The sequence below is a fragment of the Pseudoalteromonas sp. CO325X genome (genome assembly GCF_004208955.1).
Lineage (GTDB): Bacteria > Pseudomonadota > Gammaproteobacteria > Enterobacterales > Alteromonadaceae > Pseudoalteromonas > Pseudoalteromonas ruthenica.
Window position 1 is genome coordinate 1 of record NZ_SGPG01000013.1, and the last position, 57,671, is coordinate 57,671.

Genomic DNA, 57,671 nt, shown 5'->3' on the forward strand with positions numbered 1-57,671 from the left:
CAAACTGATTATTAAGGGCTTAAAAAGTTAGGCAGGCAACGCTGTGTTTAACTTGACAGAGGGAGTCATACCAACGCCGCAATAAAGGGCGGCCAATACGTAGGCTGCTTTGTGTTAATTTGGAGCGGAGCGACAACACAAAGCAACCGGAGTGTTGGGCGTCCAGCCGGTGTGGTTTTACCGGCGATCTTTCATTGCCTTGTTATACGTTGACTTCTGCATCTTCTATAGCTTTAAGTAAATCACTTGCAACAGCAATTCGATCGAATGCTGATACGAAATCTAGTTCAATGTCTCTATGCGTACTTGAATTTCGGTAATAACTAAATGCACCTGTGATGTAATTCAGAAAAGCAAAGCGTTCAGCTTTAGGTATTTTGTAATTAGTAAGAAGACCTTCGTCAGGATTGAACGCTTTCTTTAGTAAGCGCTCACCAAACATGTCATTCGGAGCGCCTATTTTGGCTCTAGTTGTAGTTTCAATAGCTTTAAAAGCCTGAATTACTGCACTTTCATATTCTCCATTGCTCAAGAGAGAAAAGCACTTTTCAACAATAATAGGATGAACGTAACTCTCGGGCATTACCGCATATTTTTCAATGACGCGGCGAAATTCGCGCTCAGGGAATCTAAAGCCGACTTTCGTTGGGAAGTATTTTTCCTCGCCTTCATCATCATAGCCTCGCTGAAAGCGCCTAATGTCGATATGTGCAGCTGGGCTGGCCTTGTATTTCACACGAGTAAATCTGACAGGCTGGTACCCGCCCGGACTGGCTTCACCAATTTCTTTCTGATATTCAATTTTTGCTTCGATTTCTACTTTCGACATCAGAATCCTTGATTACGTATAACGCCGCGCTAAGCGGACTAAAACAATGGGTTATAATGTGTAGCGAAGCGAAACCTAACCCACTGTTTTAGTTCCGTTTTAAGCGCCTTGTTATAGCGTTTTACAACTTAAGTTGAACCAAAGCAAAAATTGCAATGATAACTGGTGCCAAGAAGTCAATAAATGCCCTTATGACACTTACGATAGTCACTGGTCCTTTATAGAGTTTAGTTCTAGCACTTAATTCTTCTTTCAGTTTTTGCTTGTATTCAGAAAGCTTAAACTTTTCCATCTCATCATCAGATAAACTTTCTATATTAGATGCATTTGTTAACTCGGACTTAGATCGACGAACCCTTTGCTCTTCAATAAAATTTTCGACTGTTGCATGCTCTTCTTTAAGTACTAAATCAGTTAGAGATATCTTCCACTTCAAGAAATCTGAAATAGAATAAACGAGAAATGAAATACAAAGGTAGAGCAAAGTGAAAAATATTATCTCAAGTAAAATCGCTTGATGAGTGGCATCGAATTTAATACCTAAACTATCAATTTTCGAAGGTAGTAAATTTACATAAATCATTATCAAAGCGACTGTCGATGTCACAATTACATTTCTTCTAACTTTACGAGTCACATCGCTTAACGGGTCATTAATTCTATGTGTGGTAGCTTCCATGATACTCCAATACTGATTTGCGCTATAACGCCCCAATAAGGGGCTGATAATGCTTGGCTAAACTTGTGTAGCGAAGCGGAACCGAGCCAAGCTTTAGCAGTCCCGCGCTTAATTGGCTTGTTAGGTTTTACTTTACACACTCAACCTGCAAGCGCCACCAATTACCATTTAGCCATTTTTTATTTAGATAACTTTCCGTGAACTGCGTTTCGTTGTGAACGAGAATTTCGGTACATGAAGCACCTCTAAATAAATGCTTAACAGTACGTAAGCGTGTTTCTGGAGAGTCAGTTCTATATGAGTGCATGTCCCCACCTTCAGGCTTTTTCTCCCACAGTTCAACAATATGATATTTATTATTGTCGTTTGGTGGAGTAACCCTAATCCCTCCCTCGAGCAAGAAAGTACTTACCATTGTTTCATGGCTATAAATTGCACATCCGCTTAAAGTTAATAACGCTAAAAATAAAATATTTCTCATGATTTTCTGTAAAACCTAACGCCTTGCTCACCGTTACATACTTCGGAGAGCGCTTTTGTGTAAAATGGAGCGCAGAGACATACAAAAGCGAGGGTAGTAGTATGTATCCGCGTGCAGCAACTTGTTAACCATTGAAATCGACTATAACCAACACGCCTTTCGCCGTGTCGTATAGCACAAGCAACGCATAAACAAATATGCCGGTAACTATGGAATTGAAAAACAGAGGCATATTTTCGACTGATTGGACAACAGGAGCAGACTTAAGGGATAAAACAATTGTCGCAAGTAAGATTAAGCCAATTTGTTCTTTTATAGATAGAAGCATATTGCTTCTTGTTTTCTTGAATGCCTCTGCGTTTCCATTTTTATCTATAAGGTCACGCATCTTAGTTAGCACTATGCCCATTGTTGCAGCATTGACCGCCAATAGTGCCACAAGAATTGTTATCAAATTAGACTCAAAAAAGCCATAAAGAAATTTAGAGCCTAGCCACACATTTAATAGCTCAGCTAAAAAGCCAATGCCTAAGGAAATAAATGATGTAGTAAGTACCTGCTTAATCATTTAAGTAACTCTTTTATCACCGAAGCCAATTCTTCAGCATTACCCTGTATTTCCATATCCCCAAGCTGTATTTCTTTAACCGTTTTAGATGTATGGTGGATTTTTTTAACTCCATCGATCTTTAGCGAGATATTTCCACCTCCTTCACTACTATAGTTGACAAGGCCTTGCAATGTGCGATTACTTTCTTCGAGATGCAGCGGTGCTTCTGGATCGGACTCAATTTTTAATTTGTTTCTCGCTGAGTTAGTTGCCTTTGCAAAGTATTTGAGATCGTCTGATAACGAGCCAGATATGTTTGCCATGTTTGGCGTTATTATCTCAAACTCTACAGATTTGATTCTTCCTTCATACTGATGCAATATTGACCAAAACTGTTGCTTTTCGAATAGTGGTTCATGAATCGCTCGTAGGTGGTGATGACTTAATTGATGCGATAAGGAATTAATAATCATTTTAACGACCACCTCGCACGACGAGAATGCAGTAGTTCTTCGCTGGACAGCAATGAACTGCTCTTCCGGATGATTCCAAATTGCTACCAATATTGATGGCCAGTTATCTATGACCTCATCACGAAAGTCTTTGGTTTCTCGATGAATTGACCTATTGTGAGCAATTCTAAGAAGGAAAAAATCATCTTTTTCGTACAATTTCTTCGTTATCGTCTCATGCCTTTTATCTGAGAAATTCTTCGTCCCAGCAATGGCTTCTGAAAAAAACTCGTTCTTCCGAGAAATAAGTTCTTCAATCGAACCTACTCCAGTCAATAAATTTCCTTGGAGGTATCTATCAATTGGTAAAAGCTGATATCTAAAAAGCTCGAATGATGTCGATTTCGTACTCATATCTCTCCTTGATGGTTAACAGCTTATTAGCGTGCATTTCGGGTTAAGCCAAAATTCAAACAAAAAAAGTGAGTCGCACACGTTATATTTATAAGTAATTTCATAAAGTTATCAGAGTGGATTGGTAATGTCTAAGCAGTATTAGCTTGTTAAAAACGAGCATTGAGATATCCGAGCTTAAAATGGCACGCTATACAAATATCGAACTTCAACACCTTCATAGGGTTAACTTAAATTTCTACTTATTCGAGCCAAAAAATGCTGTATATAACGAGCCCTATTTTGCCACTCTTGGCCTATTTTTATTATTACCCTATTTCTGCTCTGTTGAGCACGCGCGTTCTTTACACAATGCAAGTAGCCTCTTTGATGATCGCTCATCTTATTTGACTAGGTGTGAACTACGGTTATTCACACAATGGCGGGTTTCATATGTGAGGCGGCTGATACACCGCCTCGCTCCTAGTTAGCCGGTATTGCGCATACCCGCTGCGATACCAGCCATGGTGACCATTAAGGCTTTATCTAATGCCTGTGAGCTATTTGTGCGGGCTCGTTTCAATAGCTCTACCTGCAGGACGTTAAGCGGATCGGTGTAGGGGTTGCGCAATGCAATAGACTCACGCACCCAAGGCTGATGCCCTAATAAAGTGTGCTCTGGGCTTAGTTCTTTGATCAGCGCTACCGATTGCGCTAACTCTTGGCGTAAGCGTTCGCCAAAGTGCTGCAACTGCGGTGCCACTAAGTGCTGATCATAATGCGCACTAAGCCAACTATCCGCCTTACAGAATACCATTTCCAACATTTCTAATCGGGTGCGAAAGAACGGCCACTGCTGACTCATAAGTTGCAACGTATGTTCACCGTATTCACTAATCGCCGCTCCTAAACCTTGATAGGCCCCCAACCAAGCAGGCAGCATCAGGCGGTTTTGCGACCAGGCAAAGATCCAAGGAATGGCCCTTAAGCTTTCCACCCCACCGTTGGGGTTACGCTTAGAGGGCCGCGATCCCAATGGCAGCTTACCCAACTCTTGCTCTGGGGTTGCGCTGCGAAAGTAAGGTACAAATTCGGGGTTCTCGCGCACAGTCGCACGATAATGCTGACACGATGCGTCGCTAATTTTAGCCATAACGTCGCGCCACTTAGGCTCAGGCTCTGGAGGTGGCAGCAGATTCCCCTCAAGTACCGCACTGGCATATAAATGCAGGCTTTGCTTTGCGACACTGGCCAGTCCGAACTTGAAGCGGATCATCTCACCTTGCTCAGTCACGCGCAGGCCATTTTTTAAACTCCCCGGCGGTTGTGAGCGTAATGCTTGTGCTGCTGGGGCTCCTCCCCTACCAACAGTACCGCCGCGCCCGTGAAATAGCACGAGCTCAACGCCCTGCTCCTCACTAAGCTGCACCAAGGACTCCATAGCGCTATATTGTGCCCAGCCTGCGGCCATCATCCCTGCATCTTTGGCTGAATCTGAATAGCCAATCATCACATACTGATGGGTGCCTAGGTGTTGGCGATACACATCATCGCTATATAAAGCCTGCATCACTTCAGGCGCACGGTTAAGGTCATCCAGAGTTTCAAATAAAGGTGCAACCGGCATATTAAACTGGCAGCCCGCTTCTTGAAGTAATAACTTAACCGCCAGCACATCTGATGCCTGACGAGCCATGGAAATAATATAAATGCCAAAATTTTCGGCGCGATTTTGGGCAATCACTTTAAAGGTGTCGAGAACCTCTTGGCTTTGTTCGCTTGGTTGCCAATTGCGAGGTAATAACGGCCGCTTGCTGGCCAACTCCGCTTTGAGAAACTCTTGTTTGCCTTGCTCATCCCACTGGCAGTAATCACCTAGGCCGAGGTACTCGGTCAGCTCACCGAGCACCTGTGCGTGTCTGTCGCTGTCTTGGCGGATATCCAACTGCGAGAGCTGCAAACCAAAACAACGACAGCGGATCAGCGTATCGCGCAGCTGCCCCTGGGCAATGATGGCCATATTATTGGCCTCTAACGAGCGCTCGCAGACCTTTAACACATCCGTTATCTGAGTGATATCCGTAATGATGTTTTCGCCGCGTGGCGACTGCCCGGTTATTTTGGCCTCGAGATACTCATGAGTGAGCGTCAGCTGTTCACGTAGTTGCTTTAATACGGCACGATAGGGTTCATGGGCTCCTTCAGCCTGTTTAGCTAAAGCATCATCGCAGGCGAACATCGATAATTCACTGATCAACAGGTTGATGTCTTTAATATACAAGTCCAATGCCATCCACCGGCCATGGTCGAGTACGCTCTGTGTCACACTCGACGTTACAAAAGGGTTGCCATCACGGTCGCCGCCCATCCATGAGGTAAAACGCACCGGCTTAGCATCACTTGCTAAACCAACACCCAACTCTTGAGTCAGCGTGTCATCAAGCTCACGCACATATTCTGGCACCGCTTGCCACAGGCTATTTTCAATGACCGCGTAACCCCACTTCGCCTCATCCAATGGCGTTGGCCGTTGTTGACGAATTTCGTCAGTATGCCACGCCTGCGCTATTAGCTGGCGCATGCGCGCGTGGAGTTTTTGTTGTTCCTGCGGCAGCAAGTCGCCCAGCTCTAACAGGTTTAAGCAATCACTTAATTGCACATGCTTGTTAATCAGTGTGCGCCGTGTCACTTCCGTTGGGTGCGCAGTTAATACCAGGTTGATATCTAGCCGTGCGATGGCCTCTTTGATGGTGTGCTCTTGCACATGGCTTTGCTTGAGGCGCAGTAAAGTCTGCTTTAATGGGTCAAGTTCGCAAAAACCTTGGTTACCCGAGCGCGATACAGTATGGTACTGCTCAGCAACGTTAGCGAGGTTGAGGAATTGGTTGAACGCGCGCACAACAAGCAGTAACTCGTCGTCGCTTAGGGATTGTAGCTCGCTGATCAGCGCCTCACGCGCTTGCTCATCGCCACCGCGAGAAGTTTTTGCCAACTGACGAATTGATTCAACTTTGGCCAAAGCCGAATCACCCAATGCCTGAGCAATGGTTTGTCCTAGCATCTGCCCTAATAAACCCACATTACTGCGTAGTGCTGCGTATTGATCACTCATATCCTCACTCCTGTGTCTTTATTTTTATCTTTTGTAGCATGGAAGTGCCTCGCTTTGAAAGGCTAAGAAAAGGAGAAAAACTAATTTGATAATAATTCCTATTTGCACTTGACACATTGAGCTATGCTAGTAATAATCATTATCAACAAGACGAAACAGAGTCTTTTGCTTTCTCTAGGTCTTGTTCATACGCACTCAATGCGATGAAAACTTTACTTGCTACATTGCTCATATCGGTGACGGTAGATATGACCCCAAAAACCCAAGCCTTGCTTGGGTTTTTTTATGGCTAAGCTTTGGACCCATACCAATAAACAGGCTAGAATCATAAAGATACGAGCCATACGCGGAGAACACAGATGTTGCGATACACACTATGCGCACTGACACTGAGCAGTGCACTTGCACTCGCGCCTGCAGCACATGCGGGGTTAGAAGAAGGCATTGCTGCGGCCAATGTGGGAGATTTTGAAACCGCCCTCAGCGAGTTTCAATATTTAGCAGACATGGGCTATGCCCCTGGAATCTATCAACTGGCACAAATGTACGAAAGCGGCCACGGTGTAGCCAAGAATCAACGTAAGGCTGCTCAGCTATATCAGCAGGCCGTGGATAAAGACTATGCAGACGCGATGTTTTCCTTGGCGGTCATGTACCAAGAAGGCCGAGGAGTAAAGCTAGACTTGCAACGGGCGGTCAGTTTATTCAAAGGGGCTGCCGAAAAAGGGTTGGCTGCTGCGCAATTTAACCTTGGCGTTATGTACACCAATGGCGAAGGCGTTATTAAAGATTACCAAAGCGCAATCGATTGGTATCGTAAAGCGGCAGCGCAAAACTATACCTTGGCTCAGTTTAACCTTGCGCTAATGTACTATGAAGGCCTAGGTGTAGCTAAAAGTATCGAGAAGTCTTATATCTGGAACACCATCGCGGAATATAATGGCAATGACGATGCCAGTACCAGCCGCAAACTCGACGAGAAAAAATTGCAGCCTGAAGAAGTTGAGCGGGCAAAGCAAAAAGCCGACGACATCTATGAAAAGATCCTCGCCGGCCGTTATGCTGGAGAAGGTCGTCGCCTATAAGTAAGCTGAGAGTGACTTGTTAATCGAGTCACTTCGCTCTATTAGCTTCTGCGCTGTACGATACATGCGCTTTTGCATTAATGCGTGCGCCTTCGACAAATATGCAGAAGCGAGCGATTTCTTCAGTTTTACCATGGGCTGAAAATCTTCTGGCACTTTTTCTGCCAACGTGTTCACTTCTTCTTCCAGTGCAATCAGCTCTTTATGGTCATCCATATTGGTGATGGATACTTCCCAAGCATCAAACTGATCTTGGTAATACGCCGTGGCAGCCTCGTAAGGATACGGTGTATCCGGGTTACTCTCACGTTTATTGAAGTACTCTGCTAGCACCGTCATGGCTTCGCGTTTCGCTTCACCTTGTTGCAGTAACTGCGCAATTTGCTGGTTTTGTGCAAATACGGCCTCACCGACTTCGGCTAAGGTATCTAAAGTTGCAACGTCGTCTGCTTCAACGGCTGCTTGGTATTGCTCAAGGTATAAAGTAACCCCAGCTTCCATCGGTTGATAATTAAATTCAGGGGCAATGAAGGCTAGATCTTCAGAAAGTTTAACCAAAGAGTTGTCACCGCCCTCAGTTAGACGTCCTTGACTCAATAGCAAGTCAATTTTTTCAACCACACCGTCGAGCACCGATTGCTGCTCTGTTCGCGTATCTTGAATAAGTTCAGCCAACGCCAGTGAGTCAGGGAAGCGAGGTTTGGCTTGATCGTACACGTTAATAATTGCAGTGAAGTTCTTGTATTCTTGCTCTTTATTCTGGCCTGCTAACTTCGCTTGTTGCTCCAACTGTGCCAGTAACTGGGGCTGGTTTTTAACCACCAAGCCTTGTTTTAGTACTTGGTACTGTGGCGGAATTTCACCTAGTTTACTGAATAGGTTACTTGGCCCCCATCCCATCCACTGGTTAAGTTGCTCATTTTTGGCAACAGCATTGTCGTATTTAGCTTGCAACAAAGCGTAATCACTTTGCGCTTGGGTATGATAAGTAAATCCTAACCCTGCAACTACAGCCACAGTTGCCACCGCAGCCACTGCCGGCATGTGGTTGACAGTCAATAATTTCGACTTGAGTTCGCTAAAGCTCTTAAACCCTGGCTGCGAAATTGATAAAGCTTTTTTCAGCGCGCCCCAACGTAGCATCGGCATCGACGCTGGCTTTTTCAGAGTATAAGTCGCTGGCACCTCATTGGCGGCAACACGGTCATAAGGGTGGTTACTCGAGATAAGTTCATAGGCGATACACGCGAACGAAAAAATATCATCTTGCGGTGTCGGCTCTTGGCCATCTAATTGCGATGCGCTGGCGTAAGCTGGGGTGTACCCGGCAACACCATCTTCTGCCTGAGCGCCTTGATAAGCGTAAATATCATCGCCGCGATGGGCGCGAGCAACACCAAAATCTAGAATTTTTACGTCACCTTGGCTGGTGACCATAACATTGGAAGGCTTCAGGTCGGTGTGCACAACACCGTGGGCGTGCGCATAAATTAGCGCATCAATCATTTGCGTGAGAATGGGTTTGGCGTTGGCAAATTTCATGCCCGTTGGCCGTGAACGCTTGATAATTTGCTCAAGTGTCTCGCCCTCAATCCACTCCATAACGATGTAGTGAATCCCGGCCACGCTTGCACAATCATAAACGCGGACAATATTTGGATGCGATAATTGCTGACAGCGCTGGGCTTCTTTTTTCAACAGCGCCAATGCTTGCTCTGATTCTGCAAACTGCGATTGTAACACTTTAATAACGACGTGATGTTCGCCATCACTGGTTGAGAGGTGTAGGTCTTTGGCGCGGTAGATATCACTCATACCACCTTGGCCGACAAGTTCCTCCAGCAGATACCGTGCACCTAATTTCAAACCCTGAAGGTTGGCACTTTGAGCATTCTTTTGTGGGGCGTTACCTGAGTTTGCGATACCAGCGATTTGCGTTTTATCTTGCTCGCTTGCATTTTGCGGCTTGTCATCCATATTGGCTGTCCTTTAATGCGTTCATCCATTCACTGAGCGTTAATATATTAGATTATTAAATAAAAGGCTATAACAGATTGCGGTTTAAATGACCTTTTATACGGTTCAATAGTATAACTATCAGTATAATTGCAAAAACCACCACAATCTCTTAAGGCCACTACAATGGTTACTTGAACTTATGCCACACCGGAGTAAATGTAGCGCTATTAGATACCGTCACTTTTATTGACAAAATCTAACTTAATATTTATCCTCGTGAGCTATTAACGTCGTCTTATGGAATAGAGTAAAGCAAATGGAAGCGACCTTTAACGTTATCAGCTACCACCGCCTATCCCCTGAAATAGAAACATCAAAGACCACCCAAGATAGCTTGGTATTTGGTCGTTCACAGGAGTGCGACTGGCACTTGCCAGATCCTGAGAAAATAATTTCCAGCACCCATGGCCGTATTGAGCGTTCTGGGTCGAACTTCGTTGTTCATGATTTATCAACAAACGGCCTGTTTGTTAACCACAGTGTGACCCCTGTAGGCAAAGGCAATCAACAAGCATTGGAAGACGGTGATGTGCTCAGTATTGGCGATTATGAAATCGAATTTAAACTGGCACAAAGCGCTATCGCCGCGCAAAGCGCACCAATAGCTCAGCCGTCGCAGCCGAGTATGCCTGCGCAACAAGCTGCACCTGCTGCGAGCACGAATAACGATGATTTGTTTGCAACGCAGATGCAATCCGCAAACGAACTTGACCAATCTTTCCAGATGCCTGGTCTAGAAACACCAGCGAGCGCCCCAGCAACTGGCTCTCAATCCGCAGCCGAAACCATTCCCGAAGACTGGGGGTTAGACTTAGCATTCGGCCAACCTGAGAGCGCGTCCCCTGCGAGTCAGCCAGCACCTGCGCCTCAGCCAGAGCCACAACCAGCTCCTGCTCCTACGCCGCCGGCAGCAACAGCGCAAACGCAACATAGTATCGCTCCGACCCCAGAGCCAAAGGCGTCACAACAAGCTGCACCACAAGCTTCGACTGCGCCGCAGCCAGCTCAAGCTCCAGCAGCTGCTGGGCAAGGTGAATTGGCAGCTGCTTTTTTGCAAGGTTTGCAAGTTGACGCGCAGCTTGCGAATGAATTAAACAACGCACAAACGTGGCAACAGATGGGGGAGAGTTTACGACTCCTATTGTTGGGCTTAGTTGAATCACTTAGACAACGCTCCTCGGTGAAACAACAACTGCGTTTGAATCACACTATGTTCCAAGCACAACAAAATAATCCACTGAAGTTTTCAGCAACTTTAGAAGATGTAATCCAGAACTTATACACTCGAAATAGCGCCAGCTTTTTAAATGCTGAGCAAGCTATTGCTGAGGCGTTTAAAGACACTCGCGACCACGATACAGCAATGATGGCCGGGACCGTGGGGGCCATTGAAGGATTACTCGATACACTTTCGCCAGAGCGCCTGAAAAGCCAAGCAAATGAACATGGCGGCCTGAAAAAAGTTTTACCATATCAATTAGAAGCGAAAAGCTGGCGTTTATTTAGCGCTATGCACCAAGACATGGAAAGTGAAATTGAGCGCAAAGGCAGTGGCGCGCTGGCTGATGATTTTGTTAAAGCTTACGATAGTAAATTAAAAACGCTTTAGATTAGTTATCCTAGAGGAAACAACATGAACAACAAATTATTGTCCGTATTGGTCGTAATTTTTACCTTAGCACTGAGTGCGTGTACTGCGGTGAACAAGATAGTACCGCCCTCCACCGACGTCACCTTTAATGTCGCGGCCGATATCAACCCAGATATTAATCAACGTCCTTCACCTGTTGTGGTTAAAATCTTTGAGCTGAGTTCACGGACAGTATTTGATAATCAGGATTTCTTCACCCTTTATGAAGATCCTGAGTCGGTGTTGGGCCCTGATCTGTTAAAAAAGGACGAGTTAGAGCTGCAACCTGGAAGCAAACTTGAGTACCCGATGTCGCTAGATAGAAATACGCGCTATGTCGGCTTTGTTGTAGCTTATCGCGATATTGATCAAGCTCGTTGGCGTGCAGTGTTAGCGGCCGATCCAACAGGCTATGATGATGTAACTGTTAATGTTGAGGAAATTGCTGTTTACGCTAAAGACTAAACAGCACTAAGAGGGAATTTACATGAGCGACCACAGCGCAATCGCATGGACCGAGGGGATGTTTTTACGTCCCCAACATTTTCAGCAAGCTGAGCGCAGCATTCGTCGTGCGATCAACCACAGTACCCAACATGTCAACCACTACCCGTGGGGAATGATGTCGATAGAGATCGACCAAGCGCTTTTGCCTCTAGGCCAAATCCGTGTAAGTAAGCTAACCGCTACATTGGCTGATGGCACCGCCATTGATATGCCTACGATCGACCCGCTACCACAAGCGCTCACGTTGACTAGCGAGGTACGTGACGAGGTGATTTATCTTGCTGTTGCTAGCGACAAAACAAATGCAACTAACATCAGTGCGGATGATGACGGTATGATCACTCGATATCGTTTTGCCGACCATACTTGTGCCGATGTAAGCTTGGGCAGCGACGCACAAGAATTAGTGCAGATTGCCGCACTGCACAGTCAACTTAAACGTCATAACGATGATCGAGCTGGTTATATTTGTTTACCTATCGCACGGGTAATCGAAGTATCCGACGAGGGCAACATTAAACTTGATAGCAAATTTATAGCCCCTTCTTTGAATGCCAAAACTGTTGCGCCATTAATCAGCGTGGTACGCGAAATTCATGGCATGATTAAGCAACGTGCAGAAGCGCTTTCTGCGCGATTAACACAAGGACAGGCAGGCTCCACTTCGGTGGCTGACTTTATGATGCTGCAAGTGCTGAACAAGTATCAACCGGTGTTTAGCAACTTTGAAAACATGGACATGTTACATCCATTTATGCTTTATAACCGGGTGATTGAATTAATCGGTGAGCTCAGTACCTTCAGTACCCGTGATAAGCGGGTTCCCGAGCTGCCCCATTACAACCACAATGAGCTGACCGTTGTGTTTGGTAATTTAATGGTATTAATCAATCAAACACTGAGCCAAGTGCTTGAGCAAACCGCACTGGAAATACCCCTTGAGAAAAGTAAGTTTGGTATTTATTTTGGCGCAATTAATGATAGGTCGCTACTTGATAATGCTCACTTTATACTGGCTGTAAAAGCCAACCTGCCTAACGAAGAGGTACGTCAGCGTCTACCCGCACAGACAAAAATAGGCAGCGTTGAAACAATCCGCGACTTAGTGAATAACCAAATCCCAGGAATTACCCTTGCGACCTTGCCTGTCGCACCTAGGCAGGTGCCCTACCATGCTGGCTACCATTACTTCCAGCTGGAAAAAGGCAATGAGCACTGGCTTAAGTTAAGCAGTAGTGGTGGTATTGCACTACATATTTCTGGCAACTACCCCGAACTACAAGTGGCACTTTGGGCCGTTAAAGGATAACTAACCAACAGGATACAATCATCATGGACAAGACGATTTTAAAGCCCCGTCCAGGAAGAAGAGGACTGGCACAAAATAATGGTGATCCAGCTCCTGCAGGTGCTGGTGCTTCAGGCGCAGCGGCTAGTGCAGACACCTCTAGCGGGGATAAGACTGTAGTCAATGTGAACCAGTCAAAGCCTGTTGCTCGAGTGCAAGGGAACGCACCTATTTTTCAGTCCAAGCTAGTCGATTACGGTGCTGATATTTTTTCGCTGACAGTGGCAATCAATCGCATGAGTCATTGCGATGATGTCGATAAGCTTAAACAACAAAGTATTGATGCTGTGAAAAGTTTTGAGCAGTCTTTGCGTAACGAGCACTTTGATGGCCAGCTTATTGAGTCCGCACGATATTGTGTATGTGCACTGTTGGATGAGACCGTGCTCAATACGCCATGGGGCAGCGAAAGTGTGTGGGTTAGCGAAAGCCTTCTATCCATCTTTCATAAAGAAACCTTAGGTGGGGAGTATTTCTTTACCTTGCTTGATGAAGCACTACGTCAATCGAGCCATAATATCGACCTACTCGAACTACAGTATTACTGTTTGAACCTTGGGTTTCAAGGTAAGTATCGTGTCAGTGCACAGGGACAATCAGCGGTCGATGATTACCGTGATAAGTTGTATCGTGAGATAAGCCTGATCCGTGGCACTGGCTCAAGCCAGTTATCAATTAATTGGCGCAAACGCATTGCTAACGGCCTAGAGCTACGTCAGCAATTTCCACTCTGGGTTATATTAACGCTATTTGCTGCTCTCGCTCTGGTGGTTTACACCCTTTTTTCGTACCAACTGAATCGTTACTCCGATAATGTTTTCACAGAGCTTGAGGCCTTAGTTCCCTATCAGTTAGGCGAGCAAACGACCGGTGAAAGCATGGAAGCCAGAGTGCTTAAACAGTTGTTGCAAACAGAAATTCAACGCGGCGTGCTCAGTGTTACGTCACAATCCGACCGCGTACGTATTCGTATATCCAGTGAATCATTGTTTGATTCCGGCAGTAATATTGTTCGTGCTGATATGAAGCCGATTATTGCTAAAATTGCCCGTGCCCTTGAAGGTACACAAGGTAAAGTGCTGATCACCGGCCATACCGACAACACGCCTATTTCAACGCCTGAATATCCCTCTAATTGGCACTTATCATTAGCACGCGCTACACAAGTTGCCAATGCAATGGCGCAAAATGGGTCATTAAGTGGCCGCTTATGGCCAGAGGGGCTTGGCGAAACGGAGCCGGTAGAAAGTAATGATACCGCTGCACAACGAGCCAAAAACCGTCGTATTGAAATTGATCTGCTGTTTTAAGTTTCAAGGAAGAGATTATGTCTATCAAAGAAAAAGCGAGGCTGCTCTCGTACAAACTTAAATCTCGAGTTGTGGTGACAACTTTGGGCTTTTTAGCGCTTGCCTTATTAATATGGTTTGGCGGTCCGCTCATTGCCATCGCCGGTGCCGTACCATTGGCTTCAGCAGCATGGCGGCTAGTGTTAATTTTATCTATTGTTGTCGTGTGGCTGCTAGCGACTTGGTCGAAACGAGTCAAACAGAACAAACGTAATGAACAAATGGCCAACGAGCTCATTGAAGGAGATGCCGACGCCAACAGTGATGTGAACGAGGAAATTGACACGCTGAAAAAGCGTATGAGCGATGCCATTGATACGCTGAAAACCGCAAAGCTATACAAAAACCAAAATGTATACCAGCTTCCTTGGTATATTATGATTGGCCCACCGGGTTCAGGCAAAACCACCGCCATTAACAACTCAGGCCTTGATTACCCACTGCGTGAATCCATGGGTATCGATATGATTCAAGGGGTCGGCGGTACCCGCAACTGTGATTGGTGGTTCACCAATAAAGCCGTGCTCATTGATACCGCTGGACGCTATACCACACAAGACAGTCATGCCCGACATGATGCTCGCGCATGGCAAGGTTTTTTGGGGTTATTGCGTAAAAACAGGCCATTACGCCCCATCAACGGCGTAGTTATTTCCATGGGCATTAGCGAGTTAATGCACCAGACCAAGACCGAACGAAACCTCCACGCGCGCGCCATTAAACAACGTTTACAGGAACTGCAAAACCAGCTTGGTATGTCATTCCCTGTGTATGTTATTTTGTCAAAAGCTGATTTGATTGCTGGCTTTAATGAATACTTTGAGTATTTAACTGAAGAAGAAGCAGAACAAGTCCTAGGTGTCACCTTTGAATTGAATACGGCGGATAATGAACAAGCACCGGTGAATCATTTTAACCGGGAATTCCATGCGCTTATTTCTAATCTTGCAGCCAAGCTCAACCAACGCTTGATGCATGAGCGCGATCCGAAACGTCGTGGCATTATTTTTGAATTCCCTCGTCAATTGCGTGTACTGCAAGGCATCGCCGACACCTTCCTAAAGGAAATTTTCACTCCTAACGCTTACGAGCAGCTGCCTATTTTACGGGGAGTTTACCTAACCAGTGCGACACAAGAAGGTGTACCTGAAGATTTACTGGCCCATAAGAAAGGTTACAGTGCTAACACAGGCGGTGAAAGTAGCCGCGCCTTCTTCATTAAGCGACTGTTAGAGGAAGTGGTCTTTCCGGAGCAAAACTTAGCCTCAACTAACCGCCACCATGATAAACAAAACAAGTGGATGCGTATTGGTGCAATATCTACCGCTGCTTGTGCCACTTTAGCGCTCAGTATTAGCTGGTATCTTAGCTACTCTTGGAACAAAGAACTCATTGGATCTACTCAAAGCGCAATTAATGAGTACCAGCGACTCACTGCTGGTGGGCTGAACGGACAAACCGATTTACACACCCTCACAAAAGCACTAAACCGTCTGCGTGATTTGCCTGCAGGATATAGCGACCATATTCCGCTCGCAGACCCATCAGCCGTAGGCTATGACAAAGGCAGCGATCTGAAACAACCATCGGTTGAGGCCTATAAACGGGCATTATTCGCGCATCTTGCGCCTTATATGGGCAAGGCGTTGACCAAAGAGATGAGTGAGCACAAAGAACACCTAGGTTATCTGTATGAGACGTTACGTGCTTATCTTATGCTGTATATGCCAGAACGCTTTAAAGCCGAAGATATTCAGGCTTGGTTCGCCGCATACATTGAACGTGAGATGCCGGGCGATGCGCACATTGCCGACCGGCAAGATCTTAACTCTCATATCGCAACGCTCTTAGCTGAGGGCTTTGAAGGTGTTGACCAAGACCTTGCTGCGGTTAAAAATGCCCGTGTAGAGCTGACTAAACTCCCCTTGGTTGATCGCGCTTACCAACGCCTGAAGACCGACTTTATCGACTCTAGCGTGGCCGACTTCAAACTCAGTGATGTGATCAGCTACAACAGTATGTATGCGTTTAGCTTTAAAAGTGGTCGCGACATAAACACAGGGATTCCAGGGCTTTATACCCACAGTGGTTTCCATGGCATTTTTAACATTGAGAAAAAGAAACTATTGAGCAACTTACTGCATGATAGTTGGGTGTATGGTGATAATCTCAGTGAAGTCGGTGACGATGCCAAAGCACGTATAGAGAAAGACTTAGAGTATCGTTATTTCCGCGACTATATCTATTACTGGGAAGAGTTCTTAGATGACTTAACGCTGCGCCCTTACAGCACCACAGAAGAAGGTGTGCGCGTTACAGAAATACTTTCTGGTCCAGAAGCACCCATCAAGAATATTCTTGCTGCCGTGCAAAAAAATGTCGCGCTCACCAAAATGCCGGTGTCAAAAAACCAAAAAGCAGCTGCGGCTGTGGCGGCTAATGCCGCCGATGTGGCACTGCATAGTAAAACGTCGCGATTAAAGCGCCTACTGCCTAATGAAATGCCAGATATCGAGATGCAACTCCCTGGTGCTGAAGTGGAACAGGCCTTTGCGAAAATCCTTGAGGTTGACCCGGATTCACTTGAAGATATCCAAACCAACCTGCGTAGCCTTAATCGCTATCTTGATAAGCTCGCCAATGGCGATCAGCAAAAGCTAAGCTTTAAAACTAAGGTCGCCAGTAATACCGATCCGAAATTTATTGCGACACTGCGCTCACAAAGCCGCTCTTTGCCCTACCCGTTTGACAACTGGCTAGAAGGCATGACTCACAATGCCGATCGCATTACCAAGGCAAGCGCTAATCAGCACTTAAATGAGATTTGGCGCTCGCAAGTGGTTCGTGAGTACCGCGTTGCCATTGCCGATCGCTATCCATTTAACCCTATTTCCTCGCAAGAAGTACGGATGCGAGATTTCAGCCGCTTCTTCGGCCCAGATGGTACATTGGATAAATTCTTTAAGCGCTACCTGGCAGCTAATGTTGATACCAGTACCTCTCCGTGGCGCTTTGAGCGTGATATCGGTGTTAGTCAACGCAGCCTAGCGATGTTTGAGCAGGCCTCGAAAATTCGCCAAGCATTTTTCAGCAGTGGCAGTGATAAGCCCAGCCTACAGTTCGGGTTGAAACCTATCTCACTGGACAAAAAAGTCAGTAACTTCCGCTTAGAAATAGACGGGCAAGCGCTTAACTATCGTCATGGGCCGCTGCGTGTAGTCAATATGACCTGGCCAGGGGACAGTGCGGAAAGCGAAACACGTATCGTCTTTACGCCACCAGAGGGCGGGCGCTCAACCAATACCACCTACTCGGGTGAATGGTCATTGTTCAGAATGCTTGACGATATGAGCCAGAAGCGTCCAGAAACTAAGGATGATCATCAGTTACATATCGCTTTAAGCGGTAACGAAGCTAAAGTGCAACTGCTACCAAGTAGCACCATTCACCCATTTTGGAGTGCCAACATAGAGAGTTTCAGATGTCCGACCAAGCTGTAAATATGGGCTATTGCGGAAAGGTCCCCTCCCGTGGGGACTTTATCGCGCATCAACTTGAGCGTAGTTTTCAGGTACCTTGGAACGAGTGGTTACAATCAGTGGTGGCGGTAAGTAAAGAGCAGCTTGGTGATATGTGGACTGAGCGTTACCTCACCTCCCCAGTGTGGCACTTTGCCCTATCAAGTGGCGCCTGTGGCGCCAATGCCATGTGTGGCTCGTTTATTCCCAGTGTTGATGCGGTTGGGCGTCACTTCCCGTTTACCGTCGCTGCCATTACCAACAGTAAGCCGCTGGATTGTTATAACAATGACTTCGCAACGCAAGAGTACGAAGATGCGGTGCTCAATGTGCTAGAGGACTCGGTTGATTTGCCCAGTTGGTTTAAATCAGTTAATGAGCAATATCAACAACCTAAAGCAGACATTGAAGAGCTTTTGCTGACACGCTCTGGCGATCCTAGCAAAGAGTCGTTAAGCGTCATGCTTGCTCCGGGTGCAGACGTTAACACCTTATTACACAATTTACTGAGCTCACGGTATGCGAACTATTGTCTATGGTGGACACATGGTTCCTGCTTGGTTGAGCCTTGCTTACTGGTTACGCCCGGATTACCGGCGATAAGCCAATTTTCCGCCATGCTTGATGGACGATGGCAGCACTGGGATTGGAACCATAGTCAAAAATTAGACAGGGAAACTGCATGAGTATTACCAGTTACGCGCAGAGCCATCGTGGTGTAGTGCGAGAGATAAATGAGGATGCGTTAGTTGAGCTTCCACAGCACAATGTGTGGGTCGTCGCCGACGGTATGGGCGGCCACGCCGCTGGCGATTATGCCAGTCAGCTGGTTGTTGATGTGCTAAAGCGCCACCTCGATAGTGTAGGTAGTGGCAACGTCAATTGTAATGTCATCATCGCGGCATTAGAAGATGCCAATACTCAGTTGTACCAGCACAGCCAAGAAAATATGGATGGTAAAACCATGGGCTCGACAGCGGTGGTGCTATTTCTTCACGAACAAAGCTATTACTTCGTATGGGTGGGCGATAGTCGCGGCTACCTATTACGTCGCGACCGGCTCGAGCAGCAAACGCGTGACCACAGTCAAGTGAATGAGCTAGTCGATGAAGGTGTTATTACCGAAGAACAGGCTGCCGTGCACCCGTTGTCGAATGTCATTACTCGCGCTGTAGGTGTAGCCCCCGAAGTACAGCCAGAGGTTATGCAAGGCAAGTTACAAGATAAAGATGTGTTCTTACTCTGTAGTGACGGACTCACTGGAGAAGTCTCTGATCTCGAAATAGAGAGTTCATTATCCCCACTGAACATTATTGATGCCGGCATGGCACTTATGCACTCTGCGCTGGTGCGAGGAGCGAAAGATAATGTCACCTGCATTTTAGTGAAAAATAATGAAAATCATGTACAAGAGACGAATCAGTGCGATCAGGGTGACAAAACCGTACCGCTCTTCTAATATTTAACTATTGCCAAAAGATAAATAATCACATTTGTGCTATATAACCTTGTTTTAGGCACATTTATTATTTATCATGCATTAGACGCAATTAAGTTAAGCAATCAAGGGATTTTGAGCGTATATGTCAGGGACCGATCTTTTCGATTTATCACCACTTGTTAACGCTATCAGCGACGAACAACCGACCGGGGTAGACCCGCGTGAGGATGTATCGCCAACGTCGACGTACTACACGTTAAAAGACTTACGTAACACACTGCGCGCGGATGAGCGCAATGCACTCATTGACGATGAAAGTATTATCGCTGTTGCGCGAGATTGGCGACCCTTACTTGAACAAATCCCAGACGTCCTTTCACAACAGTGTAAGGACTTAGAGCTAGTCGCTTGGTATATAGAAGGGCTTTGTCGTTTACACGGTTTTGCCGGTTTAAGTCATGGCTTTGAACTTGCCGCACAGCTGATCGAATTATATTGGGATACCCTCTACCCCACCCCTGATGAAGATGACATTGAAGAACGTGTAGCACCGATTGTCGGTCTCAATGGTATCGACAGTGAAGGCGCACTCATCATCCCATTAAAGAGCATCGCCATGACCGAAGGAGTGTCACAAGGTCCATTCTCGTTATGGGAATATGAGCGTGCTGTTGATTTAGAGCGTCTAGATGAAGAAAAGCGAGAGCGCCGAGTTGAAGAAGGTGCGGTATCGCTAGAGCAAATCACGACCGCCGTCAAAGAAACTCCAACCGAGTACTTTGTTGCTCTTGATAAAGAGATTGATGACTGTTTACAGGCTTTCACGCACCTAAGTGAGGCTATGGACGAGAAAGTAGGTTCGCCGCAACCTACCAGCTACATCACTAAGACTCTCGAACAATGTAAAGCCGCTATAAAGCATCTGGCTGGAGATCGTATCGAAGCCGCTAATGCTGTCGATGAACCGGCTGATGATGAAGAGCAAGCAAGCGATGGCGGCGCAGCCGATAGCGAAGAACAGAGCACTTCTGGCGGCAGCAAAGACGTTATTCAGGCGAGCATTAACTCACGCCAAGACGCCATAAAACAGCTACAAAAAATATCCGATTTTTTTCGTAAGACAGAGCCTCATTCGCCCATGTCTTACACCATAGAGCAAGTAATCCGCTGGAGTGAATTAACACTGCCGGAACTACTTAACGAACTGATATCTGACAATGATGCACGCACAGGTTACTTCAAGTTGTCAGGCATCAAAGTCGAAGATAGCGAAACCTAGAATAATCTGAAAGGAGTTCTCGATGAGTATCCATGATAAGTTGAAAAGAGTAAGGAAGCCTCGCGTCCACATTACCTATGATGTCGAAACTGAAGGTGCAGTGGTCAAAAAAGAGCTCCCTTTTGTTGTTGGTGTGGTCGGTGATTTTTCCGGTCACAATAAAGAAGTCTTAAAACCACTAAAAGATCGCCGTTTTATCCAAATTGACCGCGACAACTTTAATGATGTGTTGAAGCGCATGAGCCCAACGTTGAATCTTAAAGTTGATAACACTTTGGCCGATGATGGCTCCGAAATTGGTGTTGATCTAGAGTTTAAATCGCTGTCTGACTTTGAACCCGCAGCCATTGTGAACCAAGTTGACCCGCTGCGTAACCTTATGGACACGCGTAATAAGTTACGTGATTTAATGACCAAGGTTGACCGCTCAGAGGAATTAGAAAACATCCTAGAAGACGTACTGAGCAACACTCAAAGCTTGGATAAACTTGCCAAAGAGTTAGACGTTGAGGAGAAAGAATAATGAGCACGGACGTTCAAGAACAACAACAGGAAGGCGTAGAAGAGCAAAGCTTTTCACTGCTAGAGCAGGCAATTGGCGCTACCAAGCAAACTGAAAGCTCACGCGCTCAGGAGCTTATCAAAACCTTAACTGAAGAAGCGCTAAAAGGCACAGTACAGTGGAATAAAAACCTGACTGTCACCTTTAATGAAGCAATTAAAGTTATTGATGAAGCGATTTCTAAGCAGTTGTCGGCTATTATGCACAATGAAGAGTTTCAAAAGCTTGAAGGCTCTTGGCGTGGTTTGCATCACTTAGTGAGTAACTCAGAGACCAATGCCACACTCAAAATTCGTGTAATGAGCTTGAAGAAGAAAGAGCTGCATAAAGATCTCTCTAAAGCTGTTGAATTTGACCAGTCGCAAACCTTTAAGAAAATTTACGAGTCTGAATTTGGTACCCCAGGTGGTGAGCCTTATGGTGCAATCGTAGGTGACTACGAGTTTACTAACCACCCAGAAGACATTGAAACTTTAAGCTTGATGTCAAATGTCTCTGCTGCTGGCTTCTGTCCATTTATTTCAGCATCGTCACCTTCACTGTTTGGTTTTGACTCATGGACAGAATTAAGCAAACCGCGCGATCTTGAGAAAGTATTTGAATCGCTAGAATACACCAAGTGGCGCTCATTCCGTGACAGTGATGACTCACGCTTTGTGACGCTTACCATGCCTCGTGTGCTAGCGCGTCTACCTTATGGCGAATCGACTAAACCAGTTGAAGAGTTTGGCTACGAAGAATTTGACGTCGATCCGACGACTTCTCGCTCTGGTAATACTGAGCATGATAATTATTGCTGGACCAATGCTGCGTATGCAATGGCAACGAATATGACTCAGGCCTTCTCAAAATACGGCTTCTGTACTGCTATTCGCGGTGCTGAAGGTGGCGGTAAAGTTGAAGGCCTTCCTACGCATATTTTCACCAGCGATGACGGCGACCCAGATCTCAAGTGTCCGACAGAAATCGGTATTACCGACCGTCGTGAAGCTGAGCTAAGTAAATTAGGCTTCTTGCCACTGTGTCACTATAAAAACACCGACTATGCTGTGTTCTTTGGTGGTCAAACTTGTCAAAAACCAAAGGTTTACGATAACCCAGACGCAACCGCCAATGCGGCAATTTCTGCTCGCCTACCTTATATGATGGCAACCTCACGTTTTGCCCATTACCTCAAAGTAATGGCGCGCGACAAGATTGGTAGCTTCATGGAAGCAGAAGATGTGGAAATGTGGTTAAACCGTTGGATCCTGAGCTATGTCAATGCTTCAGAAGGGGGCGGTCAGGAAATTCGTGCTCGTTACCCACTTGCTGATGCAAAAGTCAGTGTTAAGGAAATTCCTGGTGCACCAGGTTCTTATAATGCTGTGGCATGGCTTAAGCCATGGCTACAAATGGAAGAGTTAACCACCTCTTTACGTTTGGTAGCAAAAATTCCAGAGGTGGGCTAAGCCCTCCTCTTTATAAACTCAGTATTTTTGCAAAGGATGATGTGAATGAGTGCTGGTGAGTTTTCATTTGTTAGTCAGGATGTGTTCGAGCAGCAGCAGGAATCTGCTTCTCGACGCCTGCCAAATGATGTCTTTATGGAGCGCTTCGTGCGCCAAAAAGATGCAACTCATGCACTGCTTTTGTGGCTTGAAAACGCCCCTGATGCTCCATTGCAACGCAGCAATGAAAAAGTGGGGGCTTATTTAAGTCGCACTATCGCATTGATTGATGAGCTGTTACAAAAGCAGCTCAATATCATCCTTCATCACCCCAAGTTTCAAGCGCTCGAGTCCAGTTGGCGTAATGTTAAATACCTCACAGAAGAGGCGGAGCAATACGACAAAGATGGTAAAGTCAAAATCAAGCTACTGAATTGTAGTTGGCAAACGCTGACCAAAGATGTCGGCAAAGCCATTGATTTCGACCAAAGCGACTTTTTTAAACAAATTTATTCCAACGAGTATGATAATCCAGGCGGTGAACCTTTTGGTGTCATCATCGGAGATTATCGTATTTCCCATAAGCCACGACCTGGCGTTGCTGGTAACGATATCGATACCTTGCAAGAGATAGTGCGCACGTGCGCAGCTGCTTTCTCGCCCTTCATTACCTCTGCAGAAGCAAATATGTTTGGCGTTGATAACTTTTCCGAACTCGGCTTTCACGTTGACTTGAGCTCCCAATTCGAGCAAATCGAATATATTAAGTGGCGAAAGCTGCGCAATATGGAAGATGCTCGGTTTTTAGGGATAGCCGTGCCTCGCGTGCTAATGCGTGCCCCTTATGTTGAAGATGGTCAGCGTAGTGAGGGGTTTAAATTTCGTGAGGTCATTAATAACCCCGATGAAGATAACCTCTGGGGCAATGCCGCTTACCCGTTTGCAGCAACGCTTATTCGTGCGTTTTGCAATTCAGGTTGGTTCGGACAAATTCGTGGAATGCAGCCTGGTCAAACTAACCAGGGAGTTGTAACGAACCTAGCACAGAGCCCATTTGAAACGGACTTGTATCAAAAACAGCCGAAGCCTCCCGTTGATTTACTGATTACTGACCGAGCCGAAAAAGCACTCTCTGATAGCGGCTTTATTCCGCTTTCGCCACTGAGTAAAAGCGGCAACTTGGTGTTTTTCAGTAATGCATCTGCCCAGCAACCGGCCAACTACGATAGCGTTGCTGCGCGTATTAACGCCAAGCTGTCCTCGATGATGCAATATATTTTATGTGTTTCGCGCTTTGCTCACTACATCAAGGTGATGGGCCGTGACCGAATTGGTTCTTATGCGACTCCACAAGCCTGTGAGCGAGACCTGCAGTCGTGGATAAATAATTACACCACCGCATCAGACTCTGCATCTGATGAAGTGCGCTCTCGTTACCCGCTTTCGAGCGCCCGGGTCAATGTTAAGGAACACCAGGCCAAACCTGGACATTATTACTCAGTGATGCAGCTTCAGCCCCACTTTCAGCTAGACCAGATGGTCTCTAGCATCAAGTTAGTGACCGAGCTCTCACCCACTCACTACGAATAAGGCAAATAGACAGGATTACTATGAAGGAAATATTCGATTACATTCAACAAGGCAAGCTACTTGAAGCGATCAGCTACTGTGAGCAACAGTTGAAAGATGATCCCGTGAACTTTGATATACGCAGCCAATTCATAGAGTTGCTTTGCCTTAACAATGAGCTTGAGCGCGCTGATAAACAGCTTGACTACATGGTTCAGAAAAACCCTGATTTTGCTGTTGGCGCTATGAACTTGCGTCAATTAGTACGTGCTGAGCAAGCGCGTCAAGACTTCTATCAAGGTAAAGCTGCACCAAAACTATTTCATGATAACGATGACCTAGATGCTATTTTCTTGGAGCTACGTATCGCCTTAAACGAAGGCGATAGTGATACTGCGCAGCGCCTAGCCAAACAGCTCGAAGAGCAGCGTGCCAACCCGACTCTAGCGATCAATGACGCTCCTTGTACTGATTTTAGAGATCTTGATGATAGCCTGAATAACTACATCGAACTGCTCGGCACCAATGGCGAGTTTTACCTTGCTCGCAGTGAAGAAATTCTCAGCATCGAGTTTAAACAACCCGAGTCTCTGGTTGAGCATCTTTGGTTACGCGTCGAAATTGATATTAAAGACGGTCCAAGCGGAGAAGCTCATATTCCTGCTATCTACGGTGGTGATAACAATGAAATCGAGCGTTTGGGACAAGCGACAGAATGGCAACAGTTAGGTGACGAGCTGTATATAGGTCGCGGTCTGAAAATGTGGTTCGTTGATGGTGAAGCCGTAGCTATTAATCAAATCACCACGGTGGCTCAACAATCTGAGCAAGCGGCCTAAAGGAATAAACCATGCGCGTTCGCAGTGACCATCAGCTACAAGCTTCTATTTTAGACAGACTCATCGATGATGAGCCTGATAATCAGCTGAGCACTAGCCGTGGAATGGCAATTAATCTAAAGACTCTGCGCGCCAGTGTGCGCCGAGACTTAGAAGCGCTGCTGAACGCGCGGATCCATTGGCATACGTGGCCAAGACAGTATGAAGAGCTTGCCACCTCAGTGTTGACCTACGGCTTGCCTGATTTTTCAAACATGCCTGTTAGCAGCACCGAAGGCCGGGAGCTACTGTGCCAAAAAGTGCGCGACACGATTTTACGCTTCGAACCTCGCTTTATTGAGGTCGAAGTGAGCTGCCTAGAAGATGACTTGCCGCTGGATAGAATCATGCGTTTGCGCATCAATGCGCTGCTTTGGGCAGAGCCAGAACCAGAGTTCGTTAGCTTTGACTCAGAAGTGGAACCGATTAACTTGGGAATGACAGTCCAAGAGACCAGCTTATGAATGATGAATTACTAAAGTATTATAATCGTGAACTGGCCTATATTCGTCATATGGGGGCCGACTTTGCCGACAAATACCCAAAGATTGCCGGGCGTTTAAAGCTCTCTGAGGAGCAAATTGAAGACCCGCATGTATCGCGTTTGGTTGAGTCCTTTGCATTTATGACCGCACAGATCAGGCAAAAGCTTGACGACAGCTTTCCAGAATTAACTGACGCCTTGATGGGTCAACTCTACCCTGATTATCAAGCGCCTATCCCGTCAATGTCTGTCATTAAGATGACCACCGAGAACCTTTCGACCACCGGGATTGTGCTACCACGTGGTAGTGATGTTGAGTCTGATGTTGAAGGCATGAAAACCTGTCACTTTCGCACCTGTTACGACAGTTATTTATGGCCGGTCGAAGTTAATAACGCACAGTTTAACAACGCCCCTTTTAGTGCTCCGCGCCCAATTTGGTCTACCACTGCCAAGTCTGTAGTAAAAATTGAACTACAGGGTGAATACAAAGAGGTCGGCCTTAAAGAAACCGAATTAAACAAGCTACGGTTTTATATTAATGGTCAGTGGCACCATAGTTTGAGCATTTATGAATTACTCTTTAAAAGTGCTATTGGCTTTGCCATCGAGGCTGAGGGTCATGAAGCTAAATTCTTCTCAACACGTCACCTACAGGAGGTGGGGTTTAGCGAGCAACACGCCACCATTCCCTACAGCGACAAATCAGCGACTGGCTATCGCCTGTTGGCAGAGAATTTTATTTTCCCTGAGAAGTTTCTATTCTTCGACTTAGAAGATATCAACCAGTTTCTACCTGAAGATAAAGCAAACTGTAATCTGTATATCTACTTCGATGAAAGCTCTCAAGAGCTTGAGAAACAACTCGGTAAGCAACATTTTCAACTCGGCTGCACGCCCATTGTTAACCTGTTTGAACAGGAACTCGAGCCTGTTCGCGTATCACTCAGCCAGTACGAGTACAAACTGGTACCGCGCTATATGGACGCGGATATCTCAGAAGTGATTCAAGTTGGTGAAGTCAACGCCTACGACCACAAAGATAACAGTTATCAGGTAACGCCTTTTTATGGGCAAACTCACCCGGCTTATCGCGATCAAGATCGACTTTTTTGGCATATCCGCCGAGAGTCTGCATATTGGGCTGGCGGATTTACCGAGCAAGGCACCGACACCTTTTTCAGCTTGGTTGATAGAGAGTTTGAACATTTTGAGCCTGACAGCGAACATGAAAGTTGGTTAGTTACAATAAAAGCACTGTGCAGTAACCGCAACTTACCGGCCAATTTGCCTTTCGGCGGTGATGAGCCGCAGATGCTCGTACCAGAGCGTGCGGATATTATAAAGAAAGTCCGTTGTTTAGTTGCTCCCACGCATGCAGTTCGCCCTGAGCTTAGCGATGCTACACGGTGGCAGTTAGTGTCCCACTTGTCTTTGGACTATTTCTCTGGCCCTGATGCGCTTCGCAAGTTAAAAGAAACGTTACGCCTGTATGATTTTAAGAATGCACCTGAATCGAAAGCGCTTATCGACAATATCCATGGTGTTAATATTGAGATGACCTCGGCGCGGCTTGTGCAAGGTGGGCGTACGTGTTTTGCCAGTGGCAGCGCTATTACATTGACCTTTGCAAAGGATGACTTCTCCGGCAGCGGCATGTTCTTTTTTGCTTCGGTGTTGGATCATTTCTTCGCGCAATTTGCCGCCATTAATAGTTTTACTCAGCTGCGCATCCGTTTTAAGGATCAAGACAGTATCTATCATAGCTGGCCACCTCGCTCGGGTAAGGTGCCGCTGTTATGAGTATCGATAGCTTATATAAAACCCCCGGCCAATTTGACTTCTATCAAGCGGTATTTATGTTGCAAAACCGTGCTGGAAGTCGGGGTCAAAAAGTAGGAGCTGATGCCTTACCTAACCAAGAGTTAGTGCGGTTCAAGTCTGTACAGCACTTAGGCTTTCCCGGCTCCCCTGTCGCTAAAGTCAAACCAGTCGCTTGCGAACAAGGCGGACAGTATCATCAAGTGGATGTGACCTTTATGGGGCTCACAGGCCCAAGTGGAGCGCTGCCTCAGCACTACAGTGAACTGGTGCTTTCTCGTATTAAGCAAAAAGACACCACAATGGTGGACTTTTACGACATGTTTAATCATCGCTTAGTGTCTTTGTATTACCGCGCATGGGAGAAATATCGCCAAGCAATCAATTACTCTACGCATAGTGAGCATTTTGACCCATTTACTCGCGTATTAGGTCACCTTAGTGGCGGCAACGCACCTTACCGTTTGCATATGGCGGGTTTATTCAGCCGTCGAGTTCGCAGCGCGGTGCAGCTAGAGCGTCTGCTCACTCACTATTTAGAACTTGATGTCGACGTAAAACAATTTGTCGGCACCTGGCGACCGTTAGCGTCATCAGAGCAGACACGCTTAGGGACAAGAGAAAACCCCGAAGGGCAATTTGCTCGCCTTGGCTCTGAGGCTGCGGCCGGTAAATCCGTATGGGATGTAAATAGCACCATTGATATTACCTTCCATTGTAAAGATAAAGCCAAAGCGCGCGCGCTGTTACCACAAGGCCCGTTAAATGGGTTACTCAAAGATATGCTCCATAGCTATTTAGGCTATGCGGTCAAAGCTAACATTAATGTAAAAACGCAATTAAAAAACCTACCTGTTATGAGGTTGGGACAACAGTCTTCAGCCTTGGGCCATGGGGGCGTAACCCTCGCTCGGGAACGGGTACTATCGCGTGATGTTTGTATTCAATTACGCGGACAATAAGGAAAAGGAAAACACCTATGTCATCTATGACCCTCAATAAACTTGTAGAGAAGCTCTCGCCAGAATGTCGAGGCTCCTTAGAAGCAGCGGCTGCGCTGTGCCATAGTCGCAGCCACTTTACCGTGGAGCTTGAGCACTGGTTGCATGCCATGCTGGATAAAAAACTCGATGATGTGCGTATCATATTGGCGAGTTTCAGTATTAATGCTGACAGATTAATGGCCGAGCTAAACCAAGCGTTGGAAAGCTTTAAAACCGGTAATGAGTCTGCACCCAGCTTATCACCACATGTGATCTCTTTATTGCGTCAAACCTGGCTTAACACCAGTATCGAGTTTAACGATACGCAAATACGCAGCGCTTATTTACTTTACACGCTAGTAAAAGACGACACGCTTGGTTCTTTAACAATGCGCCATGCACCGCAATTGGAAAAAATTGACCCTTCTCAATTACTGCATGCGTGGCCCGAATTGGCCGGTCAATCAAATGAAAGTAATCAGCTCGCTGCGTCTACATCAAACTCTGACAAACCGGCAACGCAAGCTTCGGGTAAGACGCCAAGCTTAGATCAATTCACCATTGATCTTACTGCGCAAGCAAAGTCTGGCAAGATTGACCCTATTCTAGGGCGTGATGACGAAATTCGACAAATGATCGATATCCTGACACGTCGCCGTCAAAATAACCCTATTCTGACTGGTGAGGCAGGTGTGGGTAAAACTGCTGTTGTGGAAGGGCTTGCGCTTCGCATCGCCGAACAAGATGTGCCAGAAGCAATTAAGAATGTGCGTATTCATACGCTGGATCTCGCGCTCCTTCAAGCTGGCGCAGGAATGAAAGGTGAGTTCGAAAACCGCTTAAAGTCACTAATTAGTGAAGTGAAAAACTCGGCGCAGCCCATCATTTTATTTATTGATGAAGCCCACACTATGATCGGCAGTGGCGGTCAGGCAGGTCAAAATGATGCCGCCAACTTGCTGAAGCCCGCGTTAGCGCGCGGAGAGTTGCGCACGATTGCAGCAACGACATGGGCCGAGTATAAGAAATTCTTTGAAAAAGACGCCGCTCTAACTCGACGCTTCCAAGTCGTCAAAGTCGATGAGCCTGAGCCAAGCAAAGCCATCGCCATGTTGCGCGGACTTGTACCCGTCATGGAAAGCCACCATAGCGTCTTCATATCTGAACAAGCACTGGAAAGTGCAGTGAATCTATCGCACCGCTATGTAAGTGGCCGCCAACTCCCCGATAAAGCCGTTGGTTTGCTAGACACAGCCTGTGCTCGCGTTGCGATGAGCCAAGCTGCTACGCCTGGCCCGGTAGAAAACTTAAACCGCAAAGTGCAGCGCCTTGATGATCAAATGGCTATGTTAACGCGCGAAGCGAATGCGGGCTTAGACCATAGCGCTAAAATTTCCGAATTAGAACAACAAAAGACGGATATCGAAGCGCAGTTAGCCCCGCTCAAAGAGCAATGGCAGCAAGAACAACAAGCTATAGCCCGAGTTGGAGAAATTCTCAGTGAGCTACAGCAAGAACAAGCGGATAAAGAGACGCTCGTTACTGAGCTCAATGATATTAAGGCCAACCTGAGTGAATATGAGCAAAATATGGTTCACTGGCAGGTCGATGAAGCTCTCATTGCCCAAGTTATTGCTGATTGGACAGGTATTCCTGTCGGTAAAATGCATGAAGATGAGATTAATGCGGTGCTTAACTTAGCTGACAGCATGAAAGAACGTGTCGTCGGCCAAGATCATGCGCTTGACCTTATTGCTAAAACCGTTCAAACATCCCGTGCGCAACTTGCTGATGAAAACCGCCCCAATGGTATTTTCATGCTTACCGGCCCAAGCGGTGTAGGTAAAACAGAGACAGCGCTTACACTAGCAAGTGAAGTATATGGCTCAGAAGAAAACGTCACCGTTATTAATATGTCTGAGTTCAAAGAAGAGCATAAAGTTTCATTGCTATTAGGCTCACCGCCGGGCTACGTTGGCTATGGCGAAGGCGGTATTTTGACCGAGGCGGTCCGTCGCCAGCCATACAGTGTGGTACTACTTGATGAGATGGAGAAAGCACACCCTGGAGTACAGGATATTTTCTATCAAGTATTTGATAAAGGGATGATCAAAGACGGTGAAGGCCGTGACATCGATTTTAAAAATACCATTATCATCATGACATCAAACGTCGGCACTGACACCACCATGAACTTGTTCGATGATCCGGAAACAGCCCCATCTATCAAAGGACTGCAAAAGGCGCTACGTGATGATTTACTAGAAGCGTTTAAGCCAGCTTTCTTAGGAAGAATTAACATTGTTCCTTATGTACCTCTGACTGATGAAATGCTCATCGACATTGCCAAAATCCAGCTCGCGAAAGTCGAAAAACGCGTCGCCAAAAACTATGGCGCAGAGTTTAGCTTCGAAAAAGAGCTTACAGATTATATCGTACAACGCTGTCATGAGCCTGGTTCAGGTGCTAGGAACATTCATAATATTCTACAAAATGAAATATTGCCTAAACTGAGTGAAGAGTTACTCAACAGCATGACCAGTAAAAAAGAAATTAATTCAGTATCATTGACTATCGAAGGTGATGAATTAGTGATTGAGGTGGCTTAGCCCACCTCTAATCGAATTGCAAAAATCAGAATAATATAATTTCTTATTAATTATATTCTTGTGTTAGATATCGCAATTAAATATAATTTACTCAGCGCATATAAAGATGCACTAGAGAAGGAATTATTTTTTGCTGACAAAGGGATTTATCGGTACCCACCCTTTACTTGCAGTTCAAAAGATAATGAAGTCGAAGCTATAAATTTCCGGTTCGCCGGGAAGTACCCTATCCATTTATGGATGTTAGTAAAATGCAAAAAGGAGCATAAGAAATGCAAGCAAATACTTACCTTAAGTATGGTTCAATCAAAGGCGAAACAACTGCTGAGTCTTTCAAGGATTTGATCACAGTACTATCTCTAGACTGGAACATCAGCCGTGAAATTACAGCTCACACAGGTACCGCTATGGACCGTGAAGCAAGCGCGACTCGCCTAGGCGATGTGACTATCACTAAACTTCAAGATAAAGCGTCTCCGGACCTTTTCAAAGAAGCTACGATTGGTAAAGGTCAACCTGCGACTTTCCACATCACTAAGCAAGGTGACAAAGTAGAAGAAATCATGAAAATCGACCTGACCGATGCCATGATCTCTAGCTACAGCGTGTCTGTTCAAAACGATCGTCCTATCGAGACAATCACCATCAGCTACACAGAAATGATGATGACTGTAACTCCAACAGACGACAAAAACAGCATCACTGCGCCGCTTGTTTACGGCTACAGCGGTGTTAAAGGTCAACAAATGTAATTTATTTGTTGCCCAACTTAGCTTCGGCGCTCACGCGTCGGAGCTTACTGTATTTTGGATAACAATTGAGGCATGGAATGCAAAAAGCGACACAAGACAAGAATGTAATTAAAATCACCACAGCGGCTGGCAAAGATGCGTTTTATCTCACTAGCTTTAACGCTGCGGAAAGTATGTCCGAGCTGTTTGTTATCTCTGCCAATATGTTTACCATTGGCTCGCAAGTAAGCCATGATGCCGTAGTAGGTAAAGCAGCTGTTATTGAATTACGTAATGCTAAAGGCGGCGGTGCGGCTCGCCACTTTCATGGTATCGTAAGCCAAATGGTGTCCTTGGGCACACGCACAGCTGATAAAGATGAGCAAAAAAATTACATCGATTATCAGGTCACTATTGTGCCTGTTGCTGCGACTATGCAACATCGCCAAAACTATCGAATTTATCAGCAAAAGAAAATTACGGAAATTGCCGCTGATTTATTTGGTCAACATGGCGTTGCTTTTAGCGATAAAACTAAAAAGAGTTATCCAAAGTACGAGTACTGTGTTCAATATCAAGAAAATGACTTGGAATTTATCCAACGATTATTCCAGCGAGAAGGTATTTACTTTTATTTTGAACATTCACAAGGCAACCACACTTTAGTTTTTGCCGATGATGAAACCGTCTATGCTGATGTAGCAGACTCACCTGTAGCCCACTTTTCAGGCCATCTTAGTGAATCTCATATCAGCGCTTGGCAAGGTGGCCTCTCTCTGGCGCCGGGTAGCTATAAACGCTTAGGTTATGACTTTGAAAAGCCGAGCAAATACCCTGACGGTGAACAGAAAAAGCCAGAGCTGCCGACACAAAGTAGTGGAGAGGTATTCGAGTACACCGGGGAAGCTGAGTGTAACAAACGCGCCTCGGATCTTGCTTCAATTCAACTGCAAGCATTACAAAAAGACATGAACCTGAGTAGTGGTAAAAGTGACTGCCGCTCGTTTGTGCTCGGTGGTATCTTTGCCTTTAAAAAGCATGAAGATCCCCGCCTAGAAGGCAAAAAATTTGTTGTTACAAAACTACGTACCTCTGCCAATGTCCCTAACCAGTCAGGCGCGAGGCAAAGTGAAGGCTTAGTCTACTCGAACAGCTTTAGCTGCGTACCTAAAGATACTGTTTATCGCCCTACCCGCAGTTACCAAAAGCCCTTAGTTCAAGGTATACAAACTGCACTCGTAACCGGTGATCCAGGTGATGAAATCCATATCGATAAGTATGGCCGTGTAAAGGTGCAATTTGATTGGGACCGCGAGGGTAAAAAAGACTCCAAGAGCTCGTGCTGGATCCGTGTAGCCCAAAATTGGGCGGGGAAAAAGTGGGGCGCGTTCTTCTTCCCTCGTGTTGGACAAGAAGTCTTAGTTGAATTTATTAATGGCGACCCTGATCAACCCATTATCAGTGGTGCGCTCTACAATGCCGACTTGATGCCTCCTTATGCATTGCCTGCGGATAAAACCCAAAGCGGTATTAAATCAAGGTCTACCAAAGAAGGTGGTGCCGATAACTTTAATGAAATACGCTTTGAAGATAAAAAAGGCAGTGAACTCCTATACTTACAAGCAGAGAAAGACCATCACTTACATGTTAAAAACGATCAGAAAGACACCATACTCAATGACCGTTTAAGTGATATAACCAACAACGACACGATTAAAGTCGGCAAAGATCGCTGTACAGATATAGGTAAAAACGACACCCTGAAAGTAGGTGACGCACTTAATATTGAAGCTGGTAAAGAGATTAATATTAAAACCGGCGGCGCGTCTATCACCATGAAAAGTGATGGCAGCATTGATATTAAAGGTACCAATATCAAGATCAATGGCAGTCAAATTGCCCTTAAAGCTGGCGTGATTAAGTTGAATTAATATGAACGCTTACCTTAGCAGCCACAACCAAGAAGCCTTGTTTTCACAAGGTATCGTGGTGTACTGCTGTTTTGGTGAGCCTCACTTGATATGTCGTCCAGAGCATATCCCTGATGATCCTATGCTGGGGCCAGCAATGGCCGAGTTCAGTGCAGGGGTAGTGTTTGCAGAGCAGTTCCTTCAAGACTTGGACCCGTGGCGAAATAATCACCTTATCATTAGTGCGCTTTACGACTATTTAAACTTAACCTTACTAAATGGCGGGTCAAAGCCCTTGCATGTACAGTTGTGCGATGTGGCGCAGGCGATGACAGACGGCCGGCTAGTTGTTTATCCACTAGAAGATATTGCCCAGCATCCAAGCGTAGTAAAACGTCAGCTGCAAAAATCTGACAAGACTCGTTCACAGCAATCCAGCACTGAGCAGCCAAAACGTAGTAGTGGTGCAGATTTGGCCAGCCCTCAAGGGAAAAGCACGCCTTCTAGCTCCAAAGCTGCAGTTCCAGCCTCCAGCTCGGCCGGTGTAATAGACGGGCCTTCGACAAACACCCCATTACCCCAAGTGGCAGAGGCCCCTGAACAGTTTGATGCTGTCGCAGCTAGGCAACAACGTTATCAGCAAAGAAAGACTCTAATTGCCGATACGCGCTCGCTACCTGGAGCAGAGCCTGCAGCGCAGCGTCTTGATTTTAATAATGACAATATCGTTCGTGCTGAGGCCGCTCAGTATGTTTATCGCGTTGATGAATACAACCGAGGGCATATAGACACGCTGCCAGAACCGCCTGTGGGTTTAAAACACCTCAACGCAGAAAATACACCAGAATTAGCGGACGCGGTATTTACCGATAATGATTCGGGCTTCGGAGCCGCGTTATTTGAGTCTGATATTACTGGTGAAAAAATGTTAACGTTCCGAGGGACGAATAACGGTGTAACCGGTGCAGCAGATTGGAAAACCAACTTTATGCAAGGCAGTGGTATGGAAACGACCCAGTACAACCAAGCGATGGAACTTGCACGAAGAGCTGAGCAATTATATCAAGATGATGTCATTATGGTCGGTCACTCTCTCGGTGGCGGGCTGGCAACATCCGGTGTGGCTGTATCGGGAAATAAAGGCTATACCTTTAACTCCTCAGGCTTACACCCGAAAACGTCGGCACGTGAACAAGGGTTGCCTTTAGAAGAAGTATCAAAACTGATTGTTTCTCAAGCGGTTGATGGTGATGTTCTCACCATGGCGCAGAGCTTGCCAGTAAAAGGAATACTCACTGGCGCTGCGGGGTATCTGGGGGGCCCTGTCGCGGGCCTTGCTACAGCTGCGGCAATTGCCGGTTTAGACCTAATCCCTAAAGCGTCTGGTGATATGCGCAGTCTGCCAAGCCTTCAAGGTGGCACACCCATAGACCGCCACGGTATGGACCAAGTTGTTGAGGGAATTGAGTCGCAAAAGCAAGAAGATATAAACACCCTTAATACCATTAAAGACAATTACTTAGGCTAGGTGAACATGAAGCTTCTTTTTATTGCTGTGCCTTTGGCACTGATACTTATAGCCTGCATGGCATTGCCTACTCAAGGAAAAAATATGAAAGCTGAACAATTTTTTGAGCCCTCCCATGTAAAGTTGCTCAACGCCATTAAAGCGGGTGACAAGCAAGCCGCGCAAGCTATCATTGATACTGGCGTTGCACTGGATGTACGCGGTGAACATGGTATTACGCCACTATTTTGGCTCGCTATGGAGACGGACAAAGAATCGTTACAGCTTGCGCTAGAACTCGGCGCGAATCCCGACTACCCGGCCCTAGTTAAAAAAGACCGTAACGAACCAAAGAAAGAGCAGCTCCTCGCAGCTTTAGCGGGCAGCGACAAAACAGATATGATGCAGGTTTTATTAGAGCATAATGCCTCTCCCAACGGCGTTGATGCCCATAAAAAGCCAGCTATTTTCAATGCTATTGCCAACGATAAAGACGACCAAATAGAGTTACTGCTAAAGCATGATGTTGATCTTAATGCCACAGATGCGATGAACACCAACGCCGCCAACTATGCGGCGCTCATGCTAAAGTATAAATACGCTTTACTATTTATTTCTAAAGGAGCCAACTTCTCTGCGCCCTCAACCACAGGTGGCACGGTTGCCAACAGCATAGAAAAAGACTTGCGTAAAAAATTGGTTCGCCCTGGCACTGACAATTATGAGTATGTAATGGAAATCAAAGAACTGCTGATAGAAAAAGGCGTTTCTTTTCCTCCGCCCTCACCGAAAGAAGTTAGAGCGGCTAATTAAGTCTTTTGTGTAGTTAAAAGGCCGCAACCGCATCACTGCCCGCTCTACTTTATTTGCTACCGAAAAGAAGTGATAAATTAATAAGCCTATTAACCTTGTCACATTCATTGGCTCAGACTTCGCGTAAGACTGACATTGACGTTCTCCAACTTTAACGTGGCGCGCACATGGCTGTATGCAGTGCTGCTTATATTTATGGCCATGCCCACACTAGCGCAAGGTATGAAAGCTGAACAATTTTTTGAGCCCTCCCATGTAATATTGCTCAACGCCATTAAAGCGGGTGACAAGCAAGCCGCGCAAGCTATCATTGATACTGGCGTTGCACTTGATGTACACGGTGAGCATGGTATTACGCCACTATTTTGGCTCGCTATGGAAACGAATAAAAAATCATTAAGGCTTGCGCTAGACCTTGGTGCTGATCCTGACTTTCCAGCTTATGTAACCCTAGACCGAAATGGACCGACTGAAGAGCAACTATTGTCGGCTTTAGCCGGTAGCGACAAAACCGAAATGATGCAGGCTCTGCTTGAATATAATGCATCTCCCAATGCAGTAGATGCAAGCTTAGAGCCGGCTTTATTCAATGCGGTTGCTAATGACAAAGATGAGCAGGTAAATTTGTTATTAGCTCATGGGGTTGATCTTAATGCCACAGACGCGATGAACAATAACGCCGCCAACTATTCGGCGCTCATGCTAAAGTATAAATATACTTTACTATTTATTACCAAAGGTGGCGACTTTTCTACGCCTTCAGCCACAGGCGGAACTGTAGCTAATAGTATAGAGCGAGATCTGCGAAAGAAATTACTTCGGCCCGGAACCAGTAATTACAATTATGCGGTGAAAGTGAAAGAACTACTGATAGAAAAAGGCGTTTCTTTTCCTCCGCCCTCACCGAAAGAAGTTAGAGCGGCTAATTAATATAAACGAAACGTAAGTTATTATCGTCTTAATGAAGCCTCACACCTAGATCGCGCTGTAAGATGGTTGGTGGAATTGGCCACATAATCACTTAATGCCGTTTATTTTACTCTTTGTAAAAATACTGACGCTAGGTATTGATCCGCCCTCTATTTCACTTAATATGCTACCTTAGCAAGCAAAACCATTATATAGGGACATAAGCTATGGGCATTGATATTAAATATTTACAACGAATCGTCGATGAGGTGCTGAAAGCGTCAGCACTAAAAGACATTACCTGGTCAACCTTAGCTTTGGTTCTTACTCGAGAAGATCAAGGGTTTGCAAACGCTGGCTTCTACTACCAAGATGATGGTTCAGCCACGCCATTTTACGTCAACTCTAATGAGCATTTGGTTCTCTCAGATATGGTGCAGGATATGCAGCAGGAAATCACTCGCCAAGGCCCCTTGCAAATTCAGCAATTATTGGTACAAATTCAACAAAAAAGCGGCTTTTTCAAAGCAGACTTCGAATTTAAAAACCATCAGCGCTGGGACTTTAATACCACGGAGCTTGAGCCACTACAGGCCTTGTTGAAACCTGACTTTTCAGAATAATCAAGCTGGGCATTCAATATACTTGTCGACGCACTATTAATCGGCGATAATATAGCCTTTCAGCGATTAAAAGGATGTGATCATGGGAAAACCCGCTTCCACTTTGACTCATATGCATGTATGCCCCAAGACTAATCCCGGCCCAGTTCCCCATGTCGGTGGCCCTATTATCATGGGCTCAGGCAATGTATTGATTGGTGGCCTGCCAGCAGCCAGAAAAGGCGATAAGCTTATTTGCGTAGGTCCGCCGGATACCATTAATTCAGGCTCAGGTTCTGTAAAAATCAATGGTAAACCCGCCGCACGTATGGGCGATGGGACCGCTCACGGCGGGAAAATAGTTGTTGGTAATCCAACTGTATTGATTGGTGGCTAGGCTAAAGGATTGCACTCACGCATGGAAGCTTTGAATACCGCTCAACGTTTGCAAGAACTGGTGTGCTTACAATCACATCCTTTGGCTAATCGTGCCAGCTTTTTAAGCGCCATTAACCGCTTCACCGTCGAATTGCGCCAGGCCAGCGCGGGTTTGCGAGATTTTTCTGATCCTCATTGCCCTTTTTCACTGAGCATAGCAAGCAAAACGCTGCTCGATGCAGCTTTTATAGTTAGCGATGAAACCAGCTTTGAGCAACGAGTGCTTTTTTGCCAACTATTGATTAGGCTACAACGATTAAGTCTGAAATCTGCATTGAACCAGCTATTGCTTAGCGAATCACCAAAGCATCATGCCACCGCTTTAGAGCTGGCTTGGCGAGAGGGGGTGTTAACACATATTCCCGAGTCGGTGTTGCAGCAAATCGACACGACAGATTACAGCGACTATCGCGCGTTGCTCACGGGGCAAACCTTAAGTTGGCAAGCAAACGATAAACAAGACACATTGACTGCTTGCGAAGAAATACTGGCCCGTTATTCGCTCACGCACCCTTTGGCCCAACTATTTTTCTTGACCTGTTCCAATGATGATATTCAGCGTATTGCCAATACCTGGTCAAAAAGCCACAGCCCACAAGACATTGCACACCTATTCATGCTCGCGGGGCTGACAAAGCAGCTTCCTTTGATTTACCAATTACTGTGTGAGGAGCCCAATAACGAGCTTATCAACACCTTCATGAACTGTTACGGCGAGCATGTAGAAACGTTATTTACGCAAGAGCAACTGACCGAAGCTTGGCTTGCTCCCGATACCTTGGGCGACTTTCAAGAGCAACTATCAACACAGTGGCCAACCTTTTGTGAGCAGGTCGATTTTGCCAATCGACTACTAGCAGGGAAAGATATCTACACGCATCCGCTTAAAGACTATCAGTTCGATGCTATTACGCCTTACTTGGTGGCGCAGCTGTTTAATTTAATGCACAAAAAAGAGAGCCATATAGTTCATCCACTGTCCTTGGGGGTCACATGGCAATAACACTCACAGAGTTCGATATCGCCCTTCCTGGGCTCGAAAGTACCGAAGCAGCACTTCTTCTTAGCGAGCCAATGCCTATAAGCGAGCAGTCACAACAGAGCGAGGCAATGCCCTGGCCCATTTCACTTATTGCGCCACTGAATCAGTTTTTAGCCCGCTTTGAGTTTGACCCCGAGGAGCCTATTTTTTGGCTGCTGCCTAACCTCGCTTATGATGAGCAACGCCTAAATACGCTTATTTCAGCCTTAAACGAAGTGGCTCCCAATGGCCGAGCGCAACCAGGCCACTCCCACCCGGTCAACGAGTTTTTCGCGCACGGTGAATCGGCATTGCACTGCGCGCTAATTAAAGCGATGCAGCTTGCTAAACATGTCACATTCATTGCTTTAGACGAGCAAATTTTGAACCTAAATGAAGGTGCCACACACAATAATGGCGCCGCATTCGCATTAGCACGAGTAAAATTTGGTGAAACAGGGCTGCACGTGCCCTTTTGTCATGGTGAACCTTGCTTCGATATCGAACAACACAATCCCTTCCCTACTTTACTCAGCCAAGCGGTAAAAGAAGTGCCCGCCCCAATAGAGCACATTGTAGCCCCCGCCTTAGGGGAAGAGCCTTGGCCTAGTGCCTGGCTTGAAGGGTATTTACAGCTAAACGGTAAAGTGGTTGAGCAACCTAAGGTGACTCAAAGTGAATACGTTCATGGTCAGCTCGGCGCAGTGTTTGGCCTTTATTCATTTATTGGTATCTATAATGACTACAATTCGAGCATGCATCGTGATATTATTTTACACCTTGGCAGCACGCCCAAGCTCTACCAAGCAGCTTCTGTGTATCAATGGATTGATTAAGGAATAACGTAAGAATATGGATATTCGTTCAATTGCCTTTCGCTCAAAACGCGGCTCAGTGTTAATTACCCTAGCCAATGATAAAGCCCCAGGTGGCTACGATCCGGTGGCGATAGACACCCCGGATGCGGCAGGCGCCCAAGTCAATCTATTGGCCGAAGATCTGGTCGGCGATATTCATAAACGAATTCAATGTGTGCATATGCTGCGCGCTGCGGGCGTGCATTCGGTTAACACCGCCACCGCGCGAGAAGTCGCCCATGGTCTAAGCTCGGCGTTAGCATCAGGCTCCTTACTTTGTTATAACCAAAAACCTAAACGCAGCATTCAAGTTAGCGACAATACCAACTCGGCCAGTGCCAGTGGCGGCACCAAAGCACAAAAAGATAAAAAGTCCCAACCCAGCGTGGTCAAAAAAGGCGGTCAATCCGAGGGCAACCCTAACAAAGCCCAAGTCAATGACACGGCCACTGAGCAAAGTGTAGACGAACAAGAGTGCCGCTCTGATCCTATCTCCATGCTAAGCGGTGAAGAAATTCTCCCGTTGGTCGATTTTACCCTTAACGCCCCCATGCCTTTAAAGTGGCAACGCCTATACCGTTCCAGTAAAAGCGATACCAATGTGGGCTTGGGCTTTGGCTGGCGCCATCATTTTGCTCTCAGCATTTTTGAGCGCTACGAAGCGCCACCCAAAATTGGCCCGAAAACACCCGGGCGCTACTGGCTAGAACTCGTTGATGAGCAAGGCCGCATACATGAGTTTGAGAAAGTAAAACCAGGGCAAACCAGTTACCAGCTTAGCTCACAACTTGCTTTACACTACCAAAACGATGGCAAGCAAACCTTAGTACGCCCCGATGACAGCCATTACACGTTTTTTGCTGGTTCCAAGGCCTGGTTACTCGAGAAAATAACCGATGCCAAGGGGCAAACACTCAGCTTTTTCTACGATGCCAACGAGCGCCTAAGCCGTGTTGCTATTAATGATAAGCGCGGTGTAGTGCTGCAATATAACGGCGATGATTTATTAACTAAGGTTGCAGCTTATCACATGGATGACAAAGACAAACGTCACATCCATGAGCCGCTGCTTGCTTGTTATCAATACAATGACGCGAAACAACTGGTGGCAGTGACCGATAGCCAGGGCAATATCGAGCGTTACAGCTACCGTGGCGATAATGTTATTAGCAAGCGTACCCGCGCCAGTGGCTTTAGCCACCACTTTGAGTGGCAAGGTGCAGGCGTTGATGCAAAATGTATTCGCCAGTACGGTGATAACAACACCTACGAGTACAGCTTTGAATACCCACGAGAGGGAGTGAGCAAAAGTACCGATAGTCGTGGTAATACCGAAACCTTTGTTCACAACAGCGACGGTAAGCTGGTTGAATACACCGATGCGCGGGGCCATAGCTGGCGATACCGCTATGATGCCTTCGGCAATCGTACTCACACCCAGCATCCAGATGGCAGCGAAGAGCGTAGCGAATACAATGATCGTGGCCAAAAAGTGGCCCAGTACGATGCTCAAGGCAATAAAACCACCTTCGCTTACAACCAACTGGGACAGCATGTACTGACTCGCTACGCCGATGGCGGCGAACTAAAACGCGCGTTTACTGCCATGGGTCTGCTGCAATCGCAAACTCTGCCCGATGGCCGCACCAGCCACTATCAATACAATGACAATAACCAACTGACTACAGTGGTGCATGACAAAGGCCGCAGTGAACAATTTAGCTGGAGTGTCCAAGGCGAGCTTTTAGCGCATCAACAAGGCGATGTTCTAACGCGCTTTAGTTACGACGAACTAGGCCGTGTTAATGCAACTCTAACCAACACCGGTCTACTAACCCAATTCGAGCGCAATGCAGCCGGCCAACTGAGCGCCAAAGTCATGCGCCAAGAAGGCGACGAGCGCGCGGCGATTCGTATTGAGTACCATTACGATGCTGCTGGTCGCTTAACGGCGACCACTAATGGCAATGGCGAGCAAACCAGCGCTGATTACGCTGGGTTAGCGCAGCCCGAACAAGTACGTTTTGCCGATGGCAGTCACTTACGCTACCGCTATGATAAAGAGCGCAACCTGATCGGTATTACCCGCAGTGATGGTGCAGAATACCGCATTGATTACGATGCCAATGAAAACCCAATTCGCACCACGGGCTTTGACGGTCGCGTGCAGCGCTTTGAGTTTGATGCTCATAACCGTGTGATCGCACTCAACGATGCCGACGAGCGCTTTATTAAATTAAAACGAAACGCGCTTGGCCAAGTGATAGAGCAACAGGCTGCCCACCCCAATGCCAAAGACAGCACCCTGTGTAACCTGTCCAACTATTTTAGTTATGACAGTCAAGGACGCCTGCAGCGCGCCCATAACGGCGCCACCACTCTGACACAAGGATTCGATCAAGCCGGTAAACTACTGGTAGCGACCCAGGGCCAACATACCCTCAATTACAGTTATGATGCCTTTGGTCGGCGCAGCGCCTTAACTTTGGCCGACGGCCAAATTCTGAATTATCATTATGACGCCCAAGGCCAATTGGCGCGCATCGAGCTCAATGGGCACACCCATGTTGAGCTCAGCCATCGACATGGTCAACTCAGTGAAATTCATTACGCCAATAACATCACCACCAAACAACAGTTTGACTGTTTTGGCCGCCTTTGCGAGCAGGAGTTATCGCACCCAGAAAATGCGCTCTATGCTAAACAAAGCTACCAATACGATGGCAACAATCAACTCATAGCCAGTCAGCGCGAGAGCTCAAACAGCGAGCTGAGCAGCGATAAGCAATATCAGTACAACGCCATCAATCAGCTTATTGAGGTCAACGGCGACCAATCGGCGCGCTACCACTGGGACAGCTTTGGCAACCCGGAGCAAGCAACCGCACCGGATGAACCAGCACTGCGCCCAGTTGATAAAGAGCACACCGCCCCTGCCCTTAATAACAGCGGCGAGGATGTATTCACGGGCACAGCCTGTATTGATGACCGCCTGTACCACCTTGGCCAGGACGAGTTTGACTACGATGCCTGTGGTAACCAGGTGCATGTGCTTGGCAAAGGGCAGCGCCAACGCTTGGAATACAACGCCCTCAACCAGCTCGCGAGCTTTTATCATAACGACCAACTGACTCGTTATGAGTATGACCCACTCAGTCGACGCTGCGCCAAACTGACTGAGCAAGGTCGCATTGACTATATTTGGGACGGTAACCAGCTGCTCGGCGAGTGCCAAAACGGCCAGTATACCTGGTATATCTCTCTGCCCGGCGAGTATCAGCCATTACTGCTAATCAACGACAGTGGTGTGTACTATTACCATTTAGACCAGCTCGATACCCCGCAGTTTGTGACCAACGCCCACGCCGAGGTGGTGTGGCAAAATAATACCGATGCCTTTGGTTACAGTGAGCAAATTGAGCTCAGCCCAGAACACATTACCCAACCCCTGCGTTTTCAGGGCCAGTACTTTGATGAAGAAAGCGGCTTGCACTACAACCGCTACCGCTACTATAGCCCCAAGCAACAGCGCTTTATTAACCAAGACCCGATTGGCTTGGTAGGCGGTATTAACCACTACCAATATGCACCCAACCCCATTAACTGGGTGGACCCACTTGGGTTGAGTTGTAAGGAAGGGGGCCCCAAAGGGTTTGGCCAATGGTTGTTAGAAGATGCGAATGAACAAATTAGTGCATCTGGTGGTTGGCAAGCTGAGGTTTGGAGCTTCTTCGCTGAAGATGGTATTAATGCAACAAATCAAGTTCTTGAAGGCGACTTTTCCGGTGCACTAACAAGTATCGCTTTGGCGGTAGTAAAGCCAGTGAAAGTTGCAGACAAGGTACTTGATAAGGTGCCCGACTCCGTCAGTAAACCGCTCGAGAAAACAACCAAAAAGGTTGTCAAAAAAATGAAGTTACACAAGGTAGCTTGCTTTAAGAAGAATAAAAAAGGCACCGATGCAGAGTACGACCGGCAATTGAAAGGCCAGCAAGATGGCATTAATGATATGACGGTCAAGGAATATTTAGATAACCGTGAGGCCTATAAAAAAATTGGTCGTAAAGGAACGGGGGCTGCGCAGCAAAAAGCTAGAAAAGATTTCAAAGCTGAATTGATAGATAAATATAAAGACGAGTTAATCGAAAGCGGCGAATATTTTGGTGATGAGGCAATTGAAAAAGCTCAGGAGTTAGCGGCCAGTGAAATGAGTACACTTAATGCCCTTCATAACCCAGATATGATAGCCGGTGGCCATGATAACGTTGTAGATTTAGGCGATGCTAGCGTGAATCAATCCATAGGCTCGCAGTGGAAGAATAAAGGCGTAGATGCGGCAGGCAATAAATTAGATGGAAGTCGTGTCGCAAAAATGGATGCTCAGGCTAAAAAAGCATTGGAAGAGCTCGGCCCAGATGCAAAAATGAATGTGGATTTACATAGGTGTAAATAGATGAATAAATTTTTTGATAACTTTTACAATTACGCTGGGTTTGGCCCCGCCATTAAAGCGACGATGCCAAGCAATGAAACGCTTGAATTTTTTAAAGGCAAATTGCCTGACCGTTTGTTGGAATACTGGCAAGAATATGGCTTTTGCGGCTGGGGTGATGGCATTTTTTGGTTAGTAAACCCACTAGATTACCATGATATTCTACAAACTTGGCTTGAAGGCACCGAATTCGCTGAACGCGAGAAAAATGGATTAGATAAATATTATGTTATTGGTCGCGGTGCTTTTGGGGATTTAATCGTCTGGGGCAAAACCTCTGGTCGAAGCATAAAAATTAATTCAAACTTTGGTATGCTTTTACCCAGAGATGGAACGGAAAAGTTGAAAGAACGAGGAGAAGACCGATCGGTAGAGCTGCTTTTTGCTACGATGAGCAAAGAGCCCTACGATCAAGACGATGTTAATGAATCTCCACTGTTCGAAAGGGCGCTTAACAAACTTGGTCAATTAGAAGCTGATGAAATGTATGCGTTCGTCCCCGCGTTGGCGCTTGGTGGGGTAAATAAACTTGAGAATTTGAAAAAAGTAAAAGCGATTGAGCATTTGAACTTTCTAGCTGAGTTGGGCGAGAAACGTATAATGGCAGATATTGTCGCTATGTCTAATGAACTGCATAAAAATTAATGCTTCAAGCGATTAATTACTCAAACAAATTAATAATGAATTGAATATTTATCGAGGAAGTAAAAAAGCATTTCATTGAGCGTTAATATGAGATGGCTTTGAAATTATCGTTTAAACATAAATACATGAAAAGGAGTTTCATATGTCCGCAATAAGAATAACCCAATCCGTTGGGATTGGTGCAATGAATAATCCGAACGATGTGAAAGCAGTTCAGAATGCTATTAATTCTCTGATAAACTTAATTGCTCCAACGAGAACACTTGTCGTTGATGGCCGAGTTGGTGCAAGACCAGAGAATTCTAAGACTGTTGCTGCTATCAAGGCATTTCAAAGCAAAGTAGCGGGCATGGTGCGTCCAGATGGAAGAATAGATGTTAATGGACGAACTCACCGTAAAATAAATGAGAAACTGCTCCAAGCACCAGGTCAAGTTAGCTTCAAGCTGCCAACAGCATCTTCTGATGTAATAAACTTATCAAACTCTGACTATGTAGATGTTGCCAACGAACTAAGCTGTAAAGTTGCCGCAATTAAAGCCGTTGCAGAAGTAGAGTCATCAACGGATGCTTTTCTACCTAACGGTAAGCCTAAAATCTTATATGAAGCGCACATATTTTCTCGACTAACGGGGCATATTTATGATGCAAGCCACCCGTCCATTTCAAGTAGGGCTTGGAACCGAAGCTTATACATTGGCGGAGCTCAGGAGTACACTCGACTGGAGCAAGCGATGGCATTGAATGTGACTGAAGCGCTCAAGTCTGCTTCATGGGGACGCTTCCAAATTATGGGCTTTAACCATCGAGCAGCCGGCTTTGCTAGTATAGAAAACTTCGTTAAAGCGATGTTTACGTCTGAAAGGAAGCAACTCGATGCATTCGTTAGCTTTGTAAAAAGTAAGGGGTTAGACCAGCACTTAACCACTTTGAATTGGGCTGCATTTGCTCGAGGTTATAATGGTTCTCAATACGCGAAAAACAAATATGATGTTAAATTACAACAGGCATTTGATAAGTATGACAATGAGTAAAGTCCTAACCACATTATCACTGTTTCTAATAGCTTCATGTCAAGCAACAGAAAGTGACACAAACACTATATTTAAGTGCCACGCAGATAACCCAGCCCCAATTTATGTCGTTGCAAGCAAAATGGGTAATACCTATGCACTCACCCAATTTCAGCACCCACAATTACAGCTCGATATCGGGTCTGCTGCTGATAGCGTTAATAAGTCGAGTTACCACCGTGCGTTGGTTTCGGAGCACAGTATGCATTTTAGTTACGATGAAAATAAGGTTGTTATCAGCGACTATCACAGTGAAGAGCTTGGAACACTAACCCAAGAGTACTCGGTGACATTCACCCAAGGTGATAACAAACAATACTGGCTTTGCAATGACAAAAGTGAAAGCACACTTCCAGCGATTGAGGATTTCGACTAAACAATGACTAAAAGACCACAGAAAGTGCCAACCTAAATTCACTTCAGGAAGGCATAAGTAAGTGATAACTATATAAGGAAATAGCATGAATAAAATAAACAAGGATGTAGATTACAAAAAAATGGCAGGGAGCGCTCGCCTGATCTTACTCGCAGAATCGAGCCATAATCCAGCATCATTTAAATACGAAGCTATACGCGCCTTAAAGCAGTTAAGGCAAGCTGGGTTTACTCATTTCGCTATGGAAATGCTTTCGCATGATATGCATGAACGGTTGACGTATTTCCAAAAAACGGGGAAAGGGTTCGAATCGATTAAAAACCATTTCAAGACAAACTGGGACTGGGGTCATGGTGTCGCAAACGGATACTCCCAACTTGCCCAACATGCTCATAAATTAGGGATGAAACTAGTCGCTTTAGACGTACCTGCGCATATTATAACTCTCATGGAGCAAGAGTGTTCCGATAAGAAGATAAAGGCAGAAGTGTGCGATGATGCACATCAAGTTCGCAATGACGTCTGGGCTAATTTAATAGCCTCACTTCTTGAAGATAGCTCCAAAAATAAGGTGATTGCCTTTATGCATCGTTTTCATGCCATTAGAGCAGGAAAATATAGGGAGGGGTTAGATACGCTTATGATAACAAGAGGTGTTCACAATATCAGGTTGATCGAATATATAGGCGGTCTAAGTTGTTATTTACCGAAGCAATGTCAAGGTTGGTCCGATGAGGATGCACCACTCAACCAATTATACTTTTCTAGGGAAGGTAGCGACTTCGACACACCGCTTAAGTCTTTTCAAGTTCATATTCCAGAAAGGAGAGTTGCGGAAGACGGAGCTCTGTCATGGTAGTAAAAGTTTCTTGGTTAACAGTACCCTTGCTCTTTACTTCGTGTTTAGCGCAAGCAAATTGGCAAGAACCTGACGAGAATGATCCAACACTCACAGCCGACAAACTCATGAGACTATGCGATAAAAGCTTTTATTACCGTCCCGACAGGGTGCTTTTTTGGTGTGAAAAAGCAGCCGAGGCTGGATTTGCACAGGCACTGCTTAATATTGCTTACCACACCAAAGATGGTTCTCGTTACATTGACGAGTTAAATAAACGTATTAAGGCAGGTGACTCCGTTGCCCTACTTTCACTCGCTTGGCTTTATGAAAGTGGTACGTTTGTTCGGCGCGACGAGAGTCGCTCCTTAGCTCTTTATAATGATTACCTAGAAGGTATTGATCCTTCACAGCCATGGTATGGGCAAACTCATCTGGATTTAGCCAAAATATATCAAAAACAAAACAATTGGCCTCTCACTCTAAAACACGCAAGAGTTGCGGCCAAGTATATAAACGATAGTAACAAACGAGAGTATGCAGCATCTATTATTGAAGCAGCTAAAGCTAAAATACACAGTCAAAAAGATACCAACTAAGGCCTGTAGAATGTCACCTTCACTAGTTCTCTTTATTATCTTGTTCGCGTTATATACGCATATATCTATGGCAGCAGGCCCTCGCTGGGATCATTCTATCAGGATTGACGATCCTAAGCTCACCGCCGAGGTGGCCGCACGGCAATGCCATAAAAGTTTGATCAACGCCCCAGAGCTGTTAGAAGATTGGTGCGAAAAAGCCTATGAGATGGGTTACTGGAGCGCTCTTCAGTTTATCGGCTTGCATACTGGAGATGGTAGCCGCTATATCGCGGAAGCGAGAAAACATGCTGAACAGGGCTCTCCTGGAGGCATTATCGCGCTTGCCTATGCCTATAAATTAGGGCGTTTTATTGATAGAGATCTCCAAAAATCTATTGTGTTATTTAAACGATATTTAGATGAATACGGTGATGTCGAGAGTGAAAAAATGAGAGTGGGTAGCACCCATGAGGAGCTGCTTGCTATTTATAAAGAGCTCGGAAATTCGGAAAAAGTCGCTGAGCATAAGCGTTATCTTGAACAAAGCAAATACGCTGAAGCTAAAAAAGCCATGTTTAAAAGGCAGCTTGAGGACGCCGGTATTTCTTTGGGCAAGCAAAACCAGTAGTCGTTTCAATAGAGCAAGAAAGCTACCTTTACTCACGTAAGCTGTATTTTCATTACTAATATGGCCTCAAGTAATTTCTGATAACATTTATCATAAAAACGCGTGGTCGACTCCCATGTCATTATAGAAAGCATAATTGGCTTGTCGATTAAGTAGGTTCAGGCGTATAGATTATAATGACGGTTTAGCTTGCTTTAGCAAAAGCTATTGTGAAGGACAATCGGATGAAAAAGGCAGCGGTATTGATTCTCTTTTATCAACGTTCGCTATTCATTTGCCTGAAAGGAAAGCGTTATCTAGAAGGAGCTCAACCATGATAAAGGCAATAGTGATGCTGTTAGCATTAATACCCAGTATCTTACTTGCTGCTGGCCCTCGCTGGGATCACTCTATTAAGATTGACGACCCTGAGCTCACCGTCGAAGTGGCCGCACAGCAGTGCCACAAAAGCTTGATCAACGCACCAGAACTCTTAGAAGCATGGTGCGAAAAAGCCTATGAGATGGGTTACTGGTCGGCTCTGGTACCTATAAGTTTGCATACAGGTGACGGTACTAGGCTGGTAGCAGAGGCCAAAGAAAGACTAAAAAATAAAGAGCCAAAAGCATACACAGTGTTGGCTTGGCTCTATGGCTCAGGGCAGTTTGTAGAGGAAGATATTGAACGCGCAATATCTTTAAATAGAGAGCTGCTAAATCTAGCTCATGCCGGAGTTACACCAGCAATAAGAACCTCTGCCCATAAAGAGTTAGCCGATTTATATCAGCTACAGGAAAATTGGCCTGCGGTAATCAAACACGCTAGCTACGTCAAAAAGCACAGCCGTTTTAAGTTTGATATTGATGCTGCTCAAAGACAAATAGCCAAAGCGCAAAAACATACCCAACCAAGCACTCAATGACAATATAATTTATCGCAGTACTTACTCATACTTAGGTAGTATCCTCGCTTAATTTTTGTAAACAAGAGTCAAGCGAATCACTCCATATTTATTCATAACCGAACAGTATGTTGGAGGCTCAAAGAAATAAGTGGGCAGGAAAAGCGTAAGATACAAGTTGTACACTCTATCGTTATCTATTGGTTACTAAGACAATAAGGCTTTCACATGGTAGTAAACGCTCCTTGGGTAACAGTACCCTTGCTCTTTATTTCGTGTTTAGCGCAAGCAAATTGGCAAGAACCTGACGAAAATGACCCAACACTCACAGCCGGCAAACTCATGAGACTATGCGATAAAAGCTTTCATTACCGTCCCGACAGGGTGCTTTTTTGGTGTAAAAAAGCAGCCGAGGCCGGATTTTTACAGGCACTGCTTAATATTGGTTACCACACCAAAGATGGTTCGCGTTACATTGAAGAGTTAAATAAACGCATTAAGGCAGGTGACTCCGTTGCCCTACTTTCACTCGCTTGGCTTTATGAAAGTGGTACGTTTGTGCTGCGGAACGAGAGTCGCTCCTTAGCTCTTTATAAAGATTACCTAGAAGGTACCGATCCTTCACAGCCATGGTATGGGCAAACTCATCTGGATTTAGCCAAAATATATCAAAAACAAAACAATTGGCCTCTCACTCTAAAACACGCAAATGTTGCGGCCAAGTATATAAACGATAGTAACAAACGAGAGTATGCAGCCTCTATTATTGAAGCAGCTAAAGCTAAAATACACACTCAAGAAGATACCAACCAAGGCCTGTAGAATGTCGCCTTCACTAGTTCTCTTTATTATTTTGTTCGCGTTATATACGCATATAGCTATGGCGGCAGGCCCTCGCTGGGATCACTCTATTAAGATTGACGACCCTGAGCTCACCGCCGAGGTGGCCGCACGGCAATGCCATAAAAGTTTGATAAATGCACCAGAACTCTTAGAAGCATGGTGCGAAAAAGCCTATAAGATGGGTTACTGGTCAGCTTTGGTACCTATAAGTTTGCATACAGGTGACGGTACTAGGCTGGTAGCAGAGGCCAAAGAAAGGCTAAAAAATAAAGAGCCTAGCGCTTATACTACGTTAGCTTGGCTTTATGGGTCAGGCCAATTTGTGAAAAAGGATATCGCTAAAGCAATAGCACTTCGTGAGGAGTTACTGGTCTTAGATAAAAGTTTTACCCCTAATCAAATTGCTGCAAACCATATGAAGTTGGCAGATTTATATATACAAGAAAGGAACTGGAAGAAAGTAGCTATCCACGCTAAACATGTTCTAAAGCATACCCAATCAAACTTTCAGAAAAAGTATGCTAAGAGACAGCTGGAATCTGCTGAGCGGCATTTGTCCTCAAACGAGCTCTAACTTTTTAAGAAGCACTTTCCCCTGCTAGTGTGGCGTGATAAACGCTTAGCTAGCAGGGTACACTTAGTTTAACAGCTAAAATAATACGCATTTCATTATTTCAGGCGCTAAATTAAGCATTCACAAAGAAATAACCTAAACAACGACTTATCGCTGAGCGTTTATATAGTAGTCACCCAAATGGTAAATCTATAAGTCTGCTATATCGTCATAAGTATATAGCTTGTATTTGCCCGTGCACTCAGAGCTAAGCCTTACATTACCTCACCCATTATTTGCGCTAGATCAAAGTCTTTGCTGAGCAAAGTCTTCAGCGGGTCTGGACCTGATATAGATCAAATTTTTACTGGCCGTATTTGCTAAAGTTTGACCAATACATATAAGAACTCCAAGGACAGACAATGGCGCACTCAGACTTTCATACCCCAGTTGAACCTATGCCGCAGGCTACCGTAACCCCTATTGGCCAAAGTAGTGGCGAGCCTTCCCTGAGTGAGCAACTGCACCTTTACAAGCAACTGTTGCAAGAAAAAGAGCGGCAGATTAAGCAGCTAGAACAAGCTCATGCCCCTTTGGTTCAGCAGATAAACCAAGCGGAATCATTAAATAAAAAAGCCCTTGCGCACATGGATAAAATGGCAGAGCAGATGCAGCAAGTGCAAATGCAGGCCAAACGCGATGTGCAAATTGAAATGGCCGAGCTTGAACAGCAACTCGAGGAAGCGAGCACCAGTAAGCATGTAATGAAGCATCATTGCCGTGACTTACAAGAGCGCAATAAAGAACTACATGAATTACTTAAAGCGTCGAATAGCCAAGTTGATGAACTACAAAGTCGATTAGATAGCCAAAGTATTGATGTAAAAAACCTGCGTGAAGAAAAAGTAAAACTGAGCATGCAAGTTATTGAACAAAGTGAACAACTTAAACGCTGCGAACGGCAATTAAACGAGGCACTGCACGGTTATTACTCGGGTGTAATGAATAAGAATAAAAAACTCAGTAAAAACTTACCAAGATAGCTAACACGCCCCCGATAAAGGCTCTTGCGGTCATTACCTACTTGATGGCTAAAAGAGCCTTTGCTATTTAAAGTACAGTTGCGCTACTGCGATGGTGTTGTTTACAATAGCGGCTTAAGGATAAGTTCACCCCCGAACAAGGATATGTCATGCTAAATATTGAGCGCCCTACTACAATTTCTGAAATTGACGAGAAGATAAACACCAGCCGCAAAAAGTACCAAGACACCCTTAACTTCGTGCATGTGCAGCGCGATAACCTGATGTGGCTCGCTAATCACGCACTCACTTTAGCGCAGTACCTTTCATATGAGCAAAGCCCAGAGCACAACGCAGAGGCGAAACAAGCCATTGCTCACTGTGCGCAGGCCTATGCACTATTATTTAGCCTCGCGAACGACCCTGAACGTATTGTCGAGCTAGAATTTAACGGTGAACAGCACGACACCCAGTACAACGGCGTCGGCCTAGTTGAACAAGGCCGGATCAATGCACAGAATTGGCAAGAAGCCGTCTTTTGTGCACTCACAGTACGCGACCACGATGCCCTTTCCTCACTGTTAGCGTTTGATTTGTCTCACTTAAGAGAGAGCCGTGCCGTGTGCCCGGAGGTTGAGCTTATGTTGGCCGAGCTACTGCAAAAAGTGTTGTTGGGAGAAGAGGTCTCGCAACCAGAAATCATCGCTCTGAGCCAGCAAATTGCCGCCGACACTAACCCGCTAGTTCAACACTGCACTAACGCCAAATTAAGTCTAATTAATAATGCCTTGATCAGTAAAGCTACTGATTTAGATGAGACCTTCCTGGGTGCATTAAATCACTATTGGCAATACCAAGGTCAGCACCTTTACGCCGACCATGCCCACACTAACTTCTACATGCCTATTGAGCTTTTAGGCACAGCCTGTTTAGTGCAAGACCAAGGCCGCAGTGTAGATATTGATACCGATTTTATGCCACGTTTTTATATTGTTAGTTAGCGTATATTTTTTTGGATTTATCTCAACTGCGTTGACTATATCGCTGTGAGTAAGCTACAGTGCGCAGCTGTATCTAAAATTAAACCATTAACGAAGAGATCCCTGAAAGTTCGTACGAACCTACTAGGAAGTGAAGCCACAGTTAAGGAAAATCCATGAAAAAGCTATCTGTCCTTGCCCTGAGTTTAATGCTTGCAGCGTGTCAAAATACCCAAGCGCCAGCACCTGCTGAGCCACAGACTAATACCGAGCCAAAAGAGCAAGTTGTTGAGGTAGTCAAGCCTGAGATCACGCAGTTAACCGTGAATACCACCCCTTCGGATTCACGCGTAAGAATTATGAATATTCGTCCGAAATACCACGATGGGATAGAGCTGCAACCTGGTGAATATGAGGTTGAAGTGAGTAAACCCGGCTACGAAACCTTCCGCGAATGGGTCATGGTAGAGAATAACACCGTGATTGATATCGAAATTAAACAGCTATAAATATGCTTAGGAGGGGTAACCCTCCTATTTTTTTAAGTAAAGCCAAGTCACTATTTTTAATAACCAAGGCGAGCGATGTAACAACAACTTCGCACGCGGCCACCAATGGGGTGTTTTAAGAACCGAGCGCGCATGGGAAAAAGTATAAAACCCCTCAATACCATGATACTGGCCAAATCCCGATGCTCCTACCCCGCCAAAAGGTAAATCAGTTGCACTGACTTGCATGAGGGTGTCATTCACCGCCAACGTACCACTTTGTACTTGCTCACTCACTTTTTGCCAATGGGCCCGCTTGGTCGCGAACAAATACAATGCCAATGGTTTAGGCTGCACTTTTAACGCTACACAGGCGTCTTCAATATGCTCATAAGTTTGGATAGGTAGTAACGGCCCAAAGATCTCTTCTTGGCAAACACGCATGCTATCATCGACATTTAAAAGCAGGGTTAATACATGTTGATCCCCCCCATTGATGAGCTCCAATGCCTTGGCTCCTTTGCTGAGGGCATCCTCTTTTAACGCCCTTAAGCGATTAGCCTGAGCCTGATTAATCACCTTCGTTGGGCGATGGCCTAACTGCGCCACCTCGGCTTTGATGCAAGTGATAAAAGAATCTAATTGTGAGGTATGTAAAAGGACAAAATCCGGAGCTACGCATATCTGCCCAGCATTAGTCGATTTACCAAAAGCAATCTGGGTTGCCGCATGATTGACCTGCGCACAAGGCAATATCACCGCCGGCGATTTACCACCGAGCTCTAGGGTTACCGGTGTGAGATTCTCAGCAGCGCTGCGCATTACCTTTTTGCCGATATGACCGGAGCCGGTAAACACAAGGTGATCCCAAGGCTTAGCGCTAAACGCGGCCCCTACTTGTGCATCTCCTTCAATGAATGCCACATAGCGCTTCAACTCAGAGCTAAGCAATGTTTTTAATACTTGATTCACAGCAGGGGTATATTCGCTCAATTTCACCATCACTCGATTACCCGCTGCGAGGGCAAAAGCAAGGGGCGATAACGCCAAATTCACTGGATAATTCCAAGGCGATACAACGCCCACCACGCCTTTGGCCTCATAATGTACGTGTAATGACGAGGGAAAGTGGGCAAAACCACCCTGGCGCTTTTCCGGTTTAGCCCATTTAGCGAGGTTTTTACGGCAGTAGTCCAATGCCTCTATCGTAGGAAGAATGTCGCTCACCAAGGTATCAAAACGCTCGCGATAGCCAAAATCTTCGCTGGCTGCTGCAATCAATGGCTCTTGTGCATCAAGTAGTGCATGCTTCAGCGCTAATAGCGCCTGCTTGCGTTGTACAAGACTCATTCTTGGCTCTTGTTCATGGGCTTGTTTAAACTGCGAAAACACCTTATCAAGCACACACAACTGCTCGCTCACTAGAATATCCCTGCTTTTTAAAACTGATAAGTATAGGTTAGACTGGACTGACGTCCGTACCCGGGTACGCGGCCATCAAACACGCGCGCATCGAAGGTATCGTAATCTTTATCGGCAAGGTTTTCTACTTTTAAGCTCAACCGCGTGTGTTCATCCATCTGCCAATGCAGCGCTGCGCCGAGCAACACATACGCACCTTGATAAAAGCGCTTATCATTAGCACCGAATACTTCGACACTATCGCGCCACAGGGCATTCGCGCTAAGTGTCAGTGTCTCAAGCTGCATATTCACCGCCACACTCGCAAAGCGCTTAAAGCTTGGGCTAATGGGATCATCAAATAGCTGGGTATAGTTGATTTGCACATCACTATATTGGCCTAGTTGCGATTGAGCACTCATCTCAATACCCTGCATAGTGGTGCTGAATACATTTGCAAAGGTAAAAGCTTGCTGCTGCTCATTGACCATCACCAAATCAATAAAATCCTCTAGGGCGTTATCAAATAGCACCACCTCACTTTTCCACTGTGTGCCTTGAGCTAACCACACCAGCTCGGTTGTTTTGATCACTTCCGAGGATAAATTAGGATTACCGGAGGTGATATCATCGTTAGAATAAAGCTCATTGGTGACCGGAGTACGAAACGACTCGCCGTATTGCGCTTTTAAAACATGGCGAGTGTCGCCGCTGGGCAGCTCGTAAATAAGCGAAGCTCTTGGTGACCAACGCGCATCAATACCATTGACATGATCATAGCGCGCCCCGAAAAAGGCAGTGAGCCCGAAATCCGGAAGCTGTTGTTTCACTTGCACATAGCCCGCTTGGGCATCAAAGCGATGTTCTAAATCACTGAACTCACGATAGCGGCTCAGTACTCGCGAGGGGTTTTCATAATACTCACTATTGAGCTCAATAAAGCCTGATTGATCATTGAAATAGCTGGTCACAACGCCGGCTTGAGTTTGTTCGTCTCGGCGCAGCTCTACACCTGCAAATAACATACTGTTGGCATGAAGCTGATGCTGATAATCGCTGACAAACTTAAGCTCAGAGCTTTGCCAGTTAGGACCAACAAAATACGGCATGTTTTCAGGTAGATTAAGACCCTCCACTAAGCCTTGCGCTTCAATATGGTGCTCGGCATAACTCAACTGGGAGGATAAATCGTGATCGCCTTGCAACCATTGATAGGCAACACTGGCGGCGTAATTATCACTGCGATGGCGATTATCAGGACTATACCCGCCTAAATTCAAAAATTCATTCAGCTCAGTACGCTGATAGCGCGCATTGATGGTTAAGTACTCGGTACTAAACTGGGTATTAGCAAAAACAGAATACAGTGGATCACGGACATTATCGGCAACGTCGTAATCTTGGCCATTGGTTTTTTCCACCGCGATATTAGCAGAGAATCGCCCCTGTGACGTTGCTTGATGCCACTGCCCTGTTAATTGCTGGCGGGCATTCTCACCTATGCCAACACTCAAGGCATTGATATCGTCACTTAGGATAATATTCATCACCCCTAAAAACGCATTGCTGCCATACAATGCAGAGCCAGGACCGCGAATAAACTCTACTCTTTCAATTAACTGCGCCGGAATATAAGGTGTGTACACTGAGGCCTTACCAAAGGAAACTTCATTTAAGCGCTCACCGTTAATCATCACCAGAATATTGCCACTGTCCAAATGCACGCCGCGCGCATGCTCTTTTGGCACGGCCCCGACCCAGTCGCCCCGAGTCAGCTGCATGCCGGGCACATAATTCATTAATTGATAAGCATTGTGGACACCCAACTGGGCAATTTGTTGGCGGGTAAATAAGGTCACCGAAGAAGGGGCCAAAGATTGGCTTTCTGCACTTTTTGATGCGATATCTACTTGAACATCAAGCAGTTGTTCAAAGCTTAGAGAAAAGAGCTCATCGCTGCTCGCTTGTTCAGCCAAGGCTGGAAAGACAAACGAGCCTACGAGCGTAAAATAGAAACAAAAACGGAACATCGCACATACGGTGTAAATCACTCATAAATTAAATAATTACACCATATTTACATAAAAACAAATGAAGTTTCACGCCAAGGTGTGTTTATGAGGCGGAATGCGCCGCTGCAAGCTTACTGGCTTTACGCGCTTTAATGTATTTATAGATACCAATGAGTGACGCCGCTATCCAGAAAATTTCGATAACGAAGCTGGCCAAGTTAAAGTTATAACAAAGGCTTATTAGCAATAAAATGGCGCCTGATAGGTTCATTAGGTTGTAACCTAAGCCAGTTGCAGGCAGCTTATTCAACTGCAACAAAAAGAATGCACCTACCACTAAAAAGGTGCCCGACATGCCAATAACATCGAACAAAATATCCATTGTTTACTCCAGATGAAAACCAAACCGGGCGAGCTTAACAGTGGCCATTCATACACTTTAAGGACAAATGCCCGTATCCTTTGCAGGCTTATTTCATAAATACTTTTTGGCCAATCATTTTCAGTGCGGGGGTGCCCCTGATCATAGTCTCTCGAGCGAAAACCTGCTGACATTGCGGACAGGTTGCGAGCTGCTCAGTGAAGTCCTCAGTTATGCGTTCGATAAAACATTTAATAAGCGCGCCCTTGCCGCCTTTGCGGTATTTGTAGAGTTTAGTGCGGCACTGCGAACAATGAATATTCACGGTGCGAACGGGGCCCTTTTTGTTCGGTTTAGCCATGCTCCCTCCCTTAAGACAACACAACCTAGTCTACCATTGTCAGGCGCGATGCTCTAATGCCATAAGCCCAGGATAAGCCCCATTAAGGTAAACTGCACAGTATGGTATCCGGCATTCACTAAAAACAGTTTTAGGGGTCGCTGCTCAAAAACATAGCTAATCCCAAAGGACGTAGCCACCCACCCTAAACCCGCAGCGAAGCCTGCACCTACCGCAAACCCGAGCTCAGGCCGAGGGCCTAAAAATAACGCAAAGATAAAGGCAGCCAAAAGAGAGAGTATAAAGGCGATGGTAAAGACCTTTCCCATTGTCGCATTTTGCAAATCTATGTCCGTTAACCCG

Annotated in this window: 51 protein-coding genes (1 of these 51 running past the window's edge); 39 read left to right on the plus strand and 12 right to left on the minus strand. The window is 45.8% G+C overall.

Translation table 11 applies throughout. The features are described 5' to 3' along the window. Positions 1–202: 202 nt before the first annotated feature. The 6 genes from EXT46_RS04695 to ppc all read right to left on the minus strand — a co-directional run bounded on the left by EXT46_RS04695 (position 203) and on the right by ppc (position 6,496). On the minus strand, positions 203–829 hold the full coding sequence (locus EXT46_RS04695) for a TIGR02391 family protein (protein ID WP_130145504.1): 627 nt from the start codon (positions 827–829) through the stop codon (positions 203–205). Positions 830–950: 121 nt separating this feature from the next. Further along, complete coding sequence (locus tag EXT46_RS04700) at positions 951–1,508, minus strand: hypothetical protein (protein WP_130145506.1); 558 nt, start codon at positions 1,506–1,508, stop codon at positions 951–953. A gap of 127 nt (positions 1,509–1,635) precedes the next feature. Further along, positions 1,636–1,989: a hypothetical protein gene (locus EXT46_RS04705; RefSeq protein WP_130145508.1), complete on the minus strand. Its 354-nt coding sequence runs from the start codon at positions 1,987–1,989 to the stop codon at positions 1,636–1,638. Between the two features lie 124 nt (positions 1,990–2,113). Continuing rightward, a complete protein-coding gene (locus EXT46_RS04710) occupies positions 2,114–2,557 on the minus strand; it encodes a hypothetical protein (protein WP_130145510.1) in 444 nt (147 codons plus the stop codon). Next, the gene (locus EXT46_RS04715; RefSeq protein WP_130145512.1) at positions 2,554–3,405 is read right to left on the minus strand and encodes a hypothetical protein; all 852 of its coding nucleotides are present in this window, start codon (positions 3,403–3,405) and stop codon (positions 2,554–2,556) included. The genes EXT46_RS04710 and EXT46_RS04715 overlap by 4 nt, the downstream gene beginning before the upstream one ends. Positions 3,406–3,871: 466 nt before the next feature. After that, positions 3,872–6,496 (minus strand): phosphoenolpyruvate carboxylase, encoded by a 2,625-nt coding sequence (gene ppc / locus EXT46_RS04720; RefSeq protein WP_130145514.1) that lies wholly within the window; start codon positions 6,494–6,496, stop codon positions 3,872–3,874. A gap of 359 nt (positions 6,497–6,855) precedes the next feature. Between ppc and EXT46_RS04725 the strand changes: the two genes are divergently transcribed. Then, the gene (locus EXT46_RS04725; RefSeq protein WP_130145516.1) at positions 6,856–7,581 is read left to right on the plus strand and encodes a tetratricopeptide repeat protein; all 726 of its coding nucleotides are present in this window, start codon (positions 6,856–6,858) and stop codon (positions 7,579–7,581) included. Here the strand turns inward: EXT46_RS04725 and EXT46_RS04730 are convergent. Continuing rightward, a complete protein-coding gene (locus EXT46_RS04730; protein WP_130145518.1) occupies positions 7,576–9,558 on the minus strand; it encodes a serine/threonine-protein kinase in 1,983 nt (660 codons plus the stop codon). The two genes, EXT46_RS04725 and EXT46_RS04730, sit on opposite strands and share 6 nt — an antisense overlap. Positions 9,559–9,856: 298 nt before the next feature. On the opposite strand from EXT46_RS04730, the gene tagH reads away from it, so the two are divergent. The 38 genes from tagH (at position 9,857) to EXT46_RS04920 (ending at position 53,215) form a co-directional block, all read left to right on the plus strand. Then, the gene (gene tagH, locus EXT46_RS04735) at positions 9,857–11,209 is read left to right on the plus strand and encodes a type VI secretion system-associated FHA domain protein TagH (RefSeq protein WP_130145520.1); all 1,353 of its coding nucleotides are present in this window, start codon (positions 9,857–9,859) and stop codon (positions 11,207–11,209) included. A 24-nt stretch (positions 11,210–11,233) separates the two neighbouring features. Continuing rightward, positions 11,234–11,695 carry a type VI secretion system lipoprotein TssJ gene (gene tssJ / locus EXT46_RS04740; RefSeq protein WP_045980643.1) on the plus strand — a complete coding sequence of 154 codons (462 nt, stop codon included), beginning with the start codon at positions 11,234–11,236 and terminating at the stop codon, positions 11,693–11,695. A gap of 22 nt (positions 11,696–11,717) precedes the next feature. Further along, positions 11,718–13,046, plus strand: a complete 1,329-nt coding sequence (gene tssK / locus EXT46_RS04745) for a type VI secretion system baseplate subunit TssK (protein WP_130145522.1) — start codon at positions 11,718–11,720, stop codon at positions 13,044–13,046. A gap of 23 nt (positions 13,047–13,069) precedes the next feature. Beyond that, complete coding sequence (tssL, locus tag EXT46_RS04750; protein ID WP_130145524.1) at positions 13,070–14,395, plus strand: type VI secretion system protein TssL, long form; 1,326 nt, start codon at positions 13,070–13,072, stop codon at positions 14,393–14,395. Between the two features lie 17 nt (positions 14,396–14,412). After that, a complete protein-coding gene (gene tssM / locus EXT46_RS04755) occupies positions 14,413–17,934 on the plus strand; it encodes a type VI secretion system membrane subunit TssM (protein WP_130145526.1) in 3,522 nt (1,173 codons plus the stop codon). Then, entirely contained in the window at positions 17,916–18,638 is a 723-nt protein-coding gene (gene tagF / locus EXT46_RS04760; protein ID WP_130145528.1) for a type VI secretion system-associated protein TagF, read from the plus strand. Before tssM ends, tagF begins: the two co-directional genes overlap by 19 nt. Then, entirely contained in the window at positions 18,635–19,411 is a 777-nt protein-coding gene (locus tag EXT46_RS04765) for a Stp1/IreP family PP2C-type Ser/Thr phosphatase (RefSeq protein ID WP_022944420.1), read from the plus strand. The genes tagF and EXT46_RS04765 overlap by 4 nt, the downstream gene beginning before the upstream one ends. 124 nt (positions 19,412–19,535) lie before the next feature. Next, positions 19,536–20,672, plus strand: coding sequence for a type VI secretion system protein TssA (gene tssA / locus EXT46_RS04770; protein ID WP_130145530.1), 1,137 nt, complete (start codon positions 19,536–19,538; stop codon positions 20,670–20,672). Positions 20,673–20,694: 22 nt separating this feature from the next. Then, positions 20,695–21,195: a type VI secretion system contractile sheath small subunit gene (tssB, locus tag EXT46_RS04775; RefSeq protein ID WP_130145532.1), complete on the plus strand. Its 501-nt coding sequence runs from the start codon at positions 20,695–20,697 to the stop codon at positions 21,193–21,195. Continuing rightward, positions 21,195–22,685, plus strand: coding sequence for a type VI secretion system contractile sheath large subunit (tssC, locus tag EXT46_RS04780; protein ID WP_130145534.1), 1,491 nt, complete (start codon positions 21,195–21,197; stop codon positions 22,683–22,685). Before tssB ends, tssC (EXT46_RS04780) begins: the two co-directional genes overlap by 1 nt. 45 nt (positions 22,686–22,730) lie before the next feature. Then, on the plus strand, positions 22,731–24,254 hold the full coding sequence (tssC, locus tag EXT46_RS04785; RefSeq protein WP_130145536.1) for a type VI secretion system contractile sheath large subunit: 1,524 nt from the start codon (positions 22,731–22,733) through the stop codon (positions 24,252–24,254). A gap of 20 nt (positions 24,255–24,274) precedes the next feature. Next, complete coding sequence (locus EXT46_RS04790; protein ID WP_022944425.1) at positions 24,275–25,072, plus strand: type VI secretion system accessory protein TagJ; 798 nt, start codon at positions 24,275–24,277, stop codon at positions 25,070–25,072. Between the two features lie 11 nt (positions 25,073–25,083). Next, positions 25,084–25,575: a type VI secretion system baseplate subunit TssE gene (gene tssE, locus EXT46_RS04795; RefSeq protein WP_130145538.1), complete on the plus strand. Its 492-nt coding sequence runs from the start codon at positions 25,084–25,086 to the stop codon at positions 25,573–25,575. Beyond that, positions 25,572–27,398: a type VI secretion system baseplate subunit TssF gene (gene tssF, locus EXT46_RS04800; protein ID WP_130145540.1), complete on the plus strand. Its 1,827-nt coding sequence runs from the start codon at positions 25,572–25,574 to the stop codon at positions 27,396–27,398. Before tssE ends, tssF begins: the two co-directional genes overlap by 4 nt. Next, positions 27,395–28,378 (plus strand): type VI secretion system baseplate subunit TssG, encoded by a 984-nt coding sequence (tssG, locus tag EXT46_RS04805; RefSeq protein ID WP_130145542.1) that lies wholly within the window; start codon positions 27,395–27,397, stop codon positions 28,376–28,378. The genes tssF and tssG overlap by 4 nt, the downstream gene beginning before the upstream one ends. A 17-nt stretch (positions 28,379–28,395) precedes the next feature. After that, complete coding sequence (gene tssH, locus EXT46_RS04810) at positions 28,396–31,008, plus strand: type VI secretion system ATPase TssH (RefSeq protein ID WP_130145544.1); 2,613 nt, start codon at positions 28,396–28,398, stop codon at positions 31,006–31,008. Positions 31,009–31,280: 272 nt separating this feature from the next. Further along, complete coding sequence (locus tag EXT46_RS04815; protein WP_130145546.1) at positions 31,281–31,760, plus strand: type VI secretion system tube protein Hcp; 480 nt, start codon at positions 31,281–31,283, stop codon at positions 31,758–31,760. 77 nt (positions 31,761–31,837) lie between these two features. Beyond that, entirely contained in the window at positions 31,838–33,670 is a 1,833-nt protein-coding gene (tssI, locus tag EXT46_RS04820) for a type VI secretion system tip protein TssI/VgrG (RefSeq protein ID WP_130145548.1), read from the plus strand. Between the two features lies 1 nt (position 33,671). Beyond that, complete coding sequence (locus tag EXT46_RS04825) at positions 33,672–35,177, plus strand: Mbeg1-like protein (protein WP_130145550.1); 1,506 nt, start codon at positions 33,672–33,674, stop codon at positions 35,175–35,177. A gap of 84 nt (positions 35,178–35,261) precedes the next feature. Then, complete coding sequence (locus EXT46_RS04830) at positions 35,262–35,969, plus strand: ankyrin repeat domain-containing protein (protein ID WP_130145552.1); 708 nt, start codon at positions 35,262–35,264, stop codon at positions 35,967–35,969. A gap of 222 nt (positions 35,970–36,191) precedes the next feature. Beyond that, positions 36,192–36,899, plus strand: coding sequence for an ankyrin repeat domain-containing protein (locus EXT46_RS04835; protein ID WP_130145554.1), 708 nt, complete (start codon positions 36,192–36,194; stop codon positions 36,897–36,899). A 206-nt stretch (positions 36,900–37,105) separates the two neighbouring features. Further along, on the plus strand, positions 37,106–37,501 hold the full coding sequence (locus EXT46_RS04840; RefSeq protein WP_045979030.1) for a hypothetical protein: 396 nt from the start codon (positions 37,106–37,108) through the stop codon (positions 37,499–37,501). Positions 37,502–37,583: 82 nt separating this feature from the next. After that, positions 37,584–37,877, plus strand: a complete 294-nt coding sequence (locus EXT46_RS04845) for a PAAR domain-containing protein (RefSeq protein WP_026111034.1) — start codon at positions 37,584–37,586, stop codon at positions 37,875–37,877. A gap of 21 nt (positions 37,878–37,898) precedes the next feature. Then, positions 37,899–38,921: a hypothetical protein gene (locus EXT46_RS04850; protein WP_130145556.1), complete on the plus strand. Its 1,023-nt coding sequence runs from the start codon at positions 37,899–37,901 to the stop codon at positions 38,919–38,921. Continuing rightward, the gene (locus EXT46_RS04855; RefSeq protein WP_130145558.1) at positions 38,912–39,775 is read left to right on the plus strand and encodes a hypothetical protein; all 864 of its coding nucleotides are present in this window, start codon (positions 38,912–38,914) and stop codon (positions 39,773–39,775) included. The genes EXT46_RS04850 and EXT46_RS04855 overlap by 10 nt, the downstream gene beginning before the upstream one ends. 16 nt (positions 39,776–39,791) lie before the next feature. After that, entirely contained in the window at positions 39,792–44,249 is a 4,458-nt protein-coding gene (locus tag EXT46_RS04860; protein ID WP_130145560.1) for a polymorphic toxin type 15 domain-containing protein, read from the plus strand. Further along, complete coding sequence (locus tag EXT46_RS04865) at positions 44,250–44,933, plus strand: GAD-like domain-containing protein (protein WP_130145562.1); 684 nt, start codon at positions 44,250–44,252, stop codon at positions 44,931–44,933. Between the two features lie 142 nt (positions 44,934–45,075). Beyond that, a complete protein-coding gene (locus tag EXT46_RS04870; RefSeq protein ID WP_130145565.1) occupies positions 45,076–45,966 on the plus strand; it encodes an N-acetylmuramidase family protein in 891 nt (296 codons plus the stop codon). A 121-nt stretch (positions 45,967–46,087) separates the two neighbouring features. After that, positions 46,088–46,381, plus strand: a complete 294-nt coding sequence (locus EXT46_RS04875; RefSeq protein WP_130145567.1) for a hypothetical protein — start codon at positions 46,088–46,090, stop codon at positions 46,379–46,381. Positions 46,382–46,466: 85 nt separating this feature from the next. Further along, positions 46,467–47,240, plus strand: coding sequence for a ChaN family lipoprotein (locus EXT46_RS04880; RefSeq protein WP_130145569.1), 774 nt, complete (start codon positions 46,467–46,469; stop codon positions 47,238–47,240). After that, entirely contained in the window at positions 47,234–47,818 is a 585-nt protein-coding gene (locus EXT46_RS04885; RefSeq protein WP_130145571.1) for a hypothetical protein, read from the plus strand. Before EXT46_RS04880 ends, EXT46_RS04885 begins: the two co-directional genes overlap by 7 nt. Beyond that, positions 47,757–48,428: a hypothetical protein gene (locus EXT46_RS04890; RefSeq protein ID WP_130145573.1), complete on the plus strand. Its 672-nt coding sequence runs from the start codon at positions 47,757–47,759 to the stop codon at positions 48,426–48,428. The genes EXT46_RS04885 and EXT46_RS04890 overlap by 62 nt, the downstream gene beginning before the upstream one ends. 313 nt (positions 48,429–48,741) lie before the next feature. After that, positions 48,742–49,329, plus strand: coding sequence for a hypothetical protein (locus EXT46_RS04895; protein WP_130145575.1), 588 nt, complete (start codon positions 48,742–48,744; stop codon positions 49,327–49,329). A gap of 207 nt (positions 49,330–49,536) precedes the next feature. Beyond that, a complete protein-coding gene (locus EXT46_RS04900) occupies positions 49,537–50,130 on the plus strand; it encodes a hypothetical protein (RefSeq protein WP_130145576.1) in 594 nt (197 codons plus the stop codon). Position 50,131: 1 nt separating this feature from the next. Beyond that, a complete protein-coding gene (locus tag EXT46_RS04905; RefSeq protein WP_130145578.1) occupies positions 50,132–50,725 on the plus strand; it encodes a hypothetical protein in 594 nt (197 codons plus the stop codon). Between the two features lie 401 nt (positions 50,726–51,126). Beyond that, a complete protein-coding gene (locus EXT46_RS04910; RefSeq protein WP_022944450.1) occupies positions 51,127–51,747 on the plus strand; it encodes a hypothetical protein in 621 nt (206 codons plus the stop codon). Positions 51,748–51,896: 149 nt separating this feature from the next. Then, positions 51,897–52,727 (plus strand): immunity 49 family protein, encoded by an 831-nt coding sequence (locus EXT46_RS04915; RefSeq protein WP_130145580.1) that lies wholly within the window; start codon positions 51,897–51,899, stop codon positions 52,725–52,727. Between the two features lie 155 nt (positions 52,728–52,882). After that, complete coding sequence (locus EXT46_RS04920) at positions 52,883–53,215, plus strand: carboxypeptidase-like regulatory domain-containing protein (protein WP_022944452.1); 333 nt, start codon at positions 52,883–52,885, stop codon at positions 53,213–53,215. Between the two features lie 24 nt (positions 53,216–53,239). On the opposite strand, the gene EXT46_RS04925 is transcribed toward EXT46_RS04920, so the two are convergent. The 5 genes from EXT46_RS04925 to EXT46_RS04945 form a co-directional block, all read right to left on the minus strand. After that, positions 53,240–54,616, minus strand: a complete 1,377-nt coding sequence (locus EXT46_RS04925) for an aldehyde dehydrogenase family protein (RefSeq protein ID WP_165381055.1) — start codon at positions 54,614–54,616, stop codon at positions 53,240–53,242. Between the two features lie 17 nt (positions 54,617–54,633). Further along, positions 54,634–56,625 carry a TonB-dependent receptor gene (locus EXT46_RS04930; protein ID WP_130145584.1) on the minus strand — a complete coding sequence of 664 codons (1,992 nt, stop codon included), beginning with the start codon at positions 56,623–56,625 and terminating at the stop codon, positions 54,634–54,636. An 85-nt stretch (positions 56,626–56,710) separates the two neighbouring features. After that, positions 56,711–56,989 carry a hypothetical protein gene (locus EXT46_RS04935; RefSeq protein WP_045979015.1) on the minus strand — a complete coding sequence of 93 codons (279 nt, stop codon included), beginning with the start codon at positions 56,987–56,989 and terminating at the stop codon, positions 56,711–56,713. An 88-nt stretch (positions 56,990–57,077) separates the two neighbouring features. Next, positions 57,078–57,329: a hypothetical protein gene (locus tag EXT46_RS04940; protein ID WP_022944456.1), complete on the minus strand. Its 252-nt coding sequence runs from the start codon at positions 57,327–57,329 to the stop codon at positions 57,078–57,080. Between the two features lie 53 nt (positions 57,330–57,382). Then, positions 57,383–57,671, minus strand: partial view of a DUF1761 domain-containing protein gene (locus EXT46_RS04945; protein WP_130145586.1) — the 3' portion only. 116 nt of this gene lie beyond the right edge of the window; only the last 289 of its 405 coding nucleotides appear in the window; its start codon lies beyond the right edge, outside the window; its stop codon occupies positions 57,383–57,385.

What these genes read in the sequence shown, in the direction of transcription:
- EXT46_RS04705 (WP_130145508.1), bottom strand. Translation starts at nt 1,989, where the DNA reads ATGAGAAATATTTTATTTTTAGCGTTATTAACTTTAAGCGGATGTGCA.
- tssA (WP_130145530.1), top strand. Translation starts at nt 19,536, where the DNA reads ATGTCAGGGACCGATCTTTTCGATTTATCACCACTTGTTAACGCTATC.
- EXT46_RS04860 (WP_130145560.1), top strand. Translation starts at nt 39,792, where the DNA reads ATGGATATTCGTTCAATTGCCTTTCGCTCAAAACGCGGCTCAGTGTTA.
- EXT46_RS04830 (WP_130145552.1), top strand. Translation starts at nt 35,262, where the DNA reads ATGAAAGCTGAACAATTTTTTGAGCCCTCCCATGTAAAGTTGCTCAAC.
- EXT46_RS04880 (WP_130145569.1), top strand. Translation starts at nt 46,467, where the DNA reads ATGAATAAAATAAACAAGGATGTAGATTACAAAAAAATGGCAGGGAGC.
- EXT46_RS04815 (WP_130145546.1), top strand. Translation starts at nt 31,281, where the DNA reads ATGCAAGCAAATACTTACCTTAAGTATGGTTCAATCAAAGGCGAAACA.
- EXT46_RS04930 (WP_130145584.1), bottom strand. Translation starts at nt 56,625, where the DNA reads ATGTTCCGTTTTTGTTTCTATTTTACGCTCGTAGGCTCGTTTGTCTTT.
- tssB (WP_130145532.1), top strand. Translation starts at nt 20,695, where the DNA reads ATGAGTATCCATGATAAGTTGAAAAGAGTAAGGAAGCCTCGCGTCCAC.
- EXT46_RS04725 (WP_130145516.1), top strand. Translation starts at nt 6,856, where the DNA reads ATGTTGCGATACACACTATGCGCACTGACACTGAGCAGTGCACTTGCA.
- EXT46_RS04840 (WP_045979030.1), top strand. Translation starts at nt 37,106, where the DNA reads ATGGGCATTGATATTAAATATTTACAACGAATCGTCGATGAGGTGCTG.
- tagF (WP_130145528.1), top strand. Translation starts at nt 17,916, where the DNA reads ATGTCCGACCAAGCTGTAAATATGGGCTATTGCGGAAAGGTCCCCTCC.
- EXT46_RS04825 (WP_130145550.1), top strand. Translation starts at nt 33,672, where the DNA reads ATGAACGCTTACCTTAGCAGCCACAACCAAGAAGCCTTGTTTTCACAA.
- ppc (WP_130145514.1), bottom strand. Translation starts at nt 6,496, where the DNA reads ATGAGTGATCAATACGCAGCACTACGCAGTAATGTGGGTTTATTAGGG.
- tssH (WP_130145544.1), top strand. Translation starts at nt 28,396, where the DNA reads ATGTCATCTATGACCCTCAATAAACTTGTAGAGAAGCTCTCGCCAGAA.
- tssM (WP_130145526.1), top strand. Translation starts at nt 14,413, where the DNA reads ATGTCTATCAAAGAAAAAGCGAGGCTGCTCTCGTACAAACTTAAATCT.
- EXT46_RS04895 (WP_130145575.1), top strand. Translation starts at nt 48,742, where the DNA reads ATGATAAAGGCAATAGTGATGCTGTTAGCATTAATACCCAGTATCTTA.
- EXT46_RS04845 (WP_026111034.1), top strand. Translation starts at nt 37,584, where the DNA reads ATGGGAAAACCCGCTTCCACTTTGACTCATATGCATGTATGCCCCAAG.
- EXT46_RS04870 (WP_130145565.1), top strand. Translation starts at nt 45,076, where the DNA reads ATGTCCGCAATAAGAATAACCCAATCCGTTGGGATTGGTGCAATGAAT.
- EXT46_RS04885 (WP_130145571.1), top strand. Translation starts at nt 47,234, where the DNA reads ATGGTAGTAAAAGTTTCTTGGTTAACAGTACCCTTGCTCTTTACTTCG.
- EXT46_RS04900 (WP_130145576.1), top strand. Translation starts at nt 49,537, where the DNA reads ATGGTAGTAAACGCTCCTTGGGTAACAGTACCCTTGCTCTTTATTTCG.
- tssE (WP_130145538.1), top strand. Translation starts at nt 25,084, where the DNA reads ATGCGCGTTCGCAGTGACCATCAGCTACAAGCTTCTATTTTAGACAGA.
- EXT46_RS04935 (WP_045979015.1), bottom strand. Translation starts at nt 56,989, where the DNA reads ATGGATATTTTGTTCGATGTTATTGGCATGTCGGGCACCTTTTTAGTG.
- EXT46_RS04890 (WP_130145573.1), top strand. Translation starts at nt 47,757, where the DNA reads ATGCAGCATCTATTATTGAAGCAGCTAAAGCTAAAATACACAGTCAAA.
- EXT46_RS04865 (WP_130145562.1), top strand. Translation starts at nt 44,250, where the DNA reads ATGAATAAATTTTTTGATAACTTTTACAATTACGCTGGGTTTGGCCCC.
- tssK (WP_130145522.1), top strand. Translation starts at nt 11,718, where the DNA reads ATGAGCGACCACAGCGCAATCGCATGGACCGAGGGGATGTTTTTACGT.
- tssJ (WP_045980643.1), top strand. Translation starts at nt 11,234, where the DNA reads ATGAACAACAAATTATTGTCCGTATTGGTCGTAATTTTTACCTTAGCA.
- tssC (WP_130145534.1), top strand. Translation starts at nt 21,195, where the DNA reads ATGAGCACGGACGTTCAAGAACAACAACAGGAAGGCGTAGAAGAGCAA.
- EXT46_RS04835 (WP_130145554.1), top strand. Translation starts at nt 36,192, where the DNA reads ATGAAAGCTGAACAATTTTTTGAGCCCTCCCATGTAATATTGCTCAAC.
- EXT46_RS04790 (WP_022944425.1), top strand. Translation starts at nt 24,275, where the DNA reads ATGAAGGAAATATTCGATTACATTCAACAAGGCAAGCTACTTGAAGCG.
- EXT46_RS04940 (WP_022944456.1), bottom strand. Translation starts at nt 57,329, where the DNA reads ATGGCTAAACCGAACAAAAAGGGCCCCGTTCGCACCGTGAATATTCAT.
- tssG (WP_130145542.1), top strand. Translation starts at nt 27,395, where the DNA reads ATGAGTATCGATAGCTTATATAAAACCCCCGGCCAATTTGACTTCTAT.
- tssF (WP_130145540.1), top strand. Translation starts at nt 25,572, where the DNA reads ATGAATGATGAATTACTAAAGTATTATAATCGTGAACTGGCCTATATT.
- EXT46_RS04695 (WP_130145504.1), bottom strand. Translation starts at nt 829, where the DNA reads ATGTCGAAAGTAGAAATCGAAGCAAAAATTGAATATCAGAAAGAAATT.
- tssI (WP_130145548.1), top strand. Translation starts at nt 31,838, where the DNA reads ATGCAAAAAGCGACACAAGACAAGAATGTAATTAAAATCACCACAGCG.
- EXT46_RS04710 (WP_130145510.1), bottom strand. Translation starts at nt 2,557, where the DNA reads ATGATTAAGCAGGTACTTACTACATCATTTATTTCCTTAGGCATTGGC.
- tssC (WP_130145536.1), top strand. Translation starts at nt 22,731, where the DNA reads ATGAGTGCTGGTGAGTTTTCATTTGTTAGTCAGGATGTGTTCGAGCAG.
- EXT46_RS04700 (WP_130145506.1), bottom strand. Translation starts at nt 1,508, where the DNA reads ATGGAAGCTACCACACATAGAATTAATGACCCGTTAAGCGATGTGACT.
- EXT46_RS04910 (WP_022944450.1), top strand. Translation starts at nt 51,127, where the DNA reads ATGGCGCACTCAGACTTTCATACCCCAGTTGAACCTATGCCGCAGGCT.
- EXT46_RS04920 (WP_022944452.1), top strand. Translation starts at nt 52,883, where the DNA reads ATGAAAAAGCTATCTGTCCTTGCCCTGAGTTTAATGCTTGCAGCGTGT.
- EXT46_RS04765 (WP_022944420.1), top strand. Translation starts at nt 18,635, where the DNA reads ATGAGTATTACCAGTTACGCGCAGAGCCATCGTGGTGTAGTGCGAGAG.
- EXT46_RS04715 (WP_130145512.1), bottom strand. Translation starts at nt 3,405, where the DNA reads ATGAGTACGAAATCGACATCATTCGAGCTTTTTAGATATCAGCTTTTA.
- EXT46_RS04855 (WP_130145558.1), top strand. Translation starts at nt 38,912, where the DNA reads ATGGCAATAACACTCACAGAGTTCGATATCGCCCTTCCTGGGCTCGAA.
- tagH (WP_130145520.1), top strand. Translation starts at nt 9,857, where the DNA reads ATGGAAGCGACCTTTAACGTTATCAGCTACCACCGCCTATCCCCTGAA.
- tssL (WP_130145524.1), top strand. Translation starts at nt 13,070, where the DNA reads ATGGACAAGACGATTTTAAAGCCCCGTCCAGGAAGAAGAGGACTGGCA.
- EXT46_RS04875 (WP_130145567.1), top strand. Translation starts at nt 46,088, where the DNA reads ATGGGTAATACCTATGCACTCACCCAATTTCAGCACCCACAATTACAG.
- EXT46_RS04850 (WP_130145556.1), top strand. Translation starts at nt 37,899, where the DNA reads ATGGAAGCTTTGAATACCGCTCAACGTTTGCAAGAACTGGTGTGCTTA.
- EXT46_RS04915 (WP_130145580.1), top strand. Translation starts at nt 51,897, where the DNA reads ATGCTAAATATTGAGCGCCCTACTACAATTTCTGAAATTGACGAGAAG.
- EXT46_RS04730 (WP_130145518.1), bottom strand. Translation starts at nt 9,558, where the DNA reads ATGGATGACAAGCCGCAAAATGCAAGCGAGCAAGATAAAACGCAAATC.
- EXT46_RS04905 (WP_130145578.1), top strand. Translation starts at nt 50,132, where the DNA reads ATGTCGCCTTCACTAGTTCTCTTTATTATTTTGTTCGCGTTATATACG.